The following is a 55507-nucleotide window of genomic DNA, read 5'->3' as shown; positions in this document are numbered from 1 at the left end:
AGCCACCCACCCGGAGGTCCTGCACCACGGCTGGCGGGCCTTCGAACGGCGCCGTCGCCGGGTGCTCACCCACCCGCGGTGCGGCTGGTGGCCCGACTCCTCGGTGTGGGCCCTCGAACGTCCGGATCCCGAGCAGCCCGGCCCTCCCCGCGTCCACGTCCTCCGGGGTTCCGTGGACGGCGGCGGACGGCGGCGCCTCACCCTTGATCCCGACGCCCTCGTGCTCGCCGTCGGCGCCCACGACCGCGTACTGCCGTTCCCCGGCTGGGAGTTGCCCGGTGTCTTCACCGCCGGCGCCGCGCAGGCGCTCGCGAAGGGTGAGCGGGTCGTCGTCGGGGACCGTGTGGTGGTCGCGGGCACCGGGCCGTTCCTCCTGCCCGTGGCCGCCTCGCTGCTCCAAGCCGGCTCCCAGGTCCTGGAAGTCCTGGAGGCCAACACGCCGGGCACCGTCGCCCGCGGCTGGTCGCTGCGCCCCTGGCAGCTCGCGGCCCAGGCTGGCAAGAGCGGTGAACTCGCCGAGTACACCTCCTTGTTGATCCGGAAGCGGGTGCCCTACCGCACCGGCCGCACCGTGATCGAGGCGCGTGGCGACGGTCGGGTCGAGGAGGTCGTCACGGCACGGCTGCGCGCGGACTGGTCGGTGGTCCCGGGCAGCGAGCGCACGCTCGCGGTCGACGCGGCGTGCGTCACGCACGGCTTCAGCCCGCAGCTGGAGCTGCCGGTGGCCGCCGGATGCGCCCTGCGCGACACTGCGGACGGCGAGTTCGTGGAGGTCGACGTCGACCAGGCCACCAGCGTCCCCGGCGTGTACGCGGCCGGTGAGATCACCGGCATCGCGGGCGCCCCGGCCGCACGCGCCGAGGGCGCGCTCGCCGGGTGGCTCGCCGCCGGTGGCGATCCGGAGGCGTCCGCGCTGCGGCCGCTGCGGCGGAGCCGGGACCAGGGGCGCGCGTTCGCCGCACGCCTCGCCCGAGCGCACCCGATCGGCCCGGCCTGGTCCCAATGGCTGCGCCGCGAGACCGTCATCTGCCGCTGCGAGGAGGCCGATTACGCCTCCCTCTTCCGGGCCGCCACGACCCCGGAAAGCGCCTCGGCGCGGGTCGCCAAGCTGGAGACCCGCGCGGGGCTCGGCCCCTGCCAGGCCCGGATCTGCGGCCCCACGGTCGCCGAGCTGAACGCCCGGCTCTCCGGCGGGCCCGCCGAGCGGCCGGTCGAGGGCCTGCCCACGCCCGTACCGCACCGGCGTCCGATCGCCCAGCCCATCCGGCTCGGCGAACTGGCCGCCGCCCCCGAGCCGTCCCCCGACGGCTGTTCCCCTCATAACCCCTGACCATTCGATCCCCCCTGACCTGCCAATTCCCCTTCCCAGGAGCAGAGTTCATGAGCGACAACCAGAAGCAGTCCCTGTCCCTCGGCGGCGTGGTGGTGGCCACCGCCCTCCCCTACTACGAGGACGCGTCCGCCCCGGCCGGCCTTGCCGTGGACTACGACAAGTACGCCGACCACTGCCGCTGGCTGGTGGAGAACGGCTGCCGCGGCGTCGGCCCGAACGGCTCCCTCGGCGAGTACTCGTCGCTGACCGACGACGAGCGCCGCAAGGTCGCGCAGACCGCGAAGGAAGCGGTCGGTGACTCGGGCGTCGTGGTCGTCGGCGTGCACGGCGTCGGCTCGCACCAGGCCAGGCACTGGACCAAGATCGCCGCCGAGGACGGCGCCGACGGCGTGCTGTGCCTGCCGCCGACCATGTACCGCGCCAACCGCGGCGAGGTCCTCGCCCACTTCGAGGCCGTGGCCTCCGTCGGCCTGCCGGTCATGGTCTACAACAACCCGATCGACACCAAGGTCGACCTGACCCCGGACCTGGTCGGGGAGATCGCGCAGATCGAGAACGTCGTCGCCATCAAGGAGTTCTCCGGCGACGTGCGCCGCGTCCTGGAGATCAAGGAGCAGGCCCCCGGCCTGGAGGTCATCAGCGGCGCCGACGACGTCGTCCTGGAGAGCCTGCTCATGGGCGCCACAGGCTGGTTCGCCGGCTTCCCGAACGTCTTCCCCGCCGAGTCGGCGCGGCTGTACGAGCTTGCCACCAGCGGCAAGCTGGAGGAGGCCCGCGCCCTGTACGAGCCGCTGGTCGCCGCGTTCCGCTGGGACTCGCGCACCGAGTTCGTGCAGGCCATCAAGCTCGGCATGGAGCAGGTCGGCCGGTTCGGCGGCCCCTGCCGTCCGCCGCGCGGCCCGCTCACCGCGCAGATGCGCGAGCAGGTCGAGGCCGACATGGCCCGCGCCATCTCCGCGCTCGAAGCGCAGTCCGCCCGATGAGGTCGATCCGTACGATCAGTGCCGTCGACTCGCACACCGAGGGCATGCCCACCCGCGTCGTCACCGGCGGGGTGGGCCCGATCCCAGGCGACACGATGGCCGAGCGCCGCCGCTACGCCATGGAGCACCTGGACGGGCTGCGCCGGTTCCTGGTCGACGAGCCGCGCGGGCACTCGGCGATGAGCGGGGCGATCCTCCAGCCGCCGACTCGCCCGGACGGCGACTGGGGTGTGCTCTACATCGAGGTCAGCGGTTTCCTGCCGATGTGCGGCCACGGCACCATCGGCGTGGCCACGGTCCTCGTGGAGACGGGGATGGTCGAGGTCACCGAGCCGGAGACCCTGGTCCGTCTGGACACGCCCGCCGGGCTCGTCGAGGCGCGGGTGACGGTCACCGACGGCCGCGCCGAGAAGGTCACCCTGCGCAACGTCGAGTCGTTCGCGCTCGAACTCGACGCGACAGTCAAGGTCCCCGGCCTCGGCGAGATCCGCTACGACATGGCGTACGGCGGGAACTTCTACGCCATCGCCCAACTCGACCAGCTGGGGCTGCCGTTCGACCGGGCGCGCAAGCACGAGATCCTCGCCGCCGGGCTTTCGATCATGAAGACGATCAATGAGCAGAACCGTCCGGTGCACCCGGCCGACCCGCTCATCGGCGGCTGCAAGCACGTCCAGTTCATCGCCCCGGGGTCGGACGCGCGGCACTCCCGTAACGCGATGGCGATCCACCCCGGCTGGTTCGACCGCTCCCCGTGCGGCACCGGCACCTCCGCGCGCATGGCCCAGCTGCACGCGCGCGGCGAGCTGCCGCTGAACACCGAGTTCGTCAACGAGTCGTTCATCGGCACGCAGTTCACCGGCCGACTCCTGAAGGCCGCCGAGGTCGGCAGACTCCCCGCGGTCGTCCCCGAGTTCTCCGGCCGGGCATGGATCACCGCCACCGCGAACTATCTGCTCGACCCGAGCGACCCCTTTCCGCACGGTTTCGTGCTCTGAAGACGCCCCCACGCGCGTGCCCCATCCCAAGGGGCGCACCCGTTCGTCCCCGCGCCCGCTACGTATTCACGGAGGGACCCTCATGTCCCGTTCAACTCCAGTAATACGTCCGGAAAGAGCGGCCCCGCCCGGCGGCCTGTTCTCCCGGCAAGGAATCTTCCGCCTCAAGCCCGTCTCTTCCTCCGAGGAGGAGAGCACGGGCGGGCTCCGCCGGACCATGGGACTGTGGCAGCTCGTCGCCCTGAGCCTCGGTGGTCTCGTCGGTGCGGGAGTGTTCTCGCTCGCCGGCGTCGTCGCCCACGAGGACGCCGGTCCCGGCGTACTGATCTCGTTCCTCGTCGCCATCATCGCGAGCACCGCTGCCGCGCTGTGCTACGCCGAGTTCGCCGGCATCATCCCCAAGGCCGGATCCGCCTACACGTACTCGTACGCCGCGCTCGGCGAGGTCGTCGGGTGGCTCATCGGCTGGGACCTGCTCCTGGAGTACACGGCCATCGTCGCGGTGGTGGCCATCGCGGTGTCCGGTTACTTCTCGTACATCCTGGAGCGGATCGGGATCGATCTGCCGTCCTGGATGCTCGGCGCGCCCGGTACCGGGTCCGGCCACAAGGTCGACCTGTTCGCCGCCGTGCTCTGTCTGCTGCTCGCCTTCGTGCTCTCGCGCGGCACCAAGGAGTCGGCGCGCTTCGAGACGATCCTCGTGGTCATCAAGCTCGGCATCGTCGCCCTGGTCGTCGTGGCCGGCGCCTTCCACATCTCCGCGGGCAACTACTCGCCGTTCCTGCCCTTCGGGATCGGCGGCGCGTTCACCGGCGCCGCGACCGCGTTCTTCGCCGTCTACGGCTACGACGCGATGAGCGCCGCCGCCGAGGAGAGCGCCGAGGCCAAGAAGGTGCTGCCGAAGGCGATCGTGATCTCCCTGGCGATCGCCGCCGTCATCTATCTGCTGGTCTGTGTCGTGCTGCTCGGCATGCAGAACTACCGCGACATCGACACACAGAGCCCGTTCTCCAGCGCCCTGGGCTCCGTCGGCCTGGGAGGTCTCGGCATCGTCGTAGCGGTCGGCGCGATCATCGGCATCACCACCTCCGCCTTCGCCAACATGCTGGCGGTCTCCCGGGTCTGGTTCTCCATGAGCCGCGACGGGCTGCTGCCGCGCTACTTCGCGAAGAACCACGCCAAGCGGCACGTGCCGACCCGGGTGATCTGGCCGGTGGGCATCGGCTCGGCGGTCATCGCCGGATTCCTGCCCATCCGGGAAGCCGCCGACCTCACCAACATCGGCATCCTGGCGGCCTTCACCGTCGTCGCCATCGCCATCGTGGTGCTGCGCCGGACGCGGCCCGACCTGCCGCGCTCCTTCCGCACCCCGCTGGTGCCGCTGGTCCCGGCCGTCGGCGTGGCCTTCTCCCTCTGGCTGATCGCCAACCTCGACTGGGTCACCTGGGTGCGCTTCGCCGTCTGGATGACCCTCGGACTGATCGTCTACTTCTCCTTCAGCGTCCGCCACTCGGAGGAGAACAAGCCCCACGCCCCGGCGCGGGACGAGCTTGCCGACTCGGGCGAAAGGACCGCCCTGTGATCGCCGGACCGGGCGCCGTCCACTCCACCACGACGGGCGAGACAGCCGGCGAGCCCGACCCGCGCACCATCAGAAAGGTCATGACGGCCTCGGCGATCGGCCACTTCGTCGAGTGGTACGACTTCGCGGTCTACGCCTACGCGGCACCCGTCATCGCCACCCTTTTCTTCCCCCACGCGAACACGTTCGTCGCCCTGCTCTCCACGTTCGCCGTGTACGCGGTGGGGTTCGTGATGCGTCCCGTCGGGGCGTTCCTGCTCGGCAGCCTCGGCGACCGGATCGGGCGCAAGCGGGTGCTGGCCTTGGTAATCCTCATGATGGGGTGCGCCACGACCGGGATCGGCCTGCTGCCCACGTACGCACGGGTCGGCGTCCTCGCGCCGGTGCTCCTGGTCGTCCTGCGCCTCGCCCAGGGTTTCTCCGCCGCGGGCGAGACCATCGGGTCGCACTCGTTCGTCGCCGAGCACGCGCCGCCGAAGCGGCGGGGTCTCGCCGTCGGCATGGTCTACACGTGGTCCAACCTGCCGCCGGTCCTGGCCGCCCTGCTCGTCTACGTCCTCACCACCACCACGAGCAGTGCCGCGTACGCGAGTTGGGGCTGGCGCGTGCCGTTCCTGCTCGGCGCCCCGCTCGCCGTCGTCGGCCTCTACATCCGGACGCGCGTCGACGAGTCACCGGCGTTCGCCGCGGTGAAGGAGAGCAAGCGGATCACGTCCACGCTGATACGGAGTGCTGCGCGAGCACAAGAAGGAGATGGCGGTCTGCTTCAGCATCGCGGCAGTCGCCAGCCTCGGTTACTACTCGCTGACCGGCTACTTCTTCACGTATCTGACGGTCACCATCGAGATGAGCGAGTCCGCGGCTCTGCTGTCCAACAGCATCGCTCTCACGTTCGTCACGGTGCCGCTCGCGGCGGCCCTCTCCGACCGCATCGGCCGCAAGCGCGGGCTCCAACTGGCAGCGGTGCTGAACGCGCTGTTCGCGGTGCCCGCCTATCTGCTGGCCGGGCAGGCGAGCCTGACGACCGCGATCGTCAGCCAAGGGCTGCTCGCGCTGAGCCTCGGCATGTTCTTCGGCCCGGCTGGCGCCGCGTTCGTCGAACTGTTCCCCGCCCGCACCCGCTACACGGGCGCGTCCATCAGCTACAACCTGGCGTTCACGCTCTTCGGCGGCACCGCGCCCCTGCTGTCGATCTTCCTGATCGAGCGGACCGGCTCCACCATCGCCCCGGCCTGGTACGTCGCCGGGGTCTCGGTCGCCGCCCTCCTGGTCATCGCCCGTACAACGGAGACGAGCCGACGCTCGATGCTCCCCGACGACGCGTAGCAACTCATCCTGTTTTCAAGGGAATCAACGAGAAGAGGAAGCACCATGAACACCGTCGCACGCGACCCCGACCTGGCCGTGACCGCGGCCGCCGCCGCGGCCAGGGAGTGGGCCGAGGCGGCACCGACGGCCCGCGCCCACGCCCTGGACGCCGTCGCCGACGCGCTGGAGGCAGAGCAGGCGGAGTTGGTCGCGCTCGCCGAGGCCGAGACGCACCTCGGCACGCCCCGCCTCACGGGCGAACTGAAGCGCACCGCGTTCCAACTGCGTTTCTTCGCCGAGGAGTTGCGGGCCGGGACGTTCCTCGACGTCCGCATCGACCGCGCCGACCCGCAGTGGCCGACCGGGCCGCGGTCCGAGCTGCGTCGCTACCGCACCGCGCTCGGCCCGGTCCTGGTGTTCGGGGCCAGCAACTTCCCGTTCGCCTTCAGCGTGGTCGGCGGCGACACCGCGTCGGCTCTGGCGACGGGCTGCCCCGTGATCGTCAAGGCCCATCCGGGCCACCTCGAACTGTCCCGCCGCACCGCCGACATCGTCCAGAAGGCGCTGGCCCAAGTCGGCGCTCCGGAGGGCGTGTTCAGTCTGATCGAGGGTGAGCAGGCCGGGGTGGACGCACTGCGCCACCCGCTCCTGCGCGCCGCCGCGTTCACCGGATCCGAGCGCGGCGGCCTGGCACTCGCCCGCATCGCCGCCGACCGCCCCGAACCCATCCCGTTCTACGGCGAGCTGGGCAGCGTCAACCCTGTCGTGGTGACCCCGGAAGCGGCCCGCGCCCGTGGCGCGGAGATCGCCGAGGGCTACGTCGGTTCGCTCACTCTGGGCGCGGGACAGTTCTGCACCAACCCGGGCCTGCTGTTCACGCCCGCCGACGGGCCGGTGGACGAGATCGTGCGGCGGCTGCAGGCTGCACCCACCGCGCCGATGCTCGGCGACTGGATCAGCGCCGCCTACGTGGACGGAGCGCGCCGGCTCGCTTCGCTCCCGTCGACACGCAAGCTGGTGTGGCCTGATGACGAGGCATCGCCCGGTCCGAGGCTGCTCGCCATGGACCTGGACACGTTCGCCGGTAACATCGGGGCGGCGGCCACGGAGTGCTTCGGGCCGCTCGGCCTGGTCGTGACGTACGAGCGTCTTGAGGACGTGGCCGCCGTGATCGCATCGCTGCCGGGGCAGCTCACCACCTCCCTGCACGGCGAGCCCCACGAGGGCGGCGACCTCACCGATCTGACGTCGGCGCTGGCCGAGCGCAGCGGCCGGGTGCTGTGGAACGAGTGGCCCACTGGGGTCTCGGTCACCCACGCGATGCAGCACGGCGGACCGTTCCCCGCCACCACCGCGCCCACCACGACCTCCGTCGGCACCGCCGCGATCGAGCGCTTTCTCCGCCCGGTGGCCTACCAGTCGTGGCCCCAGGAACTCTTGCCGCCGCCGCTGCGCGACGACAACCCCTGGGAGGTGCCGCAGCGGGTCGACGCGTAGCGGGGCGGCGGCTGTCGTGGCCGGGGCGCTTCCCGGAGATCTTTACCGTCAAGCAAGCGCGTCGAAGTGGGACCGTCGAGGACTTCACCCTGCCCGACGAGAGCGGTACCCCGACCTCGCTGTCCGGGCTGCTGAGCGGGGGCCCGTCGTCCTGTTCTTCTACCCGGCCGCGATGACACCCGGTTGCACGGCCGAGGCGTGCCACTTCCGGGATCTCGCCGCCGAGTTCGCGGCCGTCGGCGCGCGGCCGGTCGGGGTCAACGGTGACCCGGTGGAGCGGCAGGCGGAGTTCGCCGGGAAGCACACGCTCGGGTTCCCGCTGTTGTCGGACCCGGAGGGCGAGGTGCGCGGGAGGTCCGGCGTCGCGCGCGGCTTCTCGCTGGCGCCGACCAAGCGGGCCACGTTCGTGGTGGCGCAGGACAGGGTCGAACTCGAAGTGCGCAGCGAGTTCCGGATGAGCTCCCATGCCGACCGTGCGCTCGCGGTGCTGCGCGAGCGCACGGCCTGACGACTCGTCTCCCGGCGCCGGAGCTCTTGGACTTCCGGCCTGGCCTCCCGGTGCCGGGGGCCCAGGGCAGGGTCACTCCGCCTTGGCCGCCTTCAAGCGCCAGGCTGTCCATGAACGAGCTGACGGAGACCAACGCGCGGCCCCGCGCCCGCCGGACCGTAGCCAGGCGGCGAGGAGAGACCGAAGTCCTCCATCGTGGAGCGGTACGCCTCCAGGAGCCTGATGTGGTACTACCAGCGGCGCGCCCTGCGGGTTGGCCTTGCCGAGCGGGGTCGTGGGCTCCCTTCACACCGGTGTACGGGCGGCCGGCCGCCTTGTGCGGCGTCGCCTGGCAGGCGACATCGGACGGCGCGGTCCTGCTGGCGCGTGCCGCCGCCTGGCTCGAGTGCTCGGTCGACCAGGAGGTCCGCACAACTACTGTCCAAGGCGCCGGCCGCGGCCAGAGCGTGCAGACACCGATTTTCGCAAGAACGCGACACCTGCACCGGGCTCCGGGAGGTCTTGCTCGTAGAAGCTGGCCAGTCGCATCGCGCCCTTGGGCACCAGCTGCGGCTCGAGGCATCCGTTTTCGGCTGCGGGGGACGTCCACGGTGACCGCGCCAGCATCGGGCAGAACAGTCTTGAGCAAGGCCCCCTTGCGACTGTTCCCGGACCCGCGGCCGACCGGATCGTGCTTCTCTTGGCCGAGTTGTTCTGCCATCTCGGCGTCCAGAGCCCGCTCCAAGACAGCACGAGTGACATCCAGCCCGCCGTCGCCCAGTCTCATCGTCGTCGCCGGGGATCGAGTTGGGCTGGATCTCGATCCGCCCGTTGCGGCTTCACGGGTCGGGAGCACGTCGACCACGCGATGGAGCAGTAGATCGGCTCCGCCCGCCACGGCCTCCGCCACCCCATCGGCGAGCCCGTCCGCGTACGCCCTCGTCAGCGCCTGAGCCTCGTCCCGCGACGTCGTTCGCCGAGCCGTTCTCCCGGCTGGCCGCGCCGTACGCGCGGTTCACCACGCGGCTGAACCGCGACCTGGAACGGGTGGGGCTCGCCTTGGCGGGACGAGCCGGCGCTCGGCCGCCCGCCACTTCAACCCACGACGGCCAGTCCTCAGGGCGCGGCACTACCAGCGGGCTGAAGCCGTGGAAGACCGGCCGAACGTCCACCGGTGCCGAGGGCGCGCCCGCGGGCAGGCCGAGGCGAGCGCGCAGGCGGGTCACAGCGCCCGCGAAGACCCCTTCCGTGCGCTTTCAGCACATCCCTGCCGGCGGCGAGGTTGCCCTCTGGCCTCAGGTCATCGATGCTCCGTGCGTTGGGCAGCGAGAACTCGCCGGTGGCGAAGATTTATCTGTGGGTCGGCGGACTGTTCGCGCCGGACTGTGGCAGGGTCTCGGCCGCGCCGTGAAGACCTGCGTCGCCGCCCACCGCGACTGCCTGCGCACCCCGGTGCCCGGCGGCACGCTGCCGGAGGCCACCCGACCGCCTTCAGGACGATCGCAAGACGACACGGAGCCCGCCGGCCGTCGGGCCGCGCGCAAGAAGGCCGCCCACGCCCTGGTCCACGAGATGCTCGCCCAGGGCCACTCACGCCGGGCGATCGCCCGGCACCTGGGCTGGGGACTGAACACCGTGCTCCGGTACGCGAACGCCGCACGCTGGCAGGACACCATCCGCGAGAACCGGCCCCGGCCCAGCAGACTGGACCCCTACAGGACCTACCTGGAACGGCGATTTGCCGAGGATGCACCAGCGTCACTCGACTCCACGACGAGCTGATCGCCGAGCACGCCCCGGTCACCTACGGCATGGTCCGCGCGCACATCGCCACCTTGCGCGGGGTTCCGTACGCCGCACCGCCGCGGCCGCCGACGGTGCGGCAGGTGACCGGCTGGCTCACCCGGCATCCCACAACCCTGAGCGAGGAGGACCGGGCCGGCCTGAAGGACGTCCTGGCCCGCTGCCCCGAACTGGACACGGCGACCGGACACGTCCGGGACTTCGGCGAGATGCTCACCGGCCGCCTCGGCGCCACGCTCCCTGCCTGGATCGACACCGTCGACGCCAGCCAGATACCCGGGCTCACCGGCTTCGCACTCCACCTGCGCCGGGACCTCGACGCCGTGACCGCCGGCCTCACCCTCGACTGGAGTTCCGGCAGCATCGAGGGCGCCGTCAACCGCATCAAGAGGATCAAGCGGCAGCTCTACGGGCGGGCCGGATTCGAGCTCCTACGCAAACTGATCCTGCTCCAGTAGCGCTCCAAGACGCACCTCGAGATCTGCGCGAGAACCAAGAAGCAGGACCATTTGCCGCGCGCGGGCGTGCGGACGGGGCCATGCAGGGGTCCAGCCGTGGCAGGATGACCGCATGCTGATCCGAAAGGGCGATGCCGCGTAGGCGTCCCAAGGCCGTTCGCGCAGAGCAGTGGCGGCCACGATGGCAGTATCCGGTCCTGAGGGTCCCCGGCGTCTCCGCGCGGACTCGTGCAGCGATCCGCCGGGTCGAGGACCAGGAGATGCGGCCCAACGCGGTCGCGATTGCGCTCTCTCGCTTCGAGTGGGCCTTCAAGCAGCCTGGTCGCTACCTGAACGCCTCCGAGGCCTATTCGCCCGGGATAGAGGTGGAAGACGCTCGTGATGATCTGGAGTGGGCGACGCTACACCTTCCTCCCAGAGCCCAAAGGGACTTGGGACGGCTGATCACACGCATCGACGCGGAATTCGAGCGCCGTACCTTGCCGGAACCCAACTACATCGAGTTGGCGGTGTTCGGCTGGTGGTGGACCAGAATGCGTGAACGCTGACGGGCCTCGGGCTCGTGACCTTCCCCTGCAATCGAACAAAGTCGTCACTCTCCGCGACGGTTCCCCAAGATCTGTGCCAGAACCCGAAACTCGTGAACAAAGCCAAGGGAATCGCCTGCGAGGACGCGTCACCTGAGGCCGCCGTTCCTGTGGGGCCGGCCACGCGGCTCCCGCCACCAGCCGAAGCGGTGCTACCGCCCGACGAGCAGCCGGCAAGCAGTAGACAGGCGAACAGCACGGAGGACACGGCGCGGCGGGCTGGGCGCATGACAACCCCTCATCAAGAGGCAAGTGGCTGAGCAGATGCTCCCCATCGCACTGTGGGCCTACTGCATAGGGCCCCGACGTGATGGGGCACGAGCGGCGTGCGCAGGTGCCGACAGCCTCAACGCACGAGCCCCACCCCGCCCAGAGGCAGGATGGGGCTCGCATCAGAGCACCGGGCAGGCCTTGCACCTGCATCTCCCCGCAGGAAGCGGGGCGTCTTTCCTTAGGCCACCAACGCACCACCAGTCGACCCGAGTTACGGACGACCAGCTCAAGATCAAGTTTAGCGTAGACCGTCACTGCTCCCGCCAGCAGGCTGGCTGCCAACCACATGTGAGTCAGTGCAGGAATGGGACGTCGATGCAGCGGCTGGCTATCAACGCCCTGACACCACCAGGTCCGGCGTGGCAGGGTCGGGGAGATCATCGGCCGCGCATGAGGCGGATCCGTGAACGCGCGAGTATGGGACGCACTGGTCAGCACGATGAAGAGGACGTACACCGCCGGCCTCCTGGGAGGACGTCGGCGGCGTCGGTGCCGGTGTCGGAGAGGTACGCCGGGACGAAACCCGCGCGGAGCCGCGCAGCTCGCTCACCTCCTGAGCACGCGCACAGCACTGCGGGCCGGCCCCGTGGAGGAACCGGCCCGCGGATGCTCAGGTCACGGGGTGTTGGGAGCGGTGCCCGCGAACGCCGCGGTAGATGCTGCGATGGTGGCCAGCAGCGTGGCTGCGGCGATAGTGGCATAGCGACGGATCATCAAAACTCCCCCTGGGTGGTTGACGGTCAAGCAGGCCACGGCGTCCGGTCCTGCTGGACGCCAGCCTGCTGGCGCCCCCGATCCTACGGCGCCAGTCGATCTCTAGCGGTGTTTTTCCTCGAAGATTTCGAACAGGGGCTCCAGAATGCCGTCGTACATGGGATCCGTTACCAGCGGGCTGTGGTCCGTCAGGCGGCAGGCCCATGCCTCCTGCTCAGCCATTAGCCGTGCCGGGTTCACTACTGCGCAAGCGGAACCGGTCGGGTGGCGCGGTCGTGTCCGCAGCTGCGGGGTGCTCGTTGACCGGCAGGGCCGGCCGACGGGCAAGGGAGACCGCCGATGGGGGCGGATCAAGAAGAAGCGCGCGGAGCGTGACGCGCGCCGCCAGCCTGGGGTCCAGCCGCAGGCGGCGCCGCCGTTCCCGCAGGTGGAAGTCGAGCGGGTCATGCGGCTGTGGGACCGGGCGATCGACACCGGGCTGATGGCCGGCGGCACGGATGTGAGTACCACTTCACCCCGGACGGCAAGGTGCTCTCCGTCGCGGTCGGCAGGAGCGGACAGGTACTGGCCAACGGCGAACGGCTCACGCCGTCGGTGGCCGAACGGCTGCGGGAGGAAATGCCGCTGCTGGCGGGGATGGTCACCTTCTACGAGAACAACCAGCTCGCCGGCCGCGGCCTGGACGGTGCGCCCCAGGACGGCGTGATGCACCTGCTGGCGCCCGCTGGCCCTGATCCCATGCCGACGGTGGACGAGGAAGCCTTGGCCGAGGCTCAGGCCGCCACCGCGGTGCTGGTACGCCAGGGCAAGGTCGCCGAGCCGGTGGGCGCGATGGTGATCCCCGCCCAGAGGGGCGGCGTGCTGTTCGCCGTCGGAGGCCGGGACGGGGAGCTGTACGTTAACGGGCAGGCGCTCACCCAGCAATGGGCCGACGCGCTGCGGTCCGAGGTGCCAGAACTCTCCTCGGACGTCGACCGGCTCCAGGCCATGCGTGCGGAGTGGCTGGACGCGCCCCCGCAGGACCGCACGCTGGCGCTGGCCGGCAGCTGCACCGACCCGAACTGTCACACCCCGCACTGCTGAACGAACAACGCGCGGCGCGAGGGCAGGTGCTGGCCGGGCAACGCATGCGACGGTCTTGCATGCCGGAAATCAGGGCGAGTTCACCAGCCTTCGCCCCTTGCGCCGCATACGGTGGCTTCGCCGACCGCACACACGCCCGGCACGGCGGGAAGTGGCGGCATGCATCGCAGACACGGCACGGGAGGAAGGCTGAGACGACGCAGGCCGCGGTGAGCGAGCTGGACGAGCGGGTGCCGGGGCGCCGTTGGACAGTGCGCCTGGACGCCGCTGGCCGGGGCAGTGCGGCCGTGCGAATCTCGTGCAGCCGCCCTGCCTGTGCCGAGCAGCGCCTGCCGTCCGCAACTGCCGGCCGCGCGGCCGCCATCGCCCACCTCAAGGCCCACCTACGCGCCGCCCACGCCCCCAGGCCCGGGGCGTACTGCGCATGCAAGCTGGAGGGCTGCGGGGCGGCGTCGGTGAGCCAGTCTGCTTGCGTCAGCTGGTCGACCAGCTGACGCAGCTCACCGGGATCGACCGGAACCCGGGCGGTGAGAGCGGGCAGGGCGATGCCCTGGCCGCCTGGGCCGAGGCGTCCCGAGGCGTCGGACCGGGTGGCCAGCGTCAGGGCGAGCCGGGGATGGCAGCCGCGCACCGGGAGCAGCACTCCATGGCCTTCCACCAGCGTCCTTCCCGGTCCGTGATCGCGGCCAGGACGACCGGCCCGCCACACCGCCAGGGTTCGGTACGCGTATGCCGGCCGGTGTCGGGGAGGTGGATCGTAAACGTGGCCCGTTTCCACTGGAAACGGCACAGCACCACGTTGGACCGGCGGCACAGTGGCGGGTACCTCAGCCCCACAGTTTGCTGGTGAACTCCGCCCTTGATGACGATTCCTGATTTCGACCAGGCCTGCTCGTCGTCCCCACTTGGTCCGTATCGGACGGTATGTGGGCATCATGGGCGTGGGGGGCAGGTTCGGGGCGCCGGGGTTGAGCAGGCCCTCGGGTTCAGGTAGCGCTTGGCCGCGCGCAGGGCGGAGAGGCTGAGCACGTTCCCTGGCTACGTGCTTCGCCACCTCCTCGCGGGGCAGTTCGCACGTGTCTCATGAGAGGTCCGTCGTAGCGAAGGCGAGCCGCACCTGCGGTCGGCCCTGTGCGGAGTGCTGGGGACGGCAGCGTCTCGCGCTCTCATGTTCGCCGCGGCATCGCTATGGCCACAGCACCGATCCCGCAGGCGACGGCGGCGGCAAGGTAGGCCAAGTGATAGCCCGCCAGCCGGTTGTCGTCAGTCGCTGCGACCAGGACCAGGGCCGCGACTCCGGCGCCGGCACCGATCTGCTGTGCGATGACGTTCACCGCTCCGGCGACCGCGTGTCGGTGGGGCGGGACGCCGGCGAGCGCGGCGGACGTCATCGCGGGAAAGGTCAGTCCCTGGCCGATGCCGCTGATCACCAGACCGGGCAGCACATGCTGCGCGTAGCTGCCGTGATGCGGGGTGCTCAGCCACAGCGCCGTTCCTGCGCCGATCAGAGAGAGCCCGGCGGCCATCAGCGTGCGCGGACGGTGTCGGGTCAGCAGCCGTCCGGTGGCGAACGTGGCCGTGAGGAACACGGTCAGCGACATCGGCACCAAGGCGAGACCGGACTCGACCGGGGAGTAGCCCAGCATCCCTTGCAGATACAGCGGCGCGAAGAACAGCAGCCCGACCGAGCCCGCGTACTGGAGGAACGCCGCTGTGGTCGCGGCCCGCACCGATGCGATCCGGAAGAGGGCGAGGGGCAGCAGGGGGTCGGCCGTGCGGTGTTCGCGTACAACGAAGAGCAGCAGGAAGGTCACCGCGGCACCAAGCATGCTCCATGCCTGCGCCCCGTCCCGGCTGACGCCGGCGACGAGCAGCACGAAGCCGAGCGTGCCCGATACCGCGCCAGGCAGGTCCAGCGTGCCTTGGCGGCCGACCCCATGGGGCAGTGCGGTCCGCGTCGCCGTGAGCACGGTCAGTCCGAGTGCCACCGAGAACCACAGGACCGACCGCCAGCCGAGGAACTGGGTCAGTACGCCGCCCAGCAGCATCCCGCCGCTGAAGCTGGCCGCGCCGACCGCGGCGTACACGCTCAGCGCGCGGTTACGCTCCGGTCCGGCCGGAAAGACCTCGGTCAGCAGGGCCAGTGCGGCCGGACCGGACAGGGCCGCGCCGATGCCCTGGACTGCCCGTGCGCCGAGCAGCACCGCGGTGTCCGGCGCCAGGGCCCCGATCAGCGCGGCCGTCGTGAACAAGGCGACCCCGGCCTCGAAGACCCGCCTCCGGCCGAACACATCGGCCAGCCGGCCGCCCACCAGCAGGAAGCCTGCGAAGGTGACGGAGTATGCGGTCATGACCCACTGCAGGGTCGCGTCGTCCAGGCCGAAGCGTGCTTTGACGCAGGGCAGGGCCGCGTTGAGGACCGCCAGACCGCTCAGGTCCAGGGCGAGTGCACCGGCCAGCACCCCCAGCGCCAGGTCCGGCCTGTGCCTCGGCAGCGCGTTGGTTCCGGTCATGCGGTCCCGCCGAGGAACTCGCCGCCGTCGACGTCGACCACGGTGGCGGTGACCGCCTGATTGGCCATCAGGGCGAGGACCATGGCTGCGACGTCGTCCGGCTGTCCGGAGTGCGGGATCAGCTGGCGGTTGGCGGGGTGTACTCCGATGCCGCCGGGGCTCACCGCGTTCACCCGGATCGGGCCGAGTTCATAAGCGGCATTGCGAGCGAGGGCCTCGATCGCCCCGTGCAGCGTCCCCCACACTCCGCGGCCGTCCGACGGACGACGGCTGCTGGAACCTGACAGCAGGGTGACCGACCCACCGTCACGCAGGCGGCCGACTGCTGCCCGCAGGAGGTGGTAGCTCAGCCAGAACCGGGCGAACGCCTCGCCCGCGACCGCTGCCGGGGTCTCCGCGATACCGCGGGCGGGGCTGGGACACGCACCGCCCGCCAGCACAGCGACGTGATCCACCGGTCCCGGCCCGCCTGTCTCCAGCAGCCGGACCGCGTCCTCGGGATCCTCCGGATCGGCCACGACGGTCCGCACCTTGGGTGGTGCGGCCCGAAGACGGTCCCGGGAGCGGCTGGACAGGGTGACGTCGGCACCGGCCGCGAGCGCCTGGCGTGCGGTGGCAAGCCCCATCTTTCCGGTGCCCACCACCAGGACTCGGGCGCCGGCCAGTACGGGCACGTGATGCGTGGTTGTCATGGCGAGCAGCCTGCGGTGATGCTCGTCCGCTGCCCAGCCCTCCCTCACTCGTACGCCGCTGAGGCGTATCCCTCACAGGGTCACCCCACGCCCCGCCGGCTGAGGCATAGTGACGGCATGCAGCGCACCACCGAACTGGGCGCCTTCCTGCGTTCCCGCCGCAACCAACTCCAGCCCGAGGAAGTCGGGCTGAGCCCGATGGGCGCGCGCCGTCAGGTGCCCGGACTACGCCGGGAGGAACTCGCGCAGCTCGCCGGGGTCAGCGTGGCCTACTACATCCGCCTGGAACAGGGCCAGAGCCACCACGCCTCCGAAGGTGTCCTCGACGCACTCGCCCGCGCGCTTCGCCTCAACGACATCGAAACCGCCCACCTGCACACACTCGCCAAACCGGCGCAAGCCCGCCGGGGAGAACTACCTGCCGAGCGGCTGCGCCCCCAGCTTCGCGCAATGCTGGAATCCTTCGGCACGGTACCCGCGTACATCGTCGGCCGCCGCACCGACGTACTCGCCTGGAACCGCCTCGCGCACGCCCTGCTGGCCGGCCACCTCGGCTTCGACACCCCGCACGGCCCGCCCGAAGGCCGCCCCAACCTGACACGCATGCTGTTCCTCGACCCGCACCAGCGCGAGCTGTACCCGGATTGGAACCGCCGAGCCAGGGAAGCGGTGGCCGCTCTACGGCGCTCCGCCGGACACTTTCCCGACGACCGGGACCTGCTGGGCCTCATCGGCGAACTCGCCGTAGCCAGCGTTGAGTTCGCTGACCTGTGGGCCGCTCACCCCGTCGGCGAATGCGGCTCCACCACAGAGCGCTACCACCACCCGCTCATCGGTCCCCTCTCCCTCGCCGAAGAGGTCATGCACCTACCGACCGACGCAGGACAGCGCCTCGTCGTCCTCAACGCCGAACCGAACTCGTCATCCGCCACCGCCCTCCAACTCCTCGTCGCAACCCATCGGCACAGCTGCCCACAGCAAAGCTCATAACGCCGCACGCCCACGTCCATGCCTTCTCCCGCTCGGCCAAGATCACACGCGGGATGGGGAGATCCAATGAGCAGGCTTGGCCACCCACCGGGACTGTCAAACGAGCGGTGTAACTCGGGTTGTTGAGTGTTACTGTCGGGCTGCAGTGAGCCGACCGTCGAAGGTGATGTCGAAGGCGTTCAGGGCGGTTTTCCAGCGCATGGTCCAGCGGGCCTGGCCCTTGCCGGTGGGGTCGAGCGACATGATCGCCATGTAGACGCACTTCAGGGCGGCCTGCTCGTTGGGGAAGTGGCCGCGGGCTTTGACCGCCCGCCGGATCCTTGCGTTGACGGACTCGATCGCGTTGGTGGTGCAGACGATGCGGTGTTCACCTAGCCCTTCGCGACCATGGCGCCGGTACCGGGCGTGCCATCCCCTCTCCCCGGGGCTCATGGACCGCAGCCCGGTCCGGGGCGGACCGGAGCGAGCTGGGAAACGCTCGCACGGTAGGTACCTACTAGGTACCATGGGGGTATGCCGTCCCTGAATGTGTCTTTCACCGAAGAGGAACTCGAGGGCGTACGCGCTGCGGCCGCCGCCGAAGGAAAGAGCCTCAAGCAGTACCTCCACGACCTCGGCGTCCGCGAGATGCAACGCAAGCAGTTCATCGCCGGCGCCACCAGCTGGGCCGACCGGCTACGCGACGAGTTCGACGACGCCTTCCCCGACGAAGTACCGCCCACCCGACGCGGTAACGGAGCCGCTGCCGCCTGATGAACCTCTACATCGACGTCTCCTGGCTACTCGATGTCCAGGAAGCCGCACTCGGCCACAACGACCTCACCGTCTCCGACTACTCCGCGCTCGTAGCCGCCATCGCCCGCCACAAAACCCGACTCCCCACGCTCGAGGCCGCCGACCCGGACGCCGCCTGGCGCGCAGCCGCCCTGCTGCACACCATCGTGCGCCTTGAACCCCTCCCGCACCGCAACAGCCTGTACGCCGCCTTCATCGCAGCCCAATACATGAACCAGTCCGGCGAAGGCATCGATCCCCCCTACGGGGCACTCTCCGACCTTGTTCGCAAAATCCGCGACACGCGTCTCGACGTCCAGGACGTCGCCGACCAACTGCGCACCTGGAAGGTCTAAAGACGTCGTCTCGATTGGTGTTCAGAGCTCCGCCCCCTGCACGGACGGACTGCCGGTAGACAATCCGCGTGCAGCGGTTGATCAGCTTGAGGAACACTGTGCGGATGAGCTCCGCAGCCTCCCCGACATCACACGAACGGGCCCTTGGTCATGTCGCGGAACTGGCGTCCGGCCCTCCCATCGATCCGACGCTTCGGGTGACCCTCAACTTCCACCCAGACCGGCTGCTACATGGTAAGCCGATCCTGGATGCCATGGCCGAGGACGGTGTCTACCGCTCGCAATTCGTCACGGGGACCAGCAACGGCGGACTGACCGCATATCCCGGCGGCGATCGGTGGCGCTGGGAGAGCCGGATCTTCAACGGGGCCTACGATGAAGCGCCCGCTCATGAGCGGCCCGTCTATGGGGCGTTGAACTTCCGTCGCAAGCCCGTGGGTGGGGCCCCGCGGTTCGGCTCTGCTTACTTCCGGCTGACAGCCGAGACGCTGGCGCGGACCACCTTCTGCTACCCGGACAGTTTCCTTGAACCCTCGGATTTCGGTGTCGCGGCCCGCATGGGGCTTATCGAGCTTGCCCTCACTGATCGTCAGGATGACCTTGACGACTACATCGAGGCGCAGGTCCACGGGGCTGTGCGGCCGAACTGCCACGCGGAGGCGCTGGTCCTGGACCCCTGCTATCGAGGTACGGCTGTCGAGGTTGCGGCTCTGCGCCTGGGCTGCCCCGTGGAGTGGCACTCCGGCTTCCGACTCAAGGTCGAAGAACTCCTCCGTCACCCCGGCTACCGCGGTCAGGAGTACGTCGACTTGGGCGCACAGATTGCCGTCAACGGCGTACTCACTCCGCGCATCGTCGGGGACGCAGCGCGCGCCGGCCACCATGAACCCCAGGCGATCAAGAAAGTGTGGCACTACCTCGCGCGTTTCGGGCCGCCTGGGAAGGCCGTTGACGATTCGGTGAGTCCGGCACCGGCGGAGGGAGCTGTACTCGATGGGCTTCGTTGAGGGGCTGGTGCCGGAGGGGTTGTGAGAGGTGTTCCGGGCTGTGAGACCGCTGATCCCCACGAGGCCGCAGGGCGGTGGCCGTCGGCGAGCTGATGATCGCGCTGTGCTTGCCGCGATCATCTTCGTCACCACCTCGGGATGTACCTGGCGGCAGTTGCCGCCGGTCTTCGGCGCGTCGTGGCAGACCGTCCACAGACGCTTCTCCGAGTGATCCGCTGCACGGGTGTGGGCGAAGCGTCATCGCCTGGTGCTGGACGAACTCGGCGCTCGGGGAGATCTGGACTGGTCGCGATGCGCGGGCAGGGCCGGAATGCGCGAGAAACCTGCCGTGGTGACCGGTAAGCACCGGCGGTGGGTAGCCGAGCTTGGTAAGTGGTGACGGTCGACCGGCTTGGTTTGCGGTCCGGAATCGCGGTTGCCGACCAGATCACTCCGTTATGGGCAGGCACTCGGCGAGCAGGTCGACGACGTCACGCCAAGCTCGCTGCGCGTGCCGTGGGTGGTAGCCGACGCCGGGGAGCACGGTGTGGTCGACCGGTGGGTGATGGAAGGCGTGCAAGGCGCCGCCGTAGACGACGAGACGCCAGTCGACGCCCGCAGCCTGCATCTCGGCGGTGAACGCGTCCCGTTGAGCGGGCGGCATGATCGGGTCTTCCGACCCGACCCCGGCCCACACCGGGCAGTGAATGCGCGCCGTTTCGCCTGGTCGGCCCGTGGTCAGTGCGTTGACTGTCCCGATCGCGCGCAGGTTGGCGCCGTCGCGCCCGAGTTCCAGCGCGATTGCGCCCCCGGTGCCGTAGCCGACGGCGGCGATCCGGTCGGGGTCGGTCCGCGGCTCGGCGCGGAGCACGTCGAGCGCCGCGTGGCCGATGCCTCGCATCCGGTCCGGGTCGGCGAGCAGTGGCATGCAACGGGCCAGCATCTCCTCAGGGTCGCCCAAATAGCGCCCGCCGTGGAGGTCGAAGGCCAGCGCCACGTATCCCAGCTCGGCGAGGGCATCGGCCCGGCGGCGTTCGACGTCGCTGAGCCCCACCCCCTCGGGCCCGACCAGGACCGCGGGCCGGCGGTCGGCACCGGCCGGGAGCGCGAGGTGCCCGATCATCGTCAGGCCGTCGGCCGCGTATTCGATCGTGCGCGTGGTAACCGTCGTCATGAGTCTGGACTGTAGTGATCGCCGAGCCCGGTCGGGCCGGTGTTCTGCCGCTGGCAGAAGGCAGGTCGCTGGCGTATTCGGGAACCACCCCGTCAGCGGTTCAGTTGAGCCATCAAGTCCCGGTTCGCGGTGTGTGCGGCGGCGAGGTCCTCGTCGCGCTCGGCGAGTTCGGAGCGGAGGTCGAGGATCCGGCCCGCAACTTCGCAGCCGAACTGGCAGCCCGCGTCCCCGCACGCGACGCATAGCGTCCTGCCCGACTCATGAGGACGACAAAGTGGCGGCAGACACCGTCCGCACCGTCTCCGCCGCGCAGATGCCCAGCTTCGCCGCGACCGCCTTCATCGCGACCCACGTGGTCGGACAGTTGGGGACGGACCTCGGATTGCACGCTCGCGAAGCTCAGCAGGGCACCGCGGTGTCGGCGACCGATGAGTTCCGGGGCCTGGTGGGGTCTACCTCCCCACAAGCGGAAGCAGCGCACAAGTTCTGTGAGGGGAACATGACCACCCACGACTACCACCCGTCGTCGACGCCGCATCCTGGGAGTGCCGGCTCGAGGCACTGCGCGTCAGGGAGAAGGCCGCGACGCAGGTGCCGACGGCTGGGTGGCCGCCTGAGCCGATCAGGACCGAGCGGCTCGTGCTCCGTGAGCCCGAGGCGCGGGACCGTGCGGCGTTCATCGAGCTGCTCGCCTCGCCAGAGGTGAACACCTACCTCGGCGGTCCCCGCCCGCGTGACGAGCATTGAGCGCGAGACGCCTGAGGTGCCCGAGCGGTGGCCCGGGAGTTTCGTCGTGATCTCGACGGGGCGATGATCGGCCAGATCCTGCTCAAGCGAGCAACCGGGCACCGTCGCCCGGTTGCCGTGGGGAAGGCCGATCTCGGCTACTTGTTTCCTGCCGCGGGCGTGGGGATTCGGGTATGCCGCCGAGGCGTGCGCGGCGGCACTCGGCTGGTTCGACGGCGTCCTTCCCGGCGAGCCGGTGGTGCTCACCACCCAGACTGCCAACGTCGGCTCGAAGCGCCTCGCGGCGAAGCCAGGGTTCACCGAGGCAGAGCGGTTCGAGGCATGGGGCGCCGGGCAGTGGCTCGGCATGTGGTCCCCTGTCACGCAGACGCGCAGTGGGCGCGGATCGAGCCGTTGTTGCCGGACCGGACGCCCAGGCGGGGTGGGATCACCGTGAGGTGATCGATGCGATCGCCTGGAAGTTCCAGACGGGGTCGCAGTGGGTGCACCTGCCGGAGAAGTACGGGAACTGGCGCGGGGTCTACAACCGGTTGCCTGTGGGCCGTTGACGGCACCTGGGAGCGTGTCTTCACCGCGTTGATGGCTCAGGCCGACGCCGATGAGGACCTGAACTGGGCGGTCTCGGTGGACTCCACGACCGTGCACGCGCATCAGCACGCGGCCGGGGCTCGTAAAGACGGCCCAGGCCGGCGAGCCGCACGACCATGCCATCGGCCGGTCCCGCGGAGGACTGACGACGAAGGTCCACCTCGCAGCCGACGACCGCTGCCGGCCGCAGCTGTTGACGTCCGAAACGCGGTCCCCCGACGGGGGGAGGAAACCCTCGGCCACCACCCAGGCGTCGTATTGGCCGGCATTCCGTGAGGTCAACTTCCTGCGTGGACTGCCGCACGGCACGCGAAAAAGCCCGTACGGCCGGTGGCCGTAAGGGCTTCGATGTCCTGAGGTCGGGGGCGGTCTCTCGCCTCGCCTGCTCAGGGCCCCGGTCAAGGGCTCAGAGCTAGCGAGATCGCCGGTTAGGGGTGGGGGTGCGCGCCGCCCGGAGTGCCGGGACGGCCGATTCGGTGTCGGCCAGATCAGCTGGCAGGGCGAGGCCCAGGTTGTGGATCAGGTCGACGATCTCGGAGCAGTACAGCTTTTCCGAATCGCGGATCTGCGGGCCGAGGTGACCGTGCACCTCCAGCGACACCAGGCCGTGCAGCCGGCCCCACAGTCGCAGCGCCAACGCGACCGCGGCGGGCGGAAGATCGGGGTAGGCGTCGTGGACCAGCCCGGCGAAGCCGGGATCGAAGTCGCTCCACTCGTGCCGGTCGTCGGCGTGCAAAGGGGCGGCCCACGGCCAGGCACGGGAGACAAGGCCGGTCAGCATGACACAGGCACGGTGCTCCGCCTCGGCCACCGCCCCGCCCTCCGAGCACTGGTAGTCGGGTACCGGGTCACCGTAGATGAGCCGGAACTCCTGGGGGTTGCCCACCGCCCACCGCCGGTACGCCTGGGCGTACTCGAAGACCCGCCTCGTCGGATCGTCCGAGGCCGCGGCCAGCGCCTGCTCCAGGATGTCCGCCAGCCCGTGGTAGACATCCGCGATCAACGCCGTGATCAGCTTGTCGCGGGTGTCGTAGTAGCTGTAGATCGCGCCTGCGGTCATCCCCATGTCACGCGCGATGGCCCGCAGCGAGACCGCCGCCGTGCCGTTCTCCGCCATGTGCTTGAGCGCGATCGTCTTGATCTCCTGCGCGGTCTCGGCGCGCAGGCGCTCTCGTCTGCTCAACTTCGGGTCTGCCACCCATGAATTCTAACAAGGGTGCAGATATTGAGCGCCGTGCGGGCACGGAGCCCCGTGCGGGCACGGAGCGGCGTGAATCCCCCCCGTCGGATAGGGGTGCCCCTAGCCTCCGCACGTAAGGCCCGCGTGGGCAAATTCTCCCGATTGCCAACGATTGGCCTCGAAAATCCCCCAAAATCCTTTACAGGAAGGGCCCAGCCATGCCTGACACAGCCCGCGGCTCCGACTACGTCATTGCCGGAGCAGGGGCCGTCGGATCAGCCCTCGCGGCACGCCTGACCGAGAATCCCGCGGTCAGCGTGGCGGTCCTTGAGGCCGGTGGCAACAACCGCCCCTCCGACTTCCGCCGGCATTCCGGGGTCGTGAGACCAGCCTCGAGATGAGCGCCAACCCCGACTGCTGGTGGCACGGCCTGAAGACTCTGCTCAACCCGGCCCAGCAGACCGTCGACTTCCAGGCCGACCGAGGAACCGGCGGAACATCGCAGGTCAACGGCCCGTTCGCATCCGTGGCGTCCCCGCCGACTTCGACCGCTGGGTGGAGCTGGGGGCGGATGGCTGGTCAACGCCCCGGATTCCACCGGTCTCTCGCCGTTCCCCATGCACGTGCATGGGGACGGCCGGCCTTCCTCGGCCAACGACGGATATCTGGAGCCGGCCCGCGGCCGCGCCAATCTGACGATTCGCGGAAATTCAGTGGTCGACCGCGGTGTTCACGCCGGGCACCAAGTGGGCCACCGGGGTTCCGGCTGGCCGATGGCGAGATCGTCCCGGTCAACCCGGGCGGCGAGGTCATCCTTTCGGCCGGCGGAGCGCTCTCCCCCGCGGTGCTGGTGTGCGCTCCGGCATCGGCCCGGCCGCCGAGCTGGCGCGGCTCGGGGGTCGGCCGACCTCCCGGTCGGTCAGGACGTCACCGACCACCCGCTCATCCTGGTGCAACAGCACGCGGTCAGCCGGGGCAAGCTGCAGCCCGAGCATGGCGACCAGCTCCAGCATGTCGCTCTCGTACAGCTTCTCGGGATCGGTCGCCTGCTGGTCCAGGGTCCGTACACCTCCAGCGCCAGCAGCCCGTGCATCCGGCTCCAGAACCGCAGACACAACCCGACGGCGGCGGGGGGAAGTTCATGGAAGGACTCGCGGGCCATCTCGACCAGGTCCGGGTGGAAGTCCGACCACCGCTCCCGCGAGCCGATCCCTCCGGTGTCCATGTGCGGCCAAGCCGCCGCGATCAGGCCGAGCAGCACGCCGCACAGGCGGTGCGCGGCCTCAGGCCGGTGCCGTCCGTCGGCAGCAGGTAGCCGGCAACCGGGTCGCCGTACACCAGCCGGAACTCCTCGGGGTGGCTGACGGCCCACTCCGGTACGCCGTCGCGTGCGCCATCATCCGGCCGGCCGTGTCGTGCAGGCAGGCGCTCTCGTGCGCGGCCTCCAACAAATTCGCCAGCGAGGTGTGGACGTCCTCGATCAGCACCGTGATCAGGTCGTCCCGACTGGCGAAGTAGCTGTAGATCGCCCCGGCCGACATCCCCATCTCCCGGGCGATGACCTGAAGCGAGATCGAAGCCGGTCCCGAGGCCGCCAGATGCTTGAGCGCGATGGCCTTGATCTCTGACGTGGCCTCTGCCCTGAGTCGCACCCTCCGGCTCCGCGTCACACCTCCCACGCTCGACAACCTAACAGCGTTGAGTCAGACCACTTCGTGCTAACTCTGAACGGTGTGTAGTATCAAGCCGTTCAAGAGTACGCGCCCAACTCGCTTGTTTGAACAGCGTTAAGCGAGCTTGTGAGTCGAAGGCGCGATCACTGATCCCACTCGTCCCCAGAAAGAGAAGCCAACTCGTGGTTGACACCGTTCCCCAGGCCCGGCGCAGCTCCGGGCTCATGCTCGCGTTACTGGCTTTCACTCAGTTCATCGTCGCCACCGACTACAACATCGTCTACGTCGCCCTGCCCGACATCGGCGACGCGCTGGGCTTCACCCCGCAGTCGCTGCAGTGGGTGGTCAGCGCCTACGCGGTGGCCTTCGGCGGCTTCCTGCTGCTCGGCGGCCGCATGGTCGACCGGCTCGGCGCCAAGCGCATCTTCATCACCGGCCTGGCCATCTTCGGCCTCGCCTGCCTGGTCGGCGGCTTCGCCACCGACCCGGGGGTGCTGATCGCGGCTCGCGCCGTCCAGGGCTTCGGCGCCGCGCTGCTCTCCCCCGCGACCCTCACCCTCATCAACATCCGCTTCAAGGAGGGTGCCCCGCGCAACCGCGCGCTGATGGTCTGGGGCGCCTCCGGCAGCGGCGGCCTCGCGGTCGGCGCGCTGCTGGGCGGTGTGCTCACCAACGCCTTCGGCTGGCAGTGGGTCCTGTGGATCCTGGTCCCGATGGCGCTGCTGGCCGCCGTCGCCGCCCCCGGCGTGCTCGGCTCGGACACCAAGTTCCCCGCCCAGAGCAGCGGCTTCGACGTCCCCGGTGCCGCGCTGGCCACCATCGGCTCCTCGCTGCTGGTGCTCGGCCTGGTCAGCGGTCCGGAGAGCGGCTGGGGCTCGCTGCGCGCGGCCGGCTCGATCGTCGCCGGCCTGCTGGTCCTGGGTGTCTTCATCCTCGTGGAGAACCGCACCAAGGACCCGGTGGTGCCGCTGCGGCTGTTCCGGAACCGCAGCCTGGTGACGGCCATCCTCGTCATCCTGGTCTTCCAGAGCGCCCTCGGCGGCTCGTACTACCTGTTCACCAACTACGTGCAGGGGGTGCTGGGTTACAGCGCACTCCAGGCCGGCCTGGCCTTCGTGCCACTGACCGTCGTCTCGATGTTCGCCTCGCTCAAGCTGGCCGGCATCATGCTCGGCAAGTGGGGCCCGCGCAACACCCTCTTCATCGGCATGCTGACCAACGGTGTCGGCATGGTGCTGCTCGCGGTGTCGATGACCAACCACGCCTCCTTCTGGGCGCTGCTGCCCGGCCTGATCATCTGGGGCATCGGCGGCGGGGCCACCTTCCCGGCGATGTTCGTCTGCGCCGCCTCCGGGGTGGCTCCGACCGAGGCCGGTATCGCCTCCGCTCTGGCCACCGCCTCCCAGCAGATCGGCGGCGCCGGCGGCCTGGCCATCCTGGTCGCCATCGCCACCCACGGCCTCGACCTGCGCTCCGGTGCCGCCCCGGCCCTATCGGCGGTCGCGGACGGCCTGCGCACCGCGATGTGGATCGGCGGCGCGGCCTCCGTGCTCGGCGGTCTGCTCGCCTTCACCTTGCCGAAGCCAGGCGCCGACGCCGGTGCCGCGGCGGGCGACGAGGCCGGCTCCGAGGTCCCCGTCATCTCGCACTGACCAACCGGGGGTCACTCCCCCACCCAGTCCGGGCCCGGGTCGCGCGTACCCCCGTCGCGCACCCCGGGCCCAACTGAACTGCGCACCGACCCCCGGGGCGGGCGGCGGGGCCCGGGTCTCGTCGACCTCGGTGGGGTCGACGCGCTCGGCGAAGAAGGCCTCGACCTCCCGCAGCACCTCGTCCCCCCGCTCCCGGTCGGCGCGGTCCTGCTCAGGGAAGGACCGCAGCCGGCCGGTCTCCAGACTGGTCAGGAAGGTCTCCGCGGCCACGCCGTCGGCGGCTGTTGGGCTCATCGATCCTGCTCTCCACGCGGTGGACTGGCGTTGTGTCGATGACAGCAAATGACGAGCCCGCCCCGGCTCCAGGCCCGGATGGCCCGCGCCGACATGCGAAAACGCGCTGACCGGACGTGGGGGAACGTCCGGTCAGCGCACACTGGTCGACCACCGGGCCGGCGGCCCAGGGATCAGGCTCAGCCGAAGAAGTTGTACGCCTTGCGGATCTTGCCCTTCTCCACGCTCAGCAGGCCGAAGCCGGTGGCGATCGGCGCGGTGGCGTCGGGGCCCAGGCTCCACGAGTACAGCACCTCGTCGTGGTGGGCGCCGATCACCTTGCTGAGGGTGAGCGGGAGGTCACCCAGCTTTGCCCGCGCGGCGGCGATGGCTTCGATGATCTCCTCGCGGTTCTTGGCCACCCAGTCGGGGTCGATGATCTGGGCGTCCTCGAAGAACAGGCCCTCCAGGGTCGCCTTGCGGCTCGCCGCGTCGAAGTCGCCCCAGGCCTGGAAGAACTTCTCGACGATCTGCTCGGCGGTGATGTCACTCATGCGTTCGGATCCTCCCCAGAATTGCCGATGACCTATGCCGCAGCACCGCTCAACAGGCGATCGCTGACTGAACTGTGCACTGGTGCCACCGGCCGGATATCTACTAAACGGCGTTCAGAATTACTACGACAGACAATAGCTCAACGCTGTTGCGAGTCAAGTGGGGGTGTCGGACCGCCGACGTGCCGTACGCGCGTATGCCGCCCGGCAGCGCCGCTACGGCGCCTGACGATAGGTTTCCCCGCCATGACTGATCTTGGAACCGTCACGTGGCCACCTGCCCCGACCACGACCGAGCGGCTTCTGCTCCGCGAGTCCGAGGCCCGGGACCCGGGCAGCGTCCCGGCGCGTTCGCTGACGCGCTTCCCGGCGAGCCGGTGGCGCTCAGTACTCAGACCGCCAACGTCGGCTCGATGCGCGTTGCGGCGAAGCTGGGGTTCACCGAGGTGAAGCGGGTCGAAGAATACGGCGCCGAGCAGTGGTTCCGTCTGTGGTCCTCGGCCACGCCGTCCGGCTGACCTCGCGCTCGACAGCGCAGACCCATGAGGGCACTGATCGATTGCCGGCCTGGGCGGCGCGCGCCCCCAGGTGCAGGGTGAGGGGCCGCAGCAGGCGTCCGGCCGTCTCGGCGACCTCGCAGCCGGCGGCGGTGGAGCCGGCGAAGGCGATCTCGTCGACGCCGGGGTGGGCGACCAGCAGGCGGCCGAGGTCGGTGCCGCCGGTGACGACGCTGAGGACACCGGGCGGCAGTCCGGCGCGTTCGGCGGCGGCGATCTCCAGGGCGCCGAGGCCGGTCTGCTCGGCGGGCTTGAGTACCACGGTGCAGCCAGCCGCGAGCGCCGGGGCGATCTTGAACATGGCGAGCGGCTGCGGGAAGTTCCACGGGACGATCGCTGCGACCACGCCGACGGGCTCACGCAGCACCACGGTCTCGCCGACGCCGTCGAACCGGGGTCGGCGGTCCTCGAGCGGGGTGGTCCGGGCGAGCCCTGCGTGGTACCGGGCCAGGCCGATCGGGGCCATGCCCTCGCTGTTGGTGGCGATGCCGATCGGCATGCCGTTCTGCACGGTGGTCAGCAGGGGCCCGCTGCTCGGCGCACTTGGCGCGATCCTCGGCGAAGCGGTCCAGCAGGTCGCCGCGCTCGTCGGGGCTCAGGCCCGCCCGGTCCGGGGCGCGCAGGGCGCGGCGGGCGGCGGCGACGGCGGCGTCGAGGTCGTCGGCGCCGGCCACCGGGGCGGTGCCGACGGGCTGCTCGTCGGCGGGCGAGTACAGCACGGTGGTGCCCCGCCGGCCGGCCGGCACCACTGCCCGTCGATGTGGAGGCAGTCGTAGTCGTACGGCATGGGGGCTCCTCTCCTGGCGACCGGGCAGATGACTCGGTCCATTGTGGGGCGGTGGGGCGGGGCGCACTTCTTCCCAGTTGCGGCGCTTTGCGGGCGGAGCCGGCGGCGCGTCGGGACCGGGAAACGGCACCGCCCCCGCCGACGGGGACGCGGCGGGGACGGTGGTCCGGGGCCTGACGCGCGGTCAGACGGTCTCGGGGTTCTTCAGGATGGTGGGCGGGGCGGCGTCCGCGACCGGGCGCGGCTTGCCGGGGGCGAAAAGCGCGGCGATCATGCCGACGGCGGAGGAGACGGCGCCCAGCACCAGGGCGGCGCGGAAACCGCCGATGGCGGAGGCCGCGTTGTCGTAGCTGCCGTTGGCGGCGAAGACCACGCTGAGGAAGGCGACGCCGAACACGCCGCCGACCTCGCGCACGGCGCTGTTGGATCCGGAGGCGATGCCCATGTCCTCCGGGGCGACCGAGCCGAACACCATGTTGATGGTGGTGGGCAGGCACATCGCGATGCCGACTCCACCGAGGATGAGCGGGACGACCAGGGCGCCGTAGCCGGTGCCCAAGCCGACCACGCCGGCGATCCAGGCCAGGCCGACCGCCTGGAGGAGCAGGCCACCGACCATGAACGGCCGGTTGCCGTGCTTGTCGGCGAGGCCGCCAGCCAGTGGGGCGACGATCATCGGCATGGCGGTCCAGGCGAGCAGCCGCAGGCCGGTGCCGAGCGGGCCCTGGCCGAAGCCGACCTGGAACAGCTGGGAGAGGATGAACAGCGCGCCGATCAGCGCGAAGTGCTGGAAGAACGCGGCGATGTTGGAGACCGTGAAGCCGCGGTTGCCAAACAGCCGCATCGGCAGCAGTGGGTTGGCGGTGCGGCGCTCCCAGGCCACGAACAGGATCAGCAGCAGCACGCCGGCGGCCAGCGAGAGCAGGACCTCGGCGCTGCCCCAACCGGCGCCGGGGACGCGGACGGCGGCCCAGACCAGGCCGAGCAGGCCGAACGAGGCGAGCAGCAGACCGACCAGGTCGATCTTGGGCGCGGTGCCGTAGCTCTCGCGGAGCAGCACGGCGGACAGCGCGGTGGCGACGGCGCCGAACGGCATGTTCAGCCAGAAGATCCAGTGCCAGTTGAGGCCTTCGGTGATGAAGCCGCCGACCACCGGGCCGGCCGCGACGGCGAGGCCGGAGACGCTGCCCCAGATGCCCATCGCCCAGCCGCGCCGCTCCGGCGGGTAAGCGTCGCCAAGCAGGGTGAGACTGACCGGGATGGCGATGCCGGCCGCGACGCCCTGGAGCACGCGGGCGAAGATCAGCACCTCGACGTTGCCGGCGATGGCGGCGAGCGCCGAGGCGAGGGTGAACAGGGCGAGTCCGAAGACGTAGACCTTCATCCGGCCGAACCTGCCGCCGAGGGCCGCGCCGGTGAGCATCAGGCAGGCGAACGCCAGGTTGTAGGCGTTGATCGTCCACTCGAGGTCGGCGAGGCTCGCGTTGAGATCGGTACGCATGGTGGGCAGTGCGGTGACCACCACCATGACGTCCAGTGAGGTCAGGAAGGCGCAGACCGCTACCAGTGCGAGCGCCCAGCCCGGGCGCACCGGGCGGTTGGTGGAGTCTGTCCTAGTTGTCACGGCGTAACCTCCGTGGGGTCGGGGCCGGCGCGTTCCTGGCCATCGCTGCTTCTGTTTCGGTGCGGTGGTGCGGGTGGGACGGTCGGCGCGGGCCACGGCGGGGCGCCGTCGCACTCAGTCCCCGTACTCGTCGTGCAGGCGCCACCACTGGTAGGGGGCGGTCTGCGGCCAGCCCTCCGGGGAGTCCTCCCAGGTCTCCTGGCGGCCGTACGGGGTGAGGTCGAGCAGGTTGAAGTCGGCGCGCAGCCGGTCGACGCCGCGTGAGCTGGTGAAGTAGGTGCGGAAGATCCGGTCGCCGTCGCGCAGGAAGACGCTCAGGCCGAACCCTCCGCCGAGGCCGCAGTCTGCGTTGAAGTCGCTGTCCTGCGAGGAGTACCAGGGCAGGGTCCAGCCCATCCGGGTGCGGTAGGCCTCGATCTGGGCGAGTGGGGCCGGGGAGGCGAGCACCATGGTGGTGTCGCGGGCGCGCAGGTGGGCCAGGTTGCCGATGTTGTCGGTGAAGGTGGAGCAGCCCTTGCAGTAGTGGTCGGAGCCGGGCTCCATCATGAAGTGGTACACGATCAACTGGCGGCGGCCCTCGAAGAGTTCGAGCAGGGTGGCCTTCCCGCCCGGGCCGTCGAACAGGTACTCCTTCTCGAACGCGACCATCGGGAGCCGACGGCGTTCGGCGGCCAGGGCGTCCAGGGCTCGGGTGGCGGCCTTCTCCTTGGCGAGCAGTGCGTCCCGAGCGGCCTGCCACTCCTGGGGCGACACGATCGGCGGAAGGCTCATGACATCTCCTGGTGGTAGTGCGTCCGGCTGGTGACTTCGAACACAGTAGCAGGTACTCCTAATTTCTAAGCAACTGTACTTCGAGAACTAAGCAATCCGGGCTATGCTGGGGCCGTGGCAGGTAAACGCAGATACGACGACGGGTGCGGGGTCGCACACGCCCTGGAGATGGTCGGCGAGCGCTGGGCGCTGCTGATCGTCCGGGACCTGCTGCTCGGCCCGAAGCGCTTCACTGACCTGCAGGCCGGACTACCCGGAGCCGGGCCAAACGTGCTCACCCAGCGCCTGCGCGACCTGGAGCAGGCCGGGGTGGTGCGACGCCGCACACTGCCCCCGCCGGCCGGCTCCCGGGTCTATGAACTCACCGAGTGGGGCGCCCAGTTGGAGCCCATCGTGGTGGCCCTCGGGCTGTGGGGGTCGCACTCCCCGGTGCTGCCCCGGGAGGGCGAGGTGCGCGCCGACTCGCTGATGATCTCGATGCGCTGCGCCTTCGATTCGGCCACCGAGCCGGCCTGGTCGGCCAGCTACGAGATCCGGCTGGACCCGGACCGGTTCACCGCCCGGGTGGTCGACGGCCGGCTGGTCGCGCTCACCCGCGGCCAGCCCACCGAGCCCGCCGACGTGGTGCTGGCGACCGCCCCGGCCACCCTGAACGCCCTGCTCAGCGGCCGCACGTCCACCGACGCGGCGCTCGCCGACGGCTCGCTGCGGCTGACCGGCGACACCGAGGCGGCCTGCCGGCTGCTGCGCGCGGCGCACTCCTGATCCCCCGTCCCGCACCCACCGTCCCACCGCACCACCCAAGTTGACCGCATTCTCAAAGAAAATGCGGCCGACTTCCGGCGCGGGCCATGCTCCCGGACAGACGGCCAGCGCATCTGGGAGGACATGGTGGGGCAGAGGACGCTACCGACACGGCAAGAACTGGTCGGCCGAGCCCCGGAGCTGGTCCCGCTGCTGCGCGAGCGCTCGCTGTGGATCGACGAGCACCGCAGACTCCCCGAGGACGTGATCGGCGCCCTCGAGGAGTCCGGGTCCTGCGGATGCAGGCGCCCGTGCAGTACGGCGGGTACGAGAGTGACCCGGCCACCCTGGTCGATGTGCACGCGGAGCTCGCCCGCGGCAACGCCTCCGCGGCGTTCTGCGTCTCGGTGTGGTCTCTGCTCAACTGGATGGCCGGGCTGTGGCCGGACGAGGTGCAGGACGAGGTATTCGCCCGGCCGAACGCTCGGGTCTGCGGCACCCTGGCGGCCTCCGGCACCGCGGTGCGGGTGCCCGGCTCCTGGCGGATGAGCGGCTCCTGGCGGTTCAACAGTGGGGTGCTGCACAGCCAGTGGAAGATCACCGCGGCCCTCCCGGAGGGCCCGGAGGGCGCCAACGGTCCGATCACCGCGCCGGTCCCCACCTCCGAGCTGGAGTTCGTGGACGACTGGCACACCTTCGGCCTGCCGGGCTCGGGCAGCGTCACCACGGTCGCCCGGGACATGTTCGTCCCCGAGGAGCGGGTGATCGCCACCGCCGACTAGTAGGGCTTGGTCAGGTCCGTATTGGGGTGGGTATGTCGCGGTGGCAGGTGGGGCAGGCGCCGGTCCAGAGGGCGAGGAGTGTCTGTAGCTCGCGGACGACCTGGTAGAGGCTCAGGCCGACGCCGCGTCTTTTGGGACTCGGGCCAGTCGTTGCAGGGTGCAGAAGGCGTGCGCGAAGGAGACGAGGGTGACGTGGTGGTGCCAGCCGTTCCAGGTGCGGTGCGGCACGTACTCGTCGGGCGCCGCACCGAGCGCGACTACCTGGTCCGTGATCCCGTAGGTGACCCGGTAGGCCAGGACCTGGGTGGCGAGGTCCATCCACTCCTGCGTCTTGTGCGCCGGTGGTACGGGACCGAGGACGGTCACAAACCACATGGGCAGCAGGGCGCGGCCGCGCAGCAGCCAGTTCAGTTTCCGCTCCGCTTTGTCGCCCTGCTCGATCAGCGACGCCTTCGCCTGCCTCAGAGTGTCGTCCTGGGCCAGTGCGGCCCGGGCGGCCTGAGCGGGGCCGGCCAGCTTCTTGGCCCGCTGATCGTGCCTCTCGGCAAGGGGGCGGGACATGCCGAAGTCCCAGACGGCCTGCTTGTACTCGCGGGACGTGCGCGGCTGACTGGCCAGGATGCCGGCGGCCTCCACCACCTTCTCGCGGTGCTCCTCGCGCTCTCCGAGCGCTTGTTCGTAGTGGCGGATGTTGAGGCGGTGGGCCTCGCGCTGGTGTCCGGGGAGCAGTCCGGAGCGTACGTTCCAGCCGTGGCTGGCGGTCCTGGCCAGCTTCTTCCACTCCGGGTCGATGGTGTCGAGGTCGGCGAGTGGGGCGCCGCCCTCGGCGAGCAGGTGCGCTTCGAGGGCCTGGACGCGGCCAGAGCCCGAGGCCCGCCGGGCGGCACAACGGCACGCCTCACCCGCGCGGGAGCCGGATTGGCGTACCGCCCACGGGGTAGAACGGACGCCGGACGCCCTCCGATGACGGAGAGCACCCCACAGACCGAACGGGAAGCCCCCGGCGATTTCGAAGGACAGACGCATGGCCAGCGGCACCGTGAAGTGGTTCAACGCCGAGAAGGGCTTCGGCTTCATCCAGCAGGACGGCGGTGGACCGGACGTCTTCGCGCACTACTCCAACATCTCCGGCAGCGGATTCCGTGAGCTCCTCGAAGGCGAGCAGGTCACCTTCGACGTGACCCAGGGCCAGAAGGGCCCCCAGACCGAGAACATCGTCCGCCGCGGCTGAACTGAGCGCCGCCCCGGAGCCCACTGTGTAGAGTGGTGTCACCGACGCGGGGTGGAGCAGCTCGGTAGCTCGCTGGGCTCATAACCCAGAGGTCGCAGGTTCAAATCCTGTCCCCGCTACTGACCGAAGGGCCCGGATCTCCGTCCGGGCCCTTCGCCGTGTCCGAACCCCGCACCGTTCAGCGTCCAGCCGGCTGTGCCCCACTCCAGCGACCGGGCCCTTCACCACGAACGTCACTCCGGCATCGGCGGAGGCCACAGGAGCCGGGCCCGGCCGTACCGAGCCCTTGCCGCATCCGCGCTCAGACTGTGAGGGCGCCCGATCTGCTCCCAGGTGGCGCCCACCTCCCGATCCGCGATCACCGCGCACCGCACCAGCTCGCTGGTCAGGTGACGGAAGTCCGCGGCCGCGGTGCTATGCAGCCCCGCGTCGGACGGGCCGGTCTCGAAACCACTGGCCTCCCACGCCCGCCGCATCCCGGGGACACGGGACCTCGTCGCCGTGTCCGTCGCCAGGCGCGCCTCCGGTTCTCCCCCCATCCTGTGAAGGAGGGGGAAGGTGAGGAGGGAGTAGTGGGGATGCAGATCGTGGTGGACCTCACGCGCTGCCAGGGCTATGCGCAGTGCGTGTTCCTCGCGCCGATGGTGTTCCAACTGCACGGGGAGGAGGGCCTGCTGTACGCCCCCGCCGTCCCCGACGACCAGCTGGAGCGCGTGCGCCAGGCCGTGGCTGCGTGCCCGGTCCAGGCCATCCTCCTCGGCGAGGAGGTGGACACCGATGTCCGGTGAACTCCGGGAGGGCCGGATCGTGATCGTGGGCGCGTCGCTGGCGGGATTGCGGGCCGCGGAGACCCTGCGCGAGGAGGGATTCACCGGCTCGCTGACCGTGGTGGGAGATGAGCCCCATCCGCCCTACGACCGGCCGCCGCTGTCCAAGCAGGTGCTGCTCGGGCAGGCGGCGGCGGACACCACCGGACTGCCGATGCGCCGGAACCCGGACGCCGAGTGGCGGCTTGGTACAGCCGCAGTCGGCCTGGACCCTCTGGAGAAGCGGGTGGTACTGGCCGACGGCGAGTCGCTGCCGTTCGACCGGGTGCTGATCGCCACCGGGACCCGGGCGCGGCCCTGGCCCAACCCGCAGGAGGCAGCCCTGGACGGGGTGTTCACTGTCCGCACCCGTGAGGACGGCGGGGAACTGGCCGAGCGGCTGGCCGCGGGGCCACGGCGCGTGCTGGTCATCGGCGGCGGCTTCGCCGGTTCGGAGATCGCGTCGGCCTGCCGGGAACGGGGGCTGGAGGTCACGGTCTGCGAACGCGGCCCGGCACCGCTGGTGGGTGCGCTCGGCGGGACGCTGGCGAAGCTTGCGGCCGCCATGCAGCGGGCCCACGGGGTGGACCTGCGGTGCGGGGTGACGGTCACCGCCCTGCGCGGCGACGAGAGCGGCCGGTTCAACGGTGCGGACCTGTCCGACGGCAGCCGCGTCGAGGCGGACGTGTGCGTCGTGGCCCTGGGCGCGGTCCGCAACGTCGAGTGGCTGGCCGACTCCGGGCTGGCCGCGGGTCCGCGCGGCATCGCCTGCGACGCCGGGTGCCGGGCTTTCAACATGTACGGAATCGTCACCGACGACGTCTTCGTGGCCGGTGACGTCTCCCGGTTCCCGCACCCGCTGTTCGGGTACCAGATGCTCTCCCTGGAGCACTGGGGCAACGCCGTCACGCAGGCGGAGGTCGCGGCTCACAACATGGTCAGTCCGGCACCGCTGCGGCGCCCGCACCTCGCCCTCCCGACGTTCTGGTCAAGCCAGTTCGGGCTCAACATCAAATCGGTGGGCGTGCCCACGTTCTCCGACCATGTGGTCATCGCGCAGGGTTCGCTGGAGGCGCGCCGTCTGGCGATGGTCTACGGCTACCAGGGGCGGGTCACCGCCGCGGTCACCGTCGACATGGCCAAGTCGCTCGAGTACTACCAGCACCTGATCGAGACCGCCGCTCCGTTCCCGCCCGCGCCCGGCGCGGCGGACCGTCCGCTCGCGGCCGAAATCCCGGTGCCCTCCGATGTGCCGGATCCCAAGGGGCTCTCCCACGGCCCCACCGTGGCGCTCACCGGTTACCTGCCCGACCGCCGACTGACCGTGGTCCAGCCCCCACGCTGACCCACGCCCCGCCCCACCACGAGGAGCCGTACGCATGGCCGCCGACACCCTCCTGGAACGGATCACCGACTACGCCAACCGCCCCGACCCCTACCCGCTGTACGCGGAACTCCGCGAGGCGGGGCCCGTGGTGCGGCAGGCGGACGGCAGCTTTCTCGTCGGCACTTACCACGAGATCACCGCCCTGCTCCACGACCCGCGGATGAGCGCCGATCCACGCTGTCGCACCACCCCGTCCCCCGGCCCGATCGAGGACATACCGAAGCCGCCGTTCCTGGTGCTCGACGACCCCGAGCACCACAGGCTGCGCACCCTGGCGATGCGGCCGTTCGGCCCGCCGCACAGCCCGGGCCGGGTCGATGCGATGCGCGGCGAGATCGACCGGATCACCAAGGACCTGACCGAGACCTTCCAGACGGGCCGGGAGGTCGACATCGTCGACGATTTCGCCTACCCGCTGCCCGTCACGGTGATCTGTCGGCTCCTCGGTGTGCCGCAGGAGGACGAACCACTGTTCCGGGGATGGTCCGACACCATAGTCACGTCCGCGGATGTCAGCACCGAAGGGGACGTGACCGAGCGGGTCCGGGCGGGCCGGCAGGCGCGGGCCGACATGGGCCAGTACCTGGTGGACCTCGCCGAACAGCGTCGCGACCGGCCCGGTGACGACCTGCTCGCCGCCTTCGTCAACGAGCCGGATCCGGCGCTGCAGCTCAGCCGCGAGGAACTCGCCGAGACCGCCGTACTGCTACTCATCGCCGGACACGAGACCACGGTCAACCTGATCACCAACGGGGTGCTCACTCTGCTGCGCCACCCCGACCGGCTGGACCAGCTTCGCCGCGACCCGGGCCTGCTGCCGAGTGCGGTGGAGGAACTGCTGCGCTACGAGCCCCCGGTCCACATGCGCCTGCGTGCCCCCCGCGCCGACATCGACATCGCCGGCACCACCATCCCCACCGGCACAGCCGTCGTGCTCGCACTGGCCTCGGGCAACCGCGACCCCCAGCGTTTCCACGAGCCCGACCGGTTCGACCCCACCCGCCCGGACAACCAGCACCTCGGCTTCGGCAGTGGCATCCACCTGTGCTACGGAGCGCCACTCGCCCGCATCGAGGCCCAAGCCGCGCTCGGCGCGCTCATCCCCCGCCTCGGCACGGCACGCCTGGTCCAGGACCCGCCCCCTTACCGGCAGAGCGCCATGCTCCGCGGACCCCGCCACCTGCCTGTGCGGCTTTGAGGACCTGTCCTCACCCAACGGCCTTGAAGATGGCCAGGGCCAGCAGCAGAAGCAGGATGCGGACCATCACCACCCAGAATGGTGTCATGGCCCCCGGGCGCCAGGTCCTCCGTGGCGCTTCCTGATGCGGCCCGAGTTCCGAAACGCCTGACTCGGCGGGCGGTGCGGCACCGGGAGCCATCACCTCCGGAACGGAAAGACCATCGGGCGGCTTCTCGTCGTGGTGTTGGGCCATCGTGTTCTCCCACGGGGAGGAAGGTCGCCGCTCGTTGCCAACCGCGTCGGCCACCAGCAGCTCCAGGGCCTCGCACCGGGCCCGGATCTCGCGCGAGATCTGCACCAGAGCGATTCGTGCCCGGAGGGCAGCTGCCGCGGCGCCACTCCAAATACATGGAGTCAACCGCGCGGGCGGTGGCGATCAGGTCGTCGGCCTGGTCGTCGGCGCCGCACGCCGCGCACCAGGTACGGATGTCGGTGTCGGAGGGCAGGGCGTCGCCCTTCTGGATACGGGTGGTCTTCGCGGGGTGCCAGCCGCACCGGGCGGAGAGTTCCTCCCGGTGAGGCCGGCGTCCTTGCGCAGGTGCTGCAAGCGCACGGCGAGCGCCTCACGGGCTGCTGGACGATGGGGATACGGGCACAGGGCTGCTCAGGGGGCCTGGACTGTGTACTTCTCGTGCGGGATACCGCGTTCCCACACCGCCCCGAACGCGGCGTGGCACAGGGCCACGGCGGCCGGATCGGTGGTGCGTTCCTTGCCGTCGGGCGCCCAGTCGCCGGTGCCGGTGAAGTGGTGGAACTGCACGAGCCGTTCGTCCAGGAGCCAGAAGTCGTTGCCGGGCAGCGCGACGTCGGAGGCGTGACGGCGGGGCAGCCGGCGCACGTCTTCCCCGGCCTGGAGGTTGAGCGGGGTGATGGCGTGCTCGTAGCGGATGCCGCGTGCGCGGCCTGCCGGTCGGTGAGCCCCTCGGTGAACTGCAACACCGACACCAGTGCCAACCGAGCCGGTGACACCGCCGGACGGCCCCGGACCGGGAACAGCCCCTAGAAATCGGAATCGGTGAAGACGGCCCCAGCGTGTCCCGCAGCCGCATCGCCAGGCACCCCTTCTGGGCTTCCCCGTGCCGAACACGATCGGGTGATTCCATGCTGGTTTCTCAAGAATCCAGAGGTGAAACGCCAAGCTCAGGCCACCCTGGGCTGATGTCAGGGTGGCCTGAGCCGCTGTCTCCGGTCTCTCCGACTCTTCTATCCGGGACCGTCGCCCGGCTCCGTCGGACCGCCCGGCCCCCGGCCGACGAGTCGGCTTCCCCAGTGGCTGCGCAGTGCTGCCACCGCCACGCAGCCACCGAGCAGCGGGCCAAGCCAGCCGGACAGCGGCAGGGCCCGTACGAGGAGCGCGACGAGTACCACGGTGACCACCGCAGCGGCCAGGTCGGCCGCCACCGCGCCACGGCGGCGCGTCGGCGCGGCCCCGGTGAAGCCGAGCAGGGCGAGGAGGCGGGAGGTGGGAGTACCGCTCGTCATGACAGCATGCCGATGAGGCAGCCGGCGCCTGCGATTGAGACGTAGCCCCAGGGACCGCCCGCGAACTTCACCAGCCGCAGGCCGTTGCGGGCGCGCTGGATGTTGACCGAGACGTGATGGGCCTGGACGGGGACATAGGCTGCGAGGGCGCCCATTCCACACTTCTTGGCGGCGTTCTTGACCGTCTTGCCGATCTTCTTCCACTTCCAGCTGAACGGGTTCCACCAGGGGTCGGCGACCACGGGGAAGGCCGTGTTGGCGTCGAACGACACCGTCTGGGTCAGAATGCCGCCCTGCAGGCGGTAACTGGTCGTCAGGGACTTGCCGTTGGCGTCCTTCGCCCAGGGCGCGGCGATGGCGGCCACCGGCTCGTTCGGGTCGGCGCTGACGATCACCACGGAACCGTCAGCTTCCTGGCGCAGGCTGGAACCCGCCGGAACGTCCACGCTCGCGCGGAATTCGTGGGGAGCGCTCGCGTTCTTGATGACCTGGAGGGTGCGGCTGCCGCCGGCGAGGGTGGGCTGGACGACGGTGTCGACCGGGCCGTTCGGGTCTGAGTGGATCACGCTGCCGTTGATGGTGACGGCACGCGGACGGTCCTCCTTGATGCCGATGCCGACGGCGGGGATGTCCTCCGGCTTCACCTGGATGGTGCCGCTGGTCTCCCAGGGGACGGTGACCGTTCCGGTCTCGGTCTCGGCAATGGCCGCGTAGGTGCTGTTGCTGCTGGAGGCAGGGGTGATGTCGGAGGCCTCCAGGACGCTGTTGGCGGCGCCCATCGCCTGGATGGCGGCGCTGGGCGTCCAGCTGGTGTCGACGGTGAAGGTGACCGGCGCGGACCAGCCGTTCGCCCAGTGCTCACCGTCGTACGCGGTGGTGCGGAAGGTGTACGTCTTGCCGCTGACGAGCTTTCCGGCGGGTACCTTCGCGGCGGCGGTGGCACCGTTGGCCACGAAGCCGGAGTTGAACTGGGTCACCACCTCGCCTGTGGCCTTGTCCTTGACCTCGAAGGTGCCCTGGATCTCGTCGTCCGCGTTGGTGTCCTCGGTGGTGAACCGCAGCGTCGGCGTGAGGCTGTTGACCTTGTAGATGCCGTTCTCGGTGTAGAAGGGCGGGCCCGCCTGCAGGTTGGATCCGTTCATGGGACGGTAGTTGAAGGTGACCGAGAGCCGGGGAATGGTGTCCTCGGGCGACTCGGAGGAGTAGAAGCGCTTCCAGGCGTAGGTGTCGTTTTCGTCCGTCGCCTTCAACGCCACCGAACCGGTCGAGGCCTTCGCGCTCGCCCAGGTCTGTGCCAGGCTGGTGACGTCGGCCTTGACCCAGCCGGCGTTATTGCACGTCGCTGAGCGGGTCTGCGTGGATGTGGCGATCTTCTGCAGCAGGGCGGGCTGGTTGGTCCAGCGGGTGCTCGTGCTGGCCGGGTTTGCCGCCCACACCTCCCAGGCCCGCGCCTCACAGGACCACGAGTGGTAGTTGTATAGCGCCAGTTCGGCGTTGGTGACCAGCGCGTCGGCGAACTGCCCCGTCTCCCAGGTCAGGAAGGAGCGGGCGGTGCGCTTGGTGGTGCCCGAGTAGTCGCCGGGCCAGCCGAGCTTGAGGTCGGTGTCGGCGGACTGGTCCGTGGTGGTGCCGGCCTGGACGAAGGTGTCGAACAGCACCGACAGGATGTCGGTGGCCGGGTCGATCGTCACCGGGTATGTGGTGGCTGGATTGGACAGGAACGTCGCGTCCGGGCGCAGCCGCAGCTCGACCGTGTCGCCGTCCTGGGACACGGTCATCGGGACGCGGGCGGTGTGGGTGTGCTCGCCCGAGCGCTCATCGGTCTTCGCGTCCCACATCGTGGGCGCGGGCATGGTGGCGACCTGCTCCCCGGAGGTCCGGTCGGTGAAGGACACCGAACCGTCGTCCTGCTGGGTTGCCTTCAGACCCGGCACCTTCAGCGGCAGGGTCATGGGCGCCGAGTCGTCGGCCGGGCGCTCCTTGAGCAGCAGGTACTGCTCAAATCCGGTGCGCGTGGCGTCGACCACCAGGTCCGCGCCGGGTATCGCCTGGGGGTAGGTCGCGCGGTGGCCGTCCAGTTCCGGCTTGGGCAGGCCGCCCTTCCACTGCACGCTGAGTGACTGGCGCCCCGAGCCGAGCGTGACCAGGTCCCGTGCCTGCGAGACGGGGGCGTCGGCCGCGGCCTTGGCGGAACGCGCCTTCGTTCCGCCGGGACCGGCAAGCTTCAGGTGTTCGGGGTGCGCCTTGGCGCGTACGGAACCATCCGCGTTGCGGGTGAAGTTGACGTCGACGTCCACCCACTTGCCGTCCCGGATCATCCGGATCGGTCCGCCGGCCTGTTCGGTGGTGAGGGTGCCGTCGGGGTTCGCCCAGGTCGTGGAGGTCTCGGTACGGCGGTCGAGAACCTCTACCCGGCGGTCGCCGACCTGAGCGGCCACCAACGCGGACTCCGCGGTGATGGCCTCAGTCACCGGAGAACCCATCGGGCTGGCGGCACTCACGGGCTCTTCGGCCGGGGGCGTGGCGGCGAGGGCGGGCAGGGGTGAACCGAGCAGCGCGACCGCCGTCAGGGCGGCGATGCCGCCGGCAGCGATGGTTCTGGAGGATCTGTGGCGTGAAGTACGCATACTCTTCCTCGGGTCATGACTAGCCATAGGAAAGGCAATGCCAGCTAAAAATTTCACGATGATCCAACCGGGCTCATGATCAAGTGTCAACCCTCGGTATTCAGCCAATGGCAGCAAGTTAGCTTCGGTTCTTCAGCGGTTGGGATTGCCTGACTGGCTCATCGGCTCGCCCTGTTTGTCCCGCGTGATGGCAGGTCGGGCCTCCGCGTGTCGCTGCGGCTGCGCCGGGGTTCCACGGCACCCGGAGGCCGTGCGGGCGATAAGCCTGCGAAAAATCGCGACGGAGACGGGCTCAACCGCCCGACGGTCAGCAAGTACCTCAAGGACCCCGCATCGGTCGCGCCGCCGAAGAGAAAAGCAGCAGATCAGCGGCCTCGGCGGGTGGTGGACGAGGTCGCGTCGCTGATCGACGCGATGCTCAGGTCCGAGATCCTGCTCAAGGCAAGGGTGATCCACGAGCGCCTGGCCCTGGAGTACGCAGTAACGATCAACTACCAGCGGGTGAAGCTCTATCTGCAGGAAGCCCGGCCCAGGATCGCGGAGGAACTGGGCATCAGCCCGGGTGAGCTGGCGGGCCTGCACCGGCGGTTCGAGGTCATCCCGGGTGTTCAGGCCCAGGTCGGCTGGGGAGACGAGGCAAGATCCTCGCTCATGTCGGCATGCGATCGCCGACGGACGACGTCGCGAACGCTACTGCTCGAACGGGTGCGGTCACTGGTGGCACAGGCTGTCCGCCGCTGACTGACCCCTCCGTCTGCACCTGCGCACGGCTCGGCTCCTGCCGTTCACGATGGCCGGGCGCCGGCGCACGGGGGCCCTCCGTGTGGAAGGCCCCCGTGTTCTGCCGTTCCTCTCACGGACAGGGCATGGCCGCTCTACCGCAGAGCGATGCGCACAGGCCCACCGCTGGGTGAGACGGCCTCGAGCACGCTTGAGGGGACGCGGAAGACACGCCCCGGGGCGGCGGGCCAGGAAAGGGTGCGACGGGCGATGACCCGTCCGTCCTGACGGACGGTCACCTTCGGGAAGCGGACGTACTCATCACTCCACAGCAACAGCCGGCCGCGCGGGGGCGCCGGGTCGTGGGGGCGGAAGATCTGCGGCGCCACCCAGCGGAAGGGTGCGTCAGCGACCAGGCGTACGCCCTCGGCGGGTTCGCGCATGCCGTGCAGCTGGTTGATGACCTGTTCGGCGACGTGTTTGCCGTCGAGTGCGGCGACATCGGCCGTGTCGACGGGGTGCAGCACATTGCCGGCGGCGTAGACACCGGGTCGACTGGTGCGCAGGGCTGTGTCGGTGAGCGGGCCGAGGGTGCCCGCATCGAGAGTGATGCCGGCGGCGCGTGCGAGTTCGTGGTCGGGGATCCAGTCGCCGGTGAAGACAACGGTGTCGCAGGCGACGGTGCGGCGCCGGCCCGTGTCGAGGTGTTCGATCTCGACGGCCTGGCAACGGCCTTTGCCGATGATCCGGGTGATGCGGGTGCGGGTGGCGACGGGGACGCGCAGCACCGTGCGTCCTGCCGCGTTGAAGGCGGCGTAGGACTCGGCCTTCGGGTACTGGCTGATCATGAGTGCGGGGGTGCAGCCCGCTTCGCGCAGGGTGACGGCCGCGGACCAGCTGACGAGTTCTCCGCCGACGATGACGGCCCGTTTGCCGACGGGGCGGTGGTGAAGGTGGACGAGATTCTGGAGTTGTCCGGTGGTGTACACGCCGTGGGGGCGGTCGCCGGGGACACGGCGCGCGGTGCGGGGACGTTCGCGGGCTCCGGTGGCGAGCACGATGGCCCGGGGGCGGATCCGGTAGCGGCCGTCGGGGCTGGTGACATCGACGGTGTGTTCGTCCGACCATCCGGTGACCATGGTGCGGGTGCGAATCTCGGCCCCGGCAGCGGTGGCCTGCTTCACCAGGTGGCGTGCGTAGGCGGGGCCGGACATGACGCGGTGCAGGTCACGCAGGCCGTAGCCGGTGTGGTCGCTGTGACGGGGAATGCCACCGGCGGCGGGTTCGCGGTCGACCGCGAGGATATGACCGCCGTGGCGGGTGGCCAGTTCGGAGGCCGCGGTCAGGCCCGCAGGCCCTGCGCCGATGATCAGGACATCGGGGGTGATCAGGGAGGGCTGTTGGGTCATCGGTTGTCCTTGTGCTGGCGGCTGCTGCAGCCGTCGTGGGTGTCGTGCTGTTCGAGCAGGGCCGTGACGGCAGCTCCGCAGAAGAAGCCCTGGCAGCGACCGTTCATGGCGCGGGTGCGGCGACGCAGTCCTTCGAGACTGCGGGCGGGCACGGAGGCGTGGCAGGCGTCGCGGATCTCGCCCTCGGTGACGCGTTCGCAGAAGCAGACGACGGTGCCGTAGGCGGGGTCACGGGCGATGAGGTCGGCGTCCTGGTAGGGGCGCAGACCGGCTTCGCCGAGGTTGGGCATCTGCGGTGGGTCGGGCAGGTCGCTGCGGGTACGCAGGGGCAGGCCCGCTTCTTTCAGCAGGGTGCGGACGTGTTCAGCGATGGCGATGCCGGCGGTCAGGCCGGTGGAACGGATGCCGCCGACAAGGAGGTAGCGCTGCTCGGGGGTGGCCTCGATGAGGTAGTCGGAACGGTCGATGGCGGCACGCAGTCCGGCGTAGCTGGCGGTGACCTCCTCGGCCAGCAGCCGGGGCATGAGTCGTTCGCCCTTGCTGAGGAGGAAGTCGAAACCGTCCTCGGACGTTGCGGTGTCGGTGCGGTCGGTGCGGTCCTCGGCTGTGGGGCCGAGCATGACATTGCCGTAGATGGTCGGGGAGATCAGGACGCCCTTGCCGCGGGAAGTGGGCACCGGCAGCACAATCTTGTCGACCATGGGGCGGGCGAGCTTGTCGAAGACGAACAGCTCGCCGCGGCGGGGAGTGACGGTGAAGCGGTCGTGGCCGAAGAGCCGGTCGATGTGGTCGGCGCCGAGGCCGGCGGCGTTGACGACCCATCGGGCCCGGACGTCACCGGCCGAAGTGCGCAGCGTGGTGATCTCCGGGCCCTCGTCGAGGCCGGTGACGGCGTGTTCGAGAAGGATCGTGGTTCCGCGCTGCTGTGCGTCGGTGGCCAGTGCGAGGTTGGTGGTCCAGGTGCAGATGATGGACTCGTCCGGCACACTCAGGCCGCCGAGCACGCCGTCACCAAGGTCGGGAAGGACACGGTAGACCTGGTCGGCGTCGATGATCCGGCAGTGTTCGTAACCGTTGGCCTCGGCCTTCTCCTTCAGGCCGGGCAGCGCCTGGAGTTCTTCCTCGTTCCAGGCCACCAGTACGGCACCGGTGTGCTCGACCGGGATGCCGGTGGCCTTGGCATAGGCGCTGAGCAGGTGGTAGCCGCGGCTGACGAGCCGGGACTCCAGAGTGCCGGGCTTCGCATCGAAGCCGGTGTGGAGGATGGCGGTGTTGGCTTTGCTGGTTCCGTCGCCCACGTCGTCGCGGGCCTCGATCAGCGCGACGGAGACGTCGCATCCGGACAGTTCGCGTGCGATGGCCGCGCCGACGATTCCTCCGCCGATGACGGCGACGTCGAAGACGTCGGTCCTGGGGCGTTGACGTGTGGCGGTCATGTGTGTTCTCCCTTGGTGGCGCAGGCCGTGGCGGCCTGCGCCCATGTGGTGCGGAACTCCTCGGCCCGGTCCGGGGACCAGCGGGGTTCGTAGACGGTTGTCGGCTGCCAGTCGCCGACCGCCTCCTTGAGGCTGAGCGCAGGGTCCAGGGCGCAGTGGGCCAGGGCGGCCGCGCCGAGGGGAGTGGCGTGGGCGTGGGGGTAGATGTCCACCGGGATCTGGGCGATGTCGGCCTGGGCCTGCATGAGGGTGGCGGAGTTGGTCAGTCCACCGTCCGCACGCAGCCGGGTCAGCGGTCGTCCCAGGTCGCCCGCGACCAGCCCGCACAACTCGGCGACCTGCGCGGCGACGCCTTGCAGGACGGCGAGGACGAGGTGCTCGCGGCGGGTCGCCAAGGTCAGTCCGGTGAAGGAAGCGGTCGCGTCCGGCGCCCACCAGGGGGCCGCGAGGCCGGCGAAGGCGGGCACGCACAGCGCTCCCTGGGCGTCCGTCGCGGCCGTGGCGTCGAGGTCCGTGGCCGACTGGATGAGGCCGAGGTCCTGCAGCCATCGCACCGCGGAGGCGACGGTGTAGACCTGGCCGTCCACGCAGTAGGGCGTCTGTCCCGCGGCCCGCCAGGCGACCGAGGTGGTCAGGCCTGCGCTCGATCGCACCGGGTTCAGGCCGGTGTTGGCCAGCAGGAAGGCGCCGGTGCCGTAGGTGCATTTGGCCGTGCCCTGCTCCAGGCAGCCCTCTGCCACCAGTGCCGCCTGCTGGTCGACGATCAGGCCGGCGACCGGGATGTCCCCGCCGAAGGCCCGGGTGGTGCCGACGATCTCGTCGCAGGCGACGATGCGGGGCATCCGCTCGTCACCGAGACCGAACAGGTCGATGAGTTCGCCGTCCCAGGCCGCGGTGTCCAGGTCGAGGATCAGCGACCGGCTCGCGGTGGCAGCGTCGGTGACGAATTCGCCGGTGAGATGGTGCACCAGCCAGGTGTCCGTGGTGGTCACCACGCCGTCGCGGGTGACATTGCGGCGCAGCCAGGTCATCTTGGGGGCAGAGAAGTACGGATCCAGGACGAGCCCGGTGCGCCGCGCGATGTGCGAGGCGTGTGGGGCCAGTTCGCTACACACGCTCTCCGCGCGGCGGTCCTGCCACACGATGGCCTGCGACAGGGGGTTGCCGGTGGCAGGGTCCCAGGCCAGCACCGTCTCGCCCTGATTGGCCAGGGCCACGCAGTCGACCGGCCGGCTGGCCATGCTGACTGCTCGGCGGCCTGCTTTGAGGACGGAGTCGAGCAGTTCGTGCGGGTTCTGTTCGACGCCTCCGCCGGCCAGATAGGTGGGGCGGACGGCCTCCTCGGCGATGGCGACGGTGCCGTCCTCGGTGTCGACGACGATGGCCTTCGTACCGGAGGTGCCCTGGTCGATGGCGAGAATCGCGGTCATCGTGCGCCCTCTTCGGCGACGGCGGCATTCGGCTTCAGGGTGGCGGTGTCGGTGGCGTCCAACGCGCGGTCGACGTCGGCCATGTCCGGCATGGTCAGCCCGCTGCGGCCCCTGCGGGCCAGCAGGGCGGCGAAGTAGACGGCGCCGATCGCGAACAGCACCAGGACGTAGGTCCATGGAGCGCGGAAGGACGCGTCGCGGAAGATCAGCAGCTCGTACACCAGCCAGACGCCGGCGACGACGAGGACCGGAATCTCCCAGCGGCCCAGAGAGAAGCCCTGGGTCGGGGGCAGGGAGCGGCGCTTGATCGCGTACATCAGCACGGTTCCGGCGTAGATGATGGCCGGCAGCAGGGTGCCCGCGGAGAACAGCTGGAAGAGCGCGTCCTGGGAGCGGGAGAAGACCGCGAGGATGATCTGCCCGATCAGCATCATGAACACGGAGGCGTTCAGCGGAGTAGCGGTGCGCCCGTGGACTCGCTTGAGTAGCTGCCAGCCGGGGAAGCGCTCGTCCCGGGACATCGCGTACACCAGACGGGTTCCGCTCAGGGTGATCACCAGGCCGCACGAGAAGATCGAGACCACGACGAGGACCAGCAAGATCTTACCGACGACGGAGCCGAGCACAGCGGTGATCACGGTGGCCACCGGCGTCGCCGACGCACCGACACCGTCGATCCGGCCGGCCGCGGCGGTGACGGCGACCAGGAACAGAAAGCCGAGCACGCCCAGGGAGAGCACGGCCTGCACCATCGCCTTGGGGATGACCCGGGCGGGGTTCTTGGTCTCCTCGGCCAGGTTGGCCGCCGACTCGAAACCGACGATGGTGAAGGCGCCAAGCAGGAACGCCATGGCGAACGGTCCGGCGTGGGTGGTGCCGCCCAGCGCGTAGTAGCCACTGGCGGGAACAGTCCCGGTGTCGAAGAGGTGGCCGAAGTCCAGCTTGCCGGTGATGGCGCCCACGACGAACAGCAGCACCGTAAGGGCGATCATGCCTATGAGCTGCACCGTCACCGCCACCTTGTTGACCCGGTGGGTGGTGCGGGTCGAGGCCGCGACCAGCACGGACTGGAGCAGCACCACCACGGCCGTGATCACCCAGGCGTTCTGCGTGGTGCCGACGTAGCGGAACAGCTCCGGAAGGATGGTGGACGCGATCGTGTAGTCCACGGCGATCAGCACCACGCCGAGGAAGGCGAACGAGATCCAGCCCATGATCCAACCCCACACGGGACCGACGATCCGCGACACCCACTGGTAGGAGTAGCCGCTGATCGGGATACGGGCCGCGAGCGCACCGAAGACAAGGGCGATGGACAGCTGGCCGATCACCGAGATCGGCCAGGCCCAGATGCCGCGCGGGCCGGAGGTCGCGAGAACCGATCCGTAGGTGGTGAAGATCCCGGTCGCGATCGACACGAACCCGAAGGCGACGGAGAACGAGGCGTACCAGCCCAGTTCCCGGGTCATCCGCTGGGTGGTCTCGCCGCTCTTCGGACCGTCTGGTCTCTGTCCTTGAAGACCTTCTTCTGTGTGTGCCATGAACTCGTCCCTGCTTCAGGGTGGTGCCCCACCTTCGAGGGTGGGGGCTACCGGACGTGGAGGAAACCGAACGTGATCGACGGCACAGTCACGCCCGCACAGGGGCTGACGGGAGCATCCGATGACCGTTTCTGTGGAAACTTGACCGCCGATTCCTGAAAGTGTGGACCTCTGCCTGCATGGCGTCAAGGGTTGCCTTTCGCGCAACTTTCCTGGCAGCCGGAAGGCGCCGCACGGCGGAGGCGAAACCCATGGAAAGGAAAGAGGGGCGATCGATCGCCGGAGGTCGAGGCCCCGGGGTGCGTCCGCTCAGCGACCTGGATGCCGGCGGTAGGATCCAGTCAGAGATCCACAGAAACAGTCACCCCGAGGGGGTCAGTCGTGCTCGCTGCCGAGCGCCACCGCAAAATCGCCGCCGAGGTCGCCCGGCTCAAGTTCGTCACCACCGATGACCTCACCACCCTGCTGGGCGTCTCCCCCGAGACGGTCCGCAGGGATCTCGCCTTGCTCGAACGGCGCGGCGAGCTCTCCCGGGTTCACGGCGGCGCCACCAGCCGCATGGCACCGGTCGGCGAGGAGGCGTCCTTCAGCGAACGCACCGGCACCCTTGCCGCGGAGAAGGGATCCATAGGCCGGGCGGCTGCAGCGCTCATCGAGCCGAACCAGACCGTCGTCATCGATGTCGGCACCACCGCCCTGGAAGTGGCCCGCGCCCTGCCCGCCGACCACGTCGGCGTCATCGCCACCCCCTCCCTGCTCGTGGCCGCAGAAGTCAGCACGCGCCCCCGAGTCGAGGTGCTGGTCAGCGGCGGCCGACTCCGAGCCGGCGACCTGGCCTGCTCCAGTGCACAGACCGTGGAGTTCTTCGGTAACCTGCGCGCGGACGCCGTCTTCGTGGGATCCGGCGGTATCGCCCCCTACGGCCTGACCGACTTCCACCTCGACGAAGTGGCCACCAAGCGAGCTATGCTCGCCAACGCCTCCCACCGCTATGTGCTGGCCGACTCGAGCAAGTTCGGCCGCACGGCCGCGCACCGCGTCTGCGAGCTGAACGGCTTCGACACCCTCATCACCGACAAGCCGTGCCCGGACGAACTGCGCACCGCCCTCAGCCGGGCCGGCGGCAGCACCATCATCGCCTGACCCCCCACCCGCACCGGCGCGGGCACCGGCGGCCCTGCCGTCAGTCGGCGCACTCGCCCTGGCTCCCCACCGCGCAGGTCGTGATCGGTGATCAAGGCTCAGACACGCGATCGCCAACCGCGCGCGAGCTGGTTGGTCTGCCGCCATGCTGAACACACACCGCCTGCGCGTTCTGACCGAAGTCCATCGGAGTGGAAGAATCGCCGGGGCGGCGTGCGAACAGAAGCTGTCGCCCCCTCCGCCCCGGAGCCGACCACCGACTCCGAGACCACCGACCCCGCGGACCCCGGCGACTCCCCCGCTCCCACGGACACCGGCCGTCCAGAACCGACCGCCCCAGCGCCCGAGACCACCGACGCCACATCCAAGCCGCCCACCCCCACGGCGCCCGTGCGCGGGCCGGGTACGGGCTGGGATCTGCACGAATACCGCCACTCCGCCCTGACTCATCTCGGCGAGCAGGGTGCCTCGCTGTTGATGCTGATGGCGAAGTCCCGGCACAAGAAGCCGGAGAACGTCCGCCGTTACTTCAAGCCCTCCCTCGATGCGATCTCCGAGCCGACCAGCCTGCTCGCCCCCGGCGACGCCCGCCGTTGACCGCCTGCGCTGGGCAGGGCCAGCCGCCCGGGCGAGGCCGTTCAGCGCGGAATCACCCAGCCCGGCGCCCAGGTCCCGGTGGCGTCTTGGCCGGCCGCTGTGGCGGCGAGGTGGGCGCGGAGGGTGGCCAGCGCGGGGTGGGGGTTGTCGCGGTGCCAGAGGAGCGAGTGCGGGTATACGGGTGTCGGGTCGGTCACCGGGATGCGGCGCAGACCATGGCCGGCGGGCCAGACCAGGCGGGTCTGCTCGCTCATGAAGGTGGCCAGGGCCGGAGTGTCGGCAATGGTGTCGAGAAGCGCGTCGGGGCCGAAGTTGGGGCCAGTTGCCTCGATGATGAGCCCGAACTCGGCGACGAGGTCGTCGTAGTAGGCGGCCCACTCGGTTCCGGGGACGATGCCGGGCATCCAGATCCGGTGTCCGGCGAGCTGGGCGACGGTCACCGACCGGGCGGACGCAAGCGCGTGGGCGGGGCCGGTGAGCAGCTGGTGCGGCTCGTCGAGCACCCGGACGGACTCGATGTCCTCGGGGAGGGGTCGGCCGGGCATGGCGACGGCGCGGAAGGAGGCGTCGATCGCACCGGACCGGATGGCGGCGACGGCCCGCACGGGACACCAAGCCTGATGTCCCCCTAGCCACCAATCGACAGCCCGGAAGAACCAGAGCAGCTTGGCCTCGTAGAAGGTGGCGCCAAGGGGCGCCCATCACCCCGGTGGTGTTGGCCCCCAACGTGCCCAGGCAGGTACACGGTTACGTACCCAGCCTCGGCAGGCGACGCGCGGGCTGCGGCCGAGCCGGGCTCACGTCCCGGCCACGCGGGGCTATGGCTTCCACTTCGCTCCGGCCACGCCAAAGGTCAGAAGTGCCGTTCCCAAGACAGAGAAACGGGACTGGATGTACCGCCCCGTGACACTCGCGTCCGCCACAGATACCGCCCCCTGACAGTGACCATGCCCATCCTCAACATCCGACCAGCGAAAAACACCCCAATCTGACACGCAGTCATTGGCACTCACCCACTGACACCAAAGCACCCTCTGCAACCACATCCCCGACCTGCAGGAGCTGCGTGCCGACCGCATCCCGGCCCAGATCGACGGAGGTACCCGGTGATCCCCGGACCGCACCGGCTCAAGGGCGGCGCCCTACAGCTCGGCGCCGACAAGCACGGCCAGGCCGGGCCCTTCGGGACCTGGCCCGATCAGGCAGCAAGGAAGACGAGCACGACCCAGCCGAAAACACCCTCGCCGAGCCGCACTGCTGGCCAAGATCACCCCATTTCCATGGCGGCTTTTGGGTTCACCTTGGCTGGACCCCAGCCGGGCCAGCAACCCGCACACACGGGATCCGTAGGCGCGGCGAGTATCGGCGTCCAGCGGTGTGCGACCCAGCGCCGCCGCGTAGGCCGCAGACACGACCGCGAGAAGATGTTCTCAGTTCATATCGTTTGACGTGATCACAAACCGTTCCCTATCTTTCTCAAGTCATATGTTCTCATCTCAGAACACTTGGGGAGCTCCCGCCGTGATCGAAACGCTGTCCGATGCCAACCTAGCCCGCTCTCTGGAGGGGGACTTCTCCAGCCATCTGGCAGAGGTCAACGGAATCCACCTGCACTACGTCCAGGGCGGTCATGGCGATCCACTGGTGCTCCTGGGCGGATGGCCACAGACCTGGTGGCAGTTCCACAAGATCATGCCGGCGCTCGCGCGCCGTCACCGCGTGATCGCCGTCGACCTGCGCGGAATGGGCGGATCAGCCAAGCCGGACACCGGATACGACAAGAAGACCATGGCTCAGGACATCTACGAGCTGACACGGCACCTCGGCCACGAGAAGGTGGACATCGCCGGGCACGACATCGGCGCCATGGTCGCCCAGTCACTGGCCGCAAACCACCCGCAGGCCGTCAACAAGCTCGCGCTGCTGGACGTGCACCACCCGGACGAGACCATGTACGGGCTGACCCTGCTCCCGCAGCCCGACCAGCATGTCGACGGCGACTTCACGGCCGGATCACGCACCTACCTGTGGTGGTTCGCCCTGAACCAGGTCCGTGGCCTCCCGGAGAAGCTGCTGGCCGGCCGCGAGCGCGAATGGCTCGACTCGCTCTTCGACTACCTGCTCCTGGATCGCGCATCCATCAGCGAACCGGACCGGGACATCTACGCGTGGGCATACTCCTCCCCCGAGGCGATCCGCGCCGGCAACGGCTGGTACCAGACGTTCATGCAGGACATCAAGGACGAGAAGGGCCACGCACCACTGACCGTTCCGGTCCTCGCACTCGGTGGAGACCACAGCAACTATGCCTACCTGGCGGCGGTCGTGCCGAGCAAAGGGGTCGACGTCCAGGTGGTGGAGGTGAAGGACAGCGGCCACTACCTGGCCGAGGAGCAGCCCGAGACCGTCATCCGGCTCCTCACCGAGTTCTTCGCCTGACAGTGAGACCGCCCGGTGCGCTCCGCGCCGTCTCGCCGCGCGGGGCGCGCTGGGCTGGGATACGAGGAGCGCCGCGCCCCGGCCATGGGCCCGCTGTGCGAGGCGCCCGTACCGAGCGGGCCGGCGCCCCGGCGGCTCCAGCACCCGAGACGGTATAGGCTCAGAAGATCTCAGTTCAGATTTCTCCCGAAGGAGAGCGCCCGTGGCAGTCCGCCCGCTACGCGAGCACCTCATCCTGCTGCTGGCGATCGCTTCCCATGTATCCAAGCAGACTCAAGAGCACCACTTGGCGAAGCTGGACCTGAGCGTGCGCGAGCAGGTCGCCCTTAACGCCATCGCCGAAGGCGCACCCAACCAGCTCACCATCGCCCGCAGGTCTGGCCTCGACAAGAGCACTCTCACCCCCGTCCTCGATCAGCTCGAACGCAAGAAGCTGATCGACCGGCGCCTCGACCCCGACGACCGCCGCGCGCGCATCGTCACCATGACCGACGCCGGGCGCCGAATCCTGACCCGTTCCAGTCGGACCACCACCGAGATCGAAGAGGACCTCCTCGCCGACCTCACACCCGACGAGCAGGGGCAGTTCCGCGCCATGCTCCAGCGCATCGTCGAAGGACGCATGGCAGGCATGTCCGTCCCCGGTTCCTGCTTGTAGACCCACATCCGCAGGCACGCCGGACCGCAGCGCCGAGCGACGTTCCAGTGTCAGCCGATGGCGTACGGGGGCTGCGGGCCGCCAGTCCCCAGTCGACGGCCGCACGGCATCGCGGACCCGGCCTACGGTCGGCGGCGTCTGCGGTGGGCCCGCGTCCAGCAGCAGACAGGCCCCGTCGGCGCCTGGGCGCAACCCCGGCGCGTTCATGCGGGCGTTCGTCCCTCGGTGGAGGCCCGCCGTTGCGCGCCGCCGGGGACAGATCCCGCCACCAGACCGTCTCAGCGCTGGAAAGGGACGTCGGCCGCGACAGCCACCCCGGCCCGGACACTCAACATGTGCGCGACAACCCGTGGCAGCGGAGCCCGCGGCCGCCGGCCAGTGTGAACCTACTCCAACACCGTGGACCAGCAGATGTAACCCGTGCCCATCACGCCGTTGATCGCGGCGCACAGGTCCGCCGGCCCCTAGTCCGCGGCCTTCAGCGCCAATCAGAGCAGTGTTCGGGCAGCGCTCAGGGCCCACAGCAGGCATGGCATCCCCCGGACATTTGATCGTCGTCGCCCGGCCGTCTGACCCGGTGACAACGATAGCGCTCCACCCTCGCCGTCAAGCCCCGGCCGCGAACCGCACCGTCTTCGTGCCTGCCAGCGCCATAGCGCACGCCGCACCGCCCGCTGCTCAAAGCACGGGCCCGACACCGCCAAGGGGCACCGCAGCAGCCGCGGTCGGCCCGGCGATGGTGACGGTGGTGGCCGGTGGCGTGGCAATCGGCAGCGCGGTGGTCTGGTCGCTCGCCGCCTACCGCCGGTTTCGTTCGGCGGCTTCATGGGCGGCCATCACTTCGTCGCCGTGAGCGAAGGCCCAGGCGCCGAACGCGTCGATAGGTTCCAGCAGGGTTCGGCCCAGGGGTGTCAGTGCGTAGTCAACCCGGGGCGGTGCGCCGGGGTGTTGCTGACGGTTGATCAGTCCGTTGAACTCCAGACGCCGCAGCGTTTCCGTCAGCACCTTGGAACTTATACCCCCGATCCGCTCCCGGAGTTCGACCGGGCGCTGTGGGCCGTCGCGCAGCGCCCACAGCACCACGGCGTTCCACGTGTTGGAGAGCAGGTCGAAGGCGAGGCGGGCGCGGCAGTCGGCGAGGAAGGCGTCGGTGGTCACGTACCACATGGTGCCTGACGGACGCTCTAGCGTCGTAGGGCAAGGTCGGAGCAGGCGCGGGAGGGAATTCACGTGATGAGGATCGGTGTCCTGGGGGCGGGCAACATGGCTGACGCGCTCGCCACCCACTGGGTGCGGGCCAGGCACGATGTGGTCGTCGGGGGACGGGACGTGAGCAAGGCGGAGCGGCTCGCGGCGCGCATCGGCGGCGGGGTGCGGGCGACCGGGTTGCGTGGGGCGGCGGAGTCCGCAGAGGTCGTCCTCGCGGCGCTGCCCTTCGGGGCCGGCGCGGAGGTGGTGCGGGAGCTGCGCGAGGAACTGGACGGCCGGGTTGTGATCGATTGCTCGAACCCGGTCGGGCCGGGGTTCAGGCTGCTGACTGGGCGAGGGCCGTCGGCGGCGCAGCTGCTGGCGGCCGCGGCGCCAGGGGCCCGGGTCGTCAAGGCGTTCAATCTCTGCCACGAGGACGTGTGGAGGATGCGGCCGCCCGTGTTCGATGGCAGGCCGTTGGCGGTGCCGGTATGCGGGGACGACGCGGACGCGGTGGCGCGTGTGGGCGCGTTGGTACGGGATGCCGGCTGTGAGCCCGTGGCCGGCGGCGGCCTGGACCGCGCCGGGCTGCTCGAGGCGACGGCCGCGCTGTTCATCGGGCTGTGGGTGGGGGAAGGGGCGGACGTGCAGGCGATCGCGCCGCCCCTGGCTTACGCGACCGGACCGGGACATTAGTCTCGATCTCGGAGGGCGTGCGAGTCAGCCCCTGCCCGGCGTCCCAACGGACTTCGGACACGCCCCTCCGGCGCCGCCGTGGTCGGGGGTCGCGCCCGGCGTGGTCGGCCTCATGGTCGGGCCTGTCGTCGGCCCCACCACGGCGGTCCGGCCCGGGCTGGAGCGGCACCCGGGCGGGTGATTTCCTTCGCGTACGCGGGCGCAGTCCTAGCGGTTCGCGTCCAACTTGCATATTTCCAGGCGGCATTGGCACCTTCTCATGTGCTCTGTCGTGTTCTGCCCGCCGTTTCCGGCGAACGAGCGAGAGATGATCTCATGCGACGAACCGAGTACGACGCGGGCCAGGCCGCCAAGCGCCTGAAGGTGCCCGCAGCGGCCTTCCGGTGGGCGCGGCACACCGGCCTCATCCCCGCCCCCGATGTGTCATCGTCCCGGTGGTCCCGGGCCGCCGTGGAGGCTCTGGACGCCGACGCCATCCGGGGCGCCATGTCGTCCCCGCCGATCTCCAGCGGCGCGGCGGCCGACCGGATCGCCGACGCGCTCGGCACCCCGAACCCGACCGCGTACGGCGAGCGGGCGAACGTGACGACGTTCGTGGTGCGGCGGTTCGTCGACCGCGGCCTGCTGGTCGACCTGAGCGCGAACCCGGACGGGACGCTGAACCACCCCGACCAGGTCGCGGAGGTCTGCCGCCGCAAGGACCTGGCGGACCTGGTCACCGCCGACACCCCGCTCGGACCCGAGCAGGCCGCCACCCGGCTCCGGGTGCGCCGTGCCGACTTCGACCACATGGTCCGGCTCGGCTGGGTCCGCTCCCCGCAGTCGATCGAGGTCCGCTTCGGCACCAGCAGGGCCGGGGCCGTCGACGTCGCGCTCTACACCACGGGCGTCCCCGCCCACCCCGAAATCGACTGGGAGCAGCTGCGCGCGGTGGAGAAAGGCCGGCGCTCCCCG

The 55507-nt window shown here is 70.1% G+C and carries 48 protein-coding genes, 1 tRNA gene and 14 pseudogenes (2 of these 63 cut by a window edge); 35 read left to right on the top strand and 28 right to left on the bottom strand.

Annotated elements, in window-relative coordinates; all coding sequences use genetic code 11:
* The 8 genes and pseudogenes from ACWDEX_RS14590 to ACWDEX_RS14555 form a co-directional block, all read left to right on the top strand.
* On the top strand, positions 1 to 1330 hold the 3' portion of the coding sequence (locus ACWDEX_RS14590) for an FAD-dependent oxidoreductase (protein ID WP_450463649.1). The gene continues 152 nt to the left of window position 1, outside the view; the window shows 1330 of its 1482 coding nt (coding positions 153-1482); its start codon lies beyond the left edge, outside the window; it ends in the stop codon at positions 1328 to 1330.
* A gap of 50 nt (positions 1331 to 1380) precedes the next feature.
* Entirely contained in the window at positions 1381 to 2316 is a 936-nt protein-coding gene (locus ACWDEX_RS14585) for a dihydrodipicolinate synthase family protein (RefSeq protein WP_450463648.1), read from the top strand.
* Positions 2313 to 3314 carry a proline racemase family protein gene (locus tag ACWDEX_RS14580; protein WP_450463647.1) on the top strand — a complete coding sequence of 334 codons (1002 nt, stop codon included), beginning with the start codon at positions 2313 to 2315 and terminating at the stop codon, positions 3312 to 3314. Before ACWDEX_RS14585 ends, ACWDEX_RS14580 begins: the two co-directional genes overlap by 4 nt.
* Before the next feature lie 82 nt (positions 3315 to 3396).
* On the top strand, positions 3397 to 4896 hold the full coding sequence (locus tag ACWDEX_RS14575) for an amino acid permease (protein ID WP_450463646.1): 1500 nt from the start codon (positions 3397 to 3399) through the stop codon (positions 4894 to 4896).
* An 80-nt stretch (positions 4897 to 4976) separates the two neighbouring features.
* Positions 4977 to 5597 (top strand): annotated as a pseudogene (locus tag ACWDEX_RS14570) (MFS transporter); the annotation flags it as partial.
* Positions 5598 to 5625: 28 nt separating this feature from the next.
* A complete protein-coding gene (locus tag ACWDEX_RS14565; RefSeq protein WP_450463645.1) occupies positions 5626 to 6222 on the top strand; it encodes an MFS transporter in 597 nt (198 codons plus the stop codon).
* Positions 6223 to 6267: 45 nt separating this feature from the next.
* Positions 6268 to 7701, top strand: a complete 1434-nt coding sequence (locus tag ACWDEX_RS14560) for an aldehyde dehydrogenase (NADP(+)) (RefSeq protein WP_450463644.1) — start codon at positions 6268 to 6270, stop codon at positions 7699 to 7701.
* A gap of 38 nt (positions 7702 to 7739) precedes the next feature.
* Positions 7740 to 8209 (top strand): annotated as a pseudogene (locus ACWDEX_RS14555) (peroxiredoxin).
* A gap of 100 nt (positions 8210 to 8309) precedes the next feature.
* Here ACWDEX_RS14555 and ACWDEX_RS14550 read toward each other — a convergent pair.
* Both ACWDEX_RS14550 and ACWDEX_RS14545 read right to left on the bottom strand, forming a co-directional pair.
* Positions 8310 to 8491: pseudogene (locus tag ACWDEX_RS14550) on the bottom strand (radical SAM protein); the annotation flags it as partial.
* Between the two features lie 213 nt (positions 8492 to 8704).
* Positions 8705 to 9098, bottom strand: a pseudogene (locus ACWDEX_RS14545) (transposase); the annotation flags it as partial.
* Positions 9099 to 9544: 446 nt separating this feature from the next.
* Between ACWDEX_RS14545 and ACWDEX_RS14540 the strand changes: the two are divergent.
* The 5 genes and pseudogenes from ACWDEX_RS14540 to ACWDEX_RS14520 all read left to right on the top strand — a co-directional run.
* Complete coding sequence (locus tag ACWDEX_RS14540; protein WP_450463643.1) at positions 9545 to 9970, top strand: helix-turn-helix domain-containing protein; 426 nt, start codon at positions 9545 to 9547, stop codon at positions 9968 to 9970.
* Between the two features lie 29 nt (positions 9971 to 9999).
* Positions 10000 to 10449, top strand: a complete 450-nt coding sequence (locus ACWDEX_RS14535; RefSeq protein WP_450463642.1) for an ISL3 family transposase — start codon at positions 10000 to 10002, stop codon at positions 10447 to 10449.
* Positions 10450 to 10709: 260 nt separating this feature from the next.
* Positions 10710 to 10997: a hypothetical protein gene (locus tag ACWDEX_RS14530; protein ID WP_450463641.1), complete on the top strand. Its 288-nt coding sequence runs from the start codon at positions 10710 to 10712 to the stop codon at positions 10995 to 10997.
* Positions 10998 to 12551: 1554 nt separating this feature from the next.
* The gene (locus ACWDEX_RS14525; RefSeq protein WP_450463640.1) at positions 12552 to 13106 is read left to right on the top strand and encodes a hypothetical protein; all 555 of its coding nucleotides are present in this window, start codon (positions 12552 to 12554) and stop codon (positions 13104 to 13106) included.
* A 209-nt stretch (positions 13107 to 13315) separates the two neighbouring features.
* Positions 13316 to 13549: pseudogene (locus tag ACWDEX_RS14520) on the top strand (hypothetical protein); the annotation flags it as partial.
* Positions 13550 to 14272: 723 nt separating this feature from the next.
* Here the strand turns inward: ACWDEX_RS14520 and ACWDEX_RS14515 are convergent.
* The gene (locus ACWDEX_RS14515) at positions 14273 to 15619 is read right to left on the bottom strand and encodes an MFS transporter (protein WP_450463639.1); all 1347 of its coding nucleotides are present in this window, start codon (positions 15617 to 15619) and stop codon (positions 14273 to 14275) included.
* Positions 15616 to 16311 (bottom strand): SDR family oxidoreductase, encoded by a 696-nt coding sequence (locus tag ACWDEX_RS14510; protein WP_450463638.1) that lies wholly within the window; start codon positions 16309 to 16311, stop codon positions 15616 to 15618. The genes ACWDEX_RS14515 and ACWDEX_RS14510 overlap by 4 nt, the downstream gene beginning before the upstream one ends.
* A 117-nt stretch (positions 16312 to 16428) precedes the next feature.
* Between ACWDEX_RS14510 and ACWDEX_RS14505 the strand changes: the two genes are divergently transcribed.
* Positions 16429 to 17301, top strand: coding sequence for a helix-turn-helix transcriptional regulator (locus ACWDEX_RS14505; protein WP_450463636.1), 873 nt, complete (start codon positions 16429 to 16431; stop codon positions 17299 to 17301).
* A gap of 129 nt (positions 17302 to 17430) precedes the next feature.
* On the opposite strand, the pseudogene ACWDEX_RS14500 reads toward ACWDEX_RS14505, so the two are convergent.
* Positions 17431 to 17664 (bottom strand): annotated as a pseudogene (locus tag ACWDEX_RS14500) (transposase); the annotation flags it as partial.
* 150 nt (positions 17665 to 17814) lie between these two features.
* On the opposite strand from ACWDEX_RS14500, the gene ACWDEX_RS14495 reads away from it, so the two are divergent.
* The 4 genes and pseudogenes from ACWDEX_RS14495 to ACWDEX_RS14480 form a co-directional block, all read left to right on the top strand.
* The gene (locus tag ACWDEX_RS14495; RefSeq protein WP_450463635.1) at positions 17815 to 18054 is read left to right on the top strand and encodes a hypothetical protein; all 240 of its coding nucleotides are present in this window, start codon (positions 17815 to 17817) and stop codon (positions 18052 to 18054) included.
* Positions 18054 to 18431, top strand: coding sequence for a toxin Doc (locus ACWDEX_RS14490; protein ID WP_450463634.1), 378 nt, complete (start codon positions 18054 to 18056; stop codon positions 18429 to 18431). Before ACWDEX_RS14495 ends, ACWDEX_RS14490 begins: the two co-directional genes overlap by 1 nt.
* A gap of 104 nt (positions 18432 to 18535) precedes the next feature.
* The gene (locus ACWDEX_RS14485) at positions 18536 to 19438 is read left to right on the top strand and encodes a DUF3626 domain-containing protein (protein WP_450463633.1); all 903 of its coding nucleotides are present in this window, start codon (positions 18536 to 18538) and stop codon (positions 19436 to 19438) included.
* 28 nt (positions 19439 to 19466) lie between these two features.
* Positions 19467 to 19736: pseudogene (locus tag ACWDEX_RS14480) on the top strand (transposase); the annotation flags it as partial.
* A 129-nt stretch (positions 19737 to 19865) separates the two neighbouring features.
* Here the strand turns inward: ACWDEX_RS14480 and ACWDEX_RS14475 are convergent.
* Entirely contained in the window at positions 19866 to 20591 is a 726-nt protein-coding gene (locus ACWDEX_RS14475) for a dienelactone hydrolase family protein (protein ID WP_450463631.1), read from the bottom strand.
* Between the two features lie 561 nt (positions 20592 to 21152).
* On the opposite strand from ACWDEX_RS14475, the pseudogene ACWDEX_RS14470 reads away from it, so the two are divergent.
* Both ACWDEX_RS14470 and ACWDEX_RS14465 read left to right on the top strand, forming a co-directional pair.
* Positions 21153 to 21774: pseudogene (locus tag ACWDEX_RS14470) on the top strand (GNAT family N-acetyltransferase).
* Positions 21713 to 21886 (top strand): transposase, encoded by a 174-nt coding sequence (locus ACWDEX_RS14465; protein WP_450463629.1) that lies wholly within the window; start codon positions 21713 to 21715, stop codon positions 21884 to 21886. The pseudogene ACWDEX_RS14470 and the gene ACWDEX_RS14465 overlap by 62 nt, the downstream one beginning before the upstream one ends.
* Before the next feature lie 452 nt (positions 21887 to 22338).
* Here ACWDEX_RS14465 and ACWDEX_RS14460 read toward each other — a convergent pair whose 3' ends face one another.
* The 3 genes from ACWDEX_RS14460 to ACWDEX_RS14450 all read right to left on the bottom strand — a co-directional run bounded on the left by ACWDEX_RS14460 (position 22339) and on the right by ACWDEX_RS14450 (position 24758).
* Positions 22339 to 23124, bottom strand: coding sequence for a TetR/AcrR family transcriptional regulator (locus tag ACWDEX_RS14460; protein ID WP_450463628.1), 786 nt, complete (start codon positions 23122 to 23124; stop codon positions 22339 to 22341).
* 791 nt (positions 23125 to 23915) lie between these two features.
* A complete protein-coding gene (locus ACWDEX_RS14455) occupies positions 23916 to 24221 on the bottom strand; it encodes a hypothetical protein (protein WP_450463626.1) in 306 nt (101 codons plus the stop codon).
* A 168-nt stretch (positions 24222 to 24389) separates the two neighbouring features.
* The gene (locus tag ACWDEX_RS14450) at positions 24390 to 24758 is read right to left on the bottom strand and encodes a TetR/AcrR family transcriptional regulator (RefSeq protein WP_450463624.1); all 369 of its coding nucleotides are present in this window, start codon (positions 24756 to 24758) and stop codon (positions 24390 to 24392) included.
* 203 nt (positions 24759 to 24961) lie between these two features.
* On the opposite strand from ACWDEX_RS14450, the gene ACWDEX_RS14445 reads away from it, so the two are divergent.
* On the top strand, positions 24962 to 26431 hold the full coding sequence (locus ACWDEX_RS14445) for an MFS transporter (RefSeq protein ID WP_450463623.1): 1470 nt from the start codon (positions 24962 to 24964) through the stop codon (positions 26429 to 26431).
* A 473-nt stretch (positions 26432 to 26904) separates the two neighbouring features.
* On the opposite strand, the gene ACWDEX_RS14440 is transcribed toward ACWDEX_RS14445, so the two are convergent.
* The 5 genes and pseudogenes from ACWDEX_RS14440 to ACWDEX_RS14420 form a co-directional block, all read right to left on the bottom strand.
* On the bottom strand, positions 26905 to 27258 hold the full coding sequence (locus ACWDEX_RS14440; protein ID WP_450463622.1) for a hypothetical protein: 354 nt from the start codon (positions 27256 to 27258) through the stop codon (positions 26905 to 26907).
* A gap of 438 nt (positions 27259 to 27696) precedes the next feature.
* Positions 27697 to 28314: an aldehyde dehydrogenase family protein gene (locus tag ACWDEX_RS14435; protein WP_450463621.1), complete on the bottom strand. Its 618-nt coding sequence runs from the start codon at positions 28312 to 28314 to the stop codon at positions 27697 to 27699.
* Between the two features lie 115 nt (positions 28315 to 28429).
* Positions 28430 to 28489: pseudogene (locus ACWDEX_RS14430) on the bottom strand (hypothetical protein); the annotation flags it as partial.
* 297 nt (positions 28490 to 28786) lie between these two features.
* Entirely contained in the window at positions 28787 to 30226 is a 1440-nt protein-coding gene (locus ACWDEX_RS14425; protein ID WP_450463619.1) for a DHA2 family efflux MFS transporter permease subunit, read from the bottom strand.
* 114 nt (positions 30227 to 30340) lie between these two features.
* Positions 30341 to 30997 (bottom strand): DUF899 domain-containing protein, encoded by a 657-nt coding sequence (locus tag ACWDEX_RS14420; protein WP_450463618.1) that lies wholly within the window; start codon positions 30995 to 30997, stop codon positions 30341 to 30343.
* A gap of 114 nt (positions 30998 to 31111) precedes the next feature.
* Between ACWDEX_RS14420 and ACWDEX_RS14415 the strand changes: the two genes are divergently transcribed.
* Together ACWDEX_RS14415 and ACWDEX_RS14410 are read left to right on the top strand one after the other, a co-directional pair.
* Complete coding sequence (locus ACWDEX_RS14415) at positions 31112 to 31762, top strand: winged helix-turn-helix transcriptional regulator (RefSeq protein ID WP_450463617.1); 651 nt, start codon at positions 31112 to 31114, stop codon at positions 31760 to 31762.
* A gap of 278 nt (positions 31763 to 32040) precedes the next feature.
* The gene (locus tag ACWDEX_RS14410; protein ID WP_450463616.1) at positions 32041 to 32523 is read left to right on the top strand and encodes a hypothetical protein; all 483 of its coding nucleotides are present in this window, start codon (positions 32041 to 32043) and stop codon (positions 32521 to 32523) included.
* Positions 32524 to 32634: 111 nt separating this feature from the next.
* On the opposite strand, the gene ACWDEX_RS14405 is transcribed toward ACWDEX_RS14410, so the two are convergent.
* Positions 32635 to 33549 carry a CopG family transcriptional regulator gene (locus tag ACWDEX_RS14405; protein ID WP_450463679.1) on the bottom strand — a complete coding sequence of 305 codons (915 nt, stop codon included), beginning with the start codon at positions 33547 to 33549 and terminating at the stop codon, positions 32635 to 32637.
* On the opposite strand from ACWDEX_RS14405, the gene ACWDEX_RS14400 reads away from it, so the two are divergent.
* Positions 33548 to 33754, top strand: a complete 207-nt coding sequence (locus ACWDEX_RS14400) for a cold-shock protein (protein ID WP_450463615.1) — start codon at positions 33548 to 33550, stop codon at positions 33752 to 33754. The two genes, ACWDEX_RS14405 and ACWDEX_RS14400, sit on opposite strands and share 2 nt — an antisense overlap.
* A gap of 45 nt (positions 33755 to 33799) precedes the next feature.
* A tRNA-Met gene (locus ACWDEX_RS14395) sits at positions 33800 to 33873 on the top strand.
* 114 nt (positions 33874 to 33987) lie between these two features.
* Here ACWDEX_RS14395 and ACWDEX_RS14390 read toward each other — a convergent pair.
* Positions 33988 to 34293, bottom strand: a complete 306-nt coding sequence (locus ACWDEX_RS14390) for a hypothetical protein (protein ID WP_450463614.1) — start codon at positions 34291 to 34293, stop codon at positions 33988 to 33990.
* Between the two features lie 39 nt (positions 34294 to 34332).
* On the opposite strand from ACWDEX_RS14390, the gene ACWDEX_RS14385 reads away from it, so the two are divergent.
* From ACWDEX_RS14385 to ACWDEX_RS14375, 3 genes are read left to right on the top strand one after another with little or no spacing between them, the layout of a single operon-like run.
* Positions 34333 to 34542, top strand: coding sequence for a ferredoxin (locus ACWDEX_RS14385; protein ID WP_450463613.1), 210 nt, complete (start codon positions 34333 to 34335; stop codon positions 34540 to 34542).
* Complete coding sequence (locus tag ACWDEX_RS14380; RefSeq protein WP_450463612.1) at positions 34532 to 35905, top strand: NAD(P)/FAD-dependent oxidoreductase; 1374 nt, start codon at positions 34532 to 34534, stop codon at positions 35903 to 35905. Before ACWDEX_RS14385 ends, ACWDEX_RS14380 begins: the two co-directional genes overlap by 11 nt.
* Before the next feature lie 34 nt (positions 35906 to 35939).
* A complete protein-coding gene (locus tag ACWDEX_RS14375; RefSeq protein WP_450463611.1) occupies positions 35940 to 37145 on the top strand; it encodes a cytochrome P450 in 1206 nt (401 codons plus the stop codon).
* 10 nt (positions 37146 to 37155) lie between these two features.
* On the opposite strand, the gene ACWDEX_RS14370 is transcribed toward ACWDEX_RS14375, so the two are convergent.
* The 6 genes and pseudogenes from ACWDEX_RS14370 to ACWDEX_RS14345 form a co-directional block, all read right to left on the bottom strand.
* Entirely contained in the window at positions 37156 to 37485 is a 330-nt protein-coding gene (locus ACWDEX_RS14370) for a DUF6480 family protein (protein WP_450463610.1), read from the bottom strand.
* A 31-nt stretch (positions 37486 to 37516) separates the two neighbouring features.
* Positions 37517 to 37740, bottom strand: a pseudogene (locus tag ACWDEX_RS14365) (helix-turn-helix domain-containing protein); the annotation flags it as partial.
* A gap of 51 nt (positions 37741 to 37791) precedes the next feature.
* A pseudogene (locus tag ACWDEX_RS14360) lies at positions 37792 to 38076 on the bottom strand (DUF6879 family protein); the annotation flags it as partial.
* Between the two features lie 2 nt (positions 38077 to 38078).
* Positions 38079 to 38183, bottom strand: a pseudogene (locus ACWDEX_RS14355) (transposase); the annotation flags it as partial.
* Positions 38184 to 38390: 207 nt separating this feature from the next.
* Positions 38391 to 38669 (bottom strand): hypothetical protein, encoded by a 279-nt coding sequence (locus ACWDEX_RS14350; RefSeq protein ID WP_450463609.1) that lies wholly within the window; start codon positions 38667 to 38669, stop codon positions 38391 to 38393.
* Complete coding sequence (locus ACWDEX_RS14345; RefSeq protein WP_450463608.1) at positions 38666 to 41296, bottom strand: DNRLRE domain-containing protein; 2631 nt, start codon at positions 41294 to 41296, stop codon at positions 38666 to 38668. The genes ACWDEX_RS14350 and ACWDEX_RS14345 overlap by 4 nt, the downstream gene beginning before the upstream one ends.
* 562 nt (positions 41297 to 41858) lie before the next feature.
* Here ACWDEX_RS14345 and ACWDEX_RS14340 point away from each other — a divergent pair.
* Positions 41859 to 42041 carry a DUF5958 family protein gene (locus ACWDEX_RS14340; RefSeq protein WP_450463606.1) on the top strand — a complete coding sequence of 61 codons (183 nt, stop codon included), beginning with the start codon at positions 41859 to 41861 and terminating at the stop codon, positions 42039 to 42041.
* 130 nt (positions 42042 to 42171) lie between these two features.
* Here ACWDEX_RS14340 and ACWDEX_RS14335 read toward each other — a convergent pair whose 3' ends face one another.
* The 4 genes from ACWDEX_RS14335 to ACWDEX_RS14320 are packed head-to-tail and all read right to left on the bottom strand — an operon-like array spanning position 42172 to position 47832.
* Positions 42172 to 43425, bottom strand: coding sequence for an NAD(P)/FAD-dependent oxidoreductase (locus ACWDEX_RS14335; RefSeq protein WP_450463605.1), 1254 nt, complete (start codon positions 43423 to 43425; stop codon positions 42172 to 42174).
* Positions 43422 to 44861 (bottom strand): FAD-dependent oxidoreductase, encoded by a 1440-nt coding sequence (locus ACWDEX_RS14330; protein WP_450463604.1) that lies wholly within the window; start codon positions 44859 to 44861, stop codon positions 43422 to 43424. Before ACWDEX_RS14330 ends, ACWDEX_RS14335 begins: the two co-directional genes overlap by 4 nt.
* On the bottom strand, positions 44858 to 46291 hold the full coding sequence (locus tag ACWDEX_RS14325) for an FGGY family carbohydrate kinase (RefSeq protein ID WP_450463603.1): 1434 nt from the start codon (positions 46289 to 46291) through the stop codon (positions 44858 to 44860). The genes ACWDEX_RS14330 and ACWDEX_RS14325 overlap by 4 nt, the downstream gene beginning before the upstream one ends.
* A complete protein-coding gene (locus ACWDEX_RS14320) occupies positions 46288 to 47832 on the bottom strand; it encodes an APC family permease (protein ID WP_450463602.1) in 1545 nt (514 codons plus the stop codon). The genes ACWDEX_RS14325 and ACWDEX_RS14320 overlap by 4 nt, the downstream gene beginning before the upstream one ends.
* Before the next feature lie 381 nt (positions 47833 to 48213).
* Here ACWDEX_RS14320 and ACWDEX_RS14315 point away from each other — a divergent pair, with 381 nt between their 5' ends.
* Positions 48214 to 48975, top strand: a complete 762-nt coding sequence (locus ACWDEX_RS14315) for a DeoR/GlpR family DNA-binding transcription regulator (protein WP_450463601.1) — start codon at positions 48214 to 48216, stop codon at positions 48973 to 48975.
* 390 nt (positions 48976 to 49365) lie between these two features.
* Positions 49366 to 49572: pseudogene (locus ACWDEX_RS14310) on the top strand (site-specific integrase); the annotation flags it as partial.
* Between the two features lie 41 nt (positions 49573 to 49613).
* Here the strand turns inward: ACWDEX_RS14310 and ACWDEX_RS14305 are convergent.
* Positions 49614 to 50171, bottom strand: a pseudogene (locus ACWDEX_RS14305) (substrate-binding domain-containing protein); the annotation flags it as partial.
* Positions 50172 to 51093: 922 nt separating this feature from the next.
* Between ACWDEX_RS14305 and ACWDEX_RS14300 the strand changes: the two are divergent.
* Positions 51094 to 52011, top strand: coding sequence for an alpha/beta fold hydrolase (locus tag ACWDEX_RS14300; protein WP_450463600.1), 918 nt, complete (start codon positions 51094 to 51096; stop codon positions 52009 to 52011).
* Positions 52012 to 52213: 202 nt separating this feature from the next.
* The gene (locus ACWDEX_RS14295) at positions 52214 to 52669 is read left to right on the top strand and encodes a MarR family winged helix-turn-helix transcriptional regulator (protein ID WP_450463599.1); all 456 of its coding nucleotides are present in this window, start codon (positions 52214 to 52216) and stop codon (positions 52667 to 52669) included.
* Between the two features lie 798 nt (positions 52670 to 53467).
* On the opposite strand, the gene ACWDEX_RS14290 is transcribed toward ACWDEX_RS14295, so the two are convergent.
* Positions 53468 to 53827 carry a winged helix-turn-helix transcriptional regulator gene (locus tag ACWDEX_RS14290; protein WP_450463598.1) on the bottom strand — a complete coding sequence of 120 codons (360 nt, stop codon included), beginning with the start codon at positions 53825 to 53827 and terminating at the stop codon, positions 53468 to 53470.
* A 75-nt stretch (positions 53828 to 53902) separates the two neighbouring features.
* On the opposite strand from ACWDEX_RS14290, the gene ACWDEX_RS14285 reads away from it, so the two are divergent.
* Both ACWDEX_RS14285 and ACWDEX_RS14280 read left to right on the top strand, forming a co-directional pair.
* Complete coding sequence (locus tag ACWDEX_RS14285; protein WP_450463596.1) at positions 53903 to 54553, top strand: NADPH-dependent F420 reductase; 651 nt, start codon at positions 53903 to 53905, stop codon at positions 54551 to 54553.
* 315 nt (positions 54554 to 54868) lie between these two features.
* Positions 54869 to 55507, top strand: partial view of a hypothetical protein gene (locus ACWDEX_RS14280; protein WP_450463594.1) — the 5' portion only. Its footprint extends 36 nt past the window's final position; 639 of the gene's 675 nt are visible here — the first part of the coding sequence; the start codon lies at positions 54869 to 54871; its stop codon lies off the right edge, out of view.

Source organism: Streptomyces sp. NPDC001020, from assembly GCF_053599115.1.
Note: the sequence above shows the minus strand (reverse complement) of the source record. Positions and strands in the feature narration are given on the sequence as shown.

Bases quoted from the DNA above. Each gene is read 5' to 3' on its own strand.
- ACWDEX_RS14385 (WP_450463613.1), top strand. From the start codon at position 34,333: ATGCAGATCGTGGTGGACCTCACGCGCTGCCAGGGCTATGCGCAGTGC.
- ACWDEX_RS14405 (WP_450463679.1), bottom strand. From the start codon at position 33,549: ATGCGTCTGTCCTTCGAAATCGCCGGGGGCTTCCCGTTCGGTCTGTGG.
- ACWDEX_RS14530 (WP_450463641.1), top strand. From the start codon at position 10,710: ATGCGGCCCAACGCGGTCGCGATTGCGCTCTCTCGCTTCGAGTGGGCC.
- ACWDEX_RS14420 (WP_450463618.1), bottom strand. From the start codon at position 30,997: ATGAGCCTTCCGCCGATCGTGTCGCCCCAGGAGTGGCAGGCCGCTCGG.
- ACWDEX_RS14285 (WP_450463596.1), top strand. From the start codon at position 53,903: ATGAGGATCGGTGTCCTGGGGGCGGGCAACATGGCTGACGCGCTCGCC.
- ACWDEX_RS14485 (WP_450463633.1), top strand. From the start codon at position 18,536: ATGAGCTCCGCAGCCTCCCCGACATCACACGAACGGGCCCTTGGTCAT.
- ACWDEX_RS14440 (WP_450463622.1), bottom strand. From the start codon at position 27,258: ATGAGTGACATCACCGCCGAGCAGATCGTCGAGAAGTTCTTCCAGGCC.
- ACWDEX_RS14495 (WP_450463635.1), top strand. From the start codon at position 17,815: ATGCCGTCCCTGAATGTGTCTTTCACCGAAGAGGAACTCGAGGGCGTA.
- ACWDEX_RS14345 (WP_450463608.1), bottom strand. From the start codon at position 41,296: ATGCGTACTTCACGCCACAGATCCTCCAGAACCATCGCTGCCGGCGGC.
- ACWDEX_RS14580 (WP_450463647.1), top strand. From the start codon at position 2,313: ATGAGGTCGATCCGTACGATCAGTGCCGTCGACTCGCACACCGAGGGC.
- ACWDEX_RS14475 (WP_450463631.1), bottom strand. From the start codon at position 20,591: ATGACGACGGTTACCACGCGCACGATCGAATACGCGGCCGACGGCCTG.
- ACWDEX_RS14505 (WP_450463636.1), top strand. From the start codon at position 16,429: ATGCAGCGCACCACCGAACTGGGCGCCTTCCTGCGTTCCCGCCGCAAC.
- ACWDEX_RS14325 (WP_450463603.1), bottom strand. From the start codon at position 46,291: ATGACCGCGATTCTCGCCATCGACCAGGGCACCTCCGGTACGAAGGCC.
- ACWDEX_RS14535 (WP_450463642.1), top strand. From the start codon at position 10,000: ATGGTCCGCGCGCACATCGCCACCTTGCGCGGGGTTCCGTACGCCGCA.
- ACWDEX_RS14575 (WP_450463646.1), top strand. From the start codon at position 3,397: ATGTCCCGTTCAACTCCAGTAATACGTCCGGAAAGAGCGGCCCCGCCC.
- ACWDEX_RS14320 (WP_450463602.1), bottom strand. From the start codon at position 47,832: ATGGCACACACAGAAGAAGGTCTTCAAGGACAGAGACCAGACGGTCCG.
- ACWDEX_RS14390 (WP_450463614.1), bottom strand. From the start codon at position 34,293: ATGGGGGGAGAACCGGAGGCGCGCCTGGCGACGGACACGGCGACGAGG.
- ACWDEX_RS14375 (WP_450463611.1), top strand. From the start codon at position 35,940: ATGGCCGCCGACACCCTCCTGGAACGGATCACCGACTACGCCAACCGC.
- ACWDEX_RS14330 (WP_450463604.1), bottom strand. From the start codon at position 44,861: ATGACCGCCACACGTCAACGCCCCAGGACCGACGTCTTCGACGTCGCC.
- ACWDEX_RS14490 (WP_450463634.1), top strand. From the start codon at position 18,054: ATGAACCTCTACATCGACGTCTCCTGGCTACTCGATGTCCAGGAAGCC.
- ACWDEX_RS14350 (WP_450463609.1), bottom strand. From the start codon at position 38,669: ATGACGAGCGGTACTCCCACCTCCCGCCTCCTCGCCCTGCTCGGCTTC.
- ACWDEX_RS14515 (WP_450463639.1), bottom strand. From the start codon at position 15,619: ATGACCGGAACCAACGCGCTGCCGAGGCACAGGCCGGACCTGGCGCTG.
- ACWDEX_RS14510 (WP_450463638.1), bottom strand. From the start codon at position 16,311: ATGACAACCACGCATCACGTGCCCGTACTGGCCGGCGCCCGAGTCCTG.
- ACWDEX_RS14335 (WP_450463605.1), bottom strand. From the start codon at position 43,425: ATGACCCAACAGCCCTCCCTGATCACCCCCGATGTCCTGATCATCGGC.
- ACWDEX_RS14560 (WP_450463644.1), top strand. From the start codon at position 6,268: ATGAACACCGTCGCACGCGACCCCGACCTGGCCGTGACCGCGGCCGCC.
- ACWDEX_RS14410 (WP_450463616.1), top strand. From the start codon at position 32,041: ATGCAGGCGCCCGTGCAGTACGGCGGGTACGAGAGTGACCCGGCCACC.
- ACWDEX_RS14585 (WP_450463648.1), top strand. From the start codon at position 1,381: ATGAGCGACAACCAGAAGCAGTCCCTGTCCCTCGGCGGCGTGGTGGTG.
- ACWDEX_RS14400 (WP_450463615.1), top strand. From the start codon at position 33,548: ATGGCCAGCGGCACCGTGAAGTGGTTCAACGCCGAGAAGGGCTTCGGC.
- ACWDEX_RS14380 (WP_450463612.1), top strand. From the start codon at position 34,532: ATGTCCGGTGAACTCCGGGAGGGCCGGATCGTGATCGTGGGCGCGTCG.
- ACWDEX_RS14435 (WP_450463621.1), bottom strand. From the start codon at position 28,314: ATGCCGATCGGCATCGCCACCAACAGCGAGGGCATGGCCCCGATCGGC.